Raw genomic sequence first — 56,676 nt, 5'->3', positions numbered from 1 at the left:
GACGTCCTGCACGGCCTTCGGGACGTCGGTGTCCCCGGCCGTGACGGTCGCCGTTGCGCCGACCTGTTCGGCGAGGTCGAGGGCGTCCTCGTTCAGGTCGACGGCGACGACGTTCGCGCCGAGCGCCGCACCGACGTTGACCGCCGACAGCCCGATTCCTCCGCATCCGTGGACGGCGAGCCAGTCGCCCGCGTGCACGTCGGCCTTGTGCGCGAGCCCGTGGAACGCGGTCGCGAACCGACAGCCGAGCCCCGCCATCTCGACGGCCGTCATGCCGTCTGGGAGGTGGACGGCGTTGAAGTCGGCGTTCGGAATCGCGAACTCGGAGGCGAACGCACCGGGGAGGTCGCCGGTGAACCCGAGGCTCAGGCCGTCCGAGCAGAGGTGGGAGTCGCCCGACCAGCAGGACGAACAGTGCCCGCACGCGATGTTGAACGGAATGCCGACGTCGTCGCCGACCGCGAAGTTCTCCACGTCGTCGCCGACGGCGGTCACCGTGCCCGCGGGCTCGTGCCCGAGGATGTGGTCGTCGGTGGGGACGGACGGCCAGTGGCCTTTCCAGGCGTGCCAGTCGCTCCGACAGATGCCGCAGGCGTCTGTTTCGACGACGATACCGTTCGCACCCGGCGTCACGGATTCGACCTCCGTGACGGACAGCGGTGCGTCGTACTCGTTGAGGACTGCCGCAGTTCGCATGTCACTGACGACCGCAGGCCGGGTCATTAATCTTTCCCGGGACACCTCCGACCGTCCCGCTCCTTCGACGCGGCGGCAGCGACGAGTTCACGCCGTTCGGATATGTGGCGCCGTCAAGGCAGTACCGTGTGGCTGGTCGCTCGAACGAGGGCGCGGTCGGGGGGTACTCCATCTCAATCGGTGCGAAAATTGCCTTATTTCCTTATAGGTCTCCGGCACCCACCAAGGTTTTATTATGAAGGATTTCATGGGTAGGACTCGTATGCCATCGAGAGACAGTCACACAACCGTTGGGACGGACAGGCGGTCGATCCTCAAACTCGGCGGAACCCTCGGAACCCTCGGAATCACCGGACTCGCCGGTTGCATGGGCGGCGGAGAAGAAGGTGACGGCGGTGACGGCGGGAGCGACGGCGGTGACACCATCCAATCCGACGACTCGGGCGACGGAACGGAGGAGACGCCGGACTCGCTGCCCCGCGGCGGCACGTTCGTCGTCGGCGCACAGCAGGGCGTCCAGACGATGTCGCCGTTCCGCGGGTTCCTCGCCGACTACCTCCTCGGCGAGGCGATGTACGACCGGCTGACGCGCGTGAACCAGTCCTTCGAGGTCGAGCCCAACCTCGCGAAGGACTGGGAGGCCAACGACGATTACACCGTCTGGACGTTCAACCTCCGCGAGGACGCGGCGTTCAACAACATGGACGGCCAGACGATGACCGCCGCGGACGTGAAGGCCTCCTACGACTTCCTCAAGTCGGACTCGTTCTCGGGGTCCGCGTCGAGCCTGAGCGGCGTGGAGTCGCTCTCGGCCGTCGACGAGACGACGGTGGAGGTCGAGCTCACCGAACCGGACCTGAACTTCACGAAGCGCATCGCGGAGACCGGCGGGGCGTTCTTCATCGTCCCGAAGGACGTTCTCGACGACGACCCGGCGAAACTGGAGGACACGGACTACGGGACCGGCCCGCTCCAGCTCGAGAGTTGGAATCAGAAGAACGATATCACGTTCAGTGCGAACGACGATTACCACATCGAGGGCGTGGATGGCGAACCGCTCCCGTACTTCGACGAACTCAAGTGGAACATCCTCTCGGACAACATCCAGCGCGCGAACTCGCTGTCCGACGGGAGTATCGACGCCGTCAGTCGCACCTCGCCCAACGTCGCCGGGCGCGTCTCTGACAACGCGACGCTCGTCAAGCAGACGTCCGGGCTCCAGTACCCGATCGTCCTGAACACGACGGTCGAACCGCTTGACAATCCGAAAGTCCGGAAGGCGATCAAGTACGCGCTCGACCGCGAACAGATCCTCAAAGCGGTCTCACCCGAGGGCGTCCTCGGCCATCACTCCGGCGTCACGCCAGTGCACACGTACTACAACGACGACCTGGCGGTCGGCGACACCTTCGGGACGACGGCGAACGTCGAGAAAGCAAAGGAACTGCTGTCCGAAGCCGGCTACGGCGACGGTCTCGAGATGAAGACGTTCCACTACGACGACGGCGTTCCGTCGAAGGAAGTCATCGCGCAGTTGTTCCAGCAGCAGATGAAGCAGGTCGGTATCGAGTTCGAGATCAACCGGCTCACCGAGGAGACGTGGCTGTCCGATTACTGGAACACGGACGGCGTCTGGTACATCACGAACTACTCCACGCGCGTGCTCGGGAGCACCGTGCCACAGCTCGCGCTCCGCTCGGAGGGCCCCTGGAACGAGGCGAACTGGAGCAACGACGCGTTCGACGAGGCGTTCGCGAAGGCGACGTCGGCGACGAGCGAGGAGGAGAAGGCCGAGGCGATGAAGGAGATGCAGCGCATCAACCACGAGGAAGGTGCGTGGGTCGGTACCTTCCATCCGAAGATCTACGGCGGCTACAAGGACTACGTACAGAACTACGACCTGTACCCCACGTACATCAAGGACTTCCTCAGCGAGTGCGCTGTCGATAAATAACGAGAGAAAGGAGACATAGCAATGAATTATCTCTATCTGGTGAAGCGCACCGCGATCGCGCTTCTCTCGATATTCATCGTGGTGTCGGTCGTCTTCGGGGTGACGACCCTCCTCCCCGGGAGCGCCGCGAACATCGTGCTCGGGACGGAGGCGACCGACGCAGCGATCGAGCAAGTGAACGAAGATCTCGGACTCGATCGCCCCCTGCCCGTACAGTACGTCGACTTCGTCGGCGGGGCCGTGACCGGGAACTTCGGGAATAGCCTCATCTCCGGACAGCCGGTGATGGAGATGGTCTGGCCGCGGTTGCTGCGGACGCTCCAGCTAGCCGCTGTCGCGATGCTCATCTCCGTCGTGGCCGCTATCCCGCTCGGTATCGTCGCGGCGGCCAAGCGCGACACCGTCGTCGACCACGTCGTGACCAGCGGTTCCTACGTCGGGCTCAGTATCCCGTCCTTCGTCAGTGCAACCCTGCTGTTGTTGTTCCTGACGACGCCACCGCTTGACCTCTTCCCCAAGGGCGGGTTCGTCCCGATCAGCGACGGCGTCGTCCCGTGGCTCCATCATCTCCTCTTGCCCGCGATCGCGATGAACACCATCATCCTCGCGTACGTCCTCCGGCAGACGCGGTCCTCGATGGTCGAAACGCTCGAATCGGACTACATCCGAACGGCGCGACTCAAGGGCGTCGCCGAACGCAACGTCCTGTTCAAGCACGGACTCCGCAACGGCCTCCTCCCGACGGTCACCGTGCTCGCGCTGAACTTCGGGTGGATGATGGGAAGCGTCGTCATCATCGAACAGATATTCGCGTTCCCAGGCATCGGCGAGCTCATCGTGCAAGCGATAGACAACCGTGATCTCCCGGTCATCCAAGCCGGCATCCTGGTGCCGACGATCGCGTTCATCATGGCCAACTTCGCAGCGGACATCGTCTACACGCTGCTCGACCCACGAATCAGTCTGGGGGACGAATAGATGGCTACTGACACCTCAACGTCGACCGACTCGAGCGGATTCGACCTGCCCCCGATCGTGGGGAACCTCCTGAGTAACCGCCGTATAAGTCTCGGACTCGCGATCTTGCTCCCGATCGCGCTCGTCGCGATCCTCGGTGAGACCGTCGCGCCGTACGACCCGACGGCGACGCACGTCGCCGACCGGTACGCGGGACCCGGCGGGCAGTTCCTCCTGGGCACCGACCACCTCGGTCGGGATCTCCTGTCGCGAGTCATCCTGGGCGGCCGAACGAGCCTCCTGCTCGGGTTCGGGGCGACGGCGCTCGCACTCCTCGTGGGCGTCCCGATCGGGTTGACCGCCGGGTACGCGAAGGGCCGCGTCGACGAGATCCTGATGCGGATCATGGACATCATCATGAGCGTGCCGACGCTCCTGCTCGGCCTCCTCATCCTCGTCGTCCTTCCCTCGAACATCCTCAACGTCGTCATGGCGATCGGCGTCGTGTACGCGCCACGGATCGCTCGCGTGACGCGCTCCGCGACGCTCTCCGTCAGCGAGGAGGAGTACGTCTTGGCGGCGAAGGCGCGCGGTGAATCGAGTCCGTACATCCTCTTCCGTGAGATCCTCCCGAACGTCACCGGCCCGATCGTCGTCGAGGGGTCGGTGCGCGTCGGATACGCCATCATGATCGGGACGTCGCTGTCCTTCCTCGGTCTCGGTGCCGGGCCGCCGAACCCGGACTGGGGGTTCATGATCGCGACGGCGAGAGACCACATCTACCAGACGCCGTGGTTCCTCATCTGGCCGAGCGTCGCGCTGTTGCTCACGGTGATGGCGACGAACCTCATCGGCGACGGCTTGCGGGACGTCTTGGACCCGCGCGAAGTGGGTGATCATTCATGAGTATGGAGACGCAGTCCCGACGCAGCGAGCAGGAAACGCTCCTCAGTGTCGACTCCCTCGACGTGAAGTTCGAGGTCGCTGATGGCAACATTCACGCGTTACGCGACGTCTCGCTCGCCGTGGAGAAGGGCGAGACCGTCGGACTCGCGGGCGAGAGCGGGAGCGGGAAGAGCACGCTCGCGCTCGCTATCGTCCAGTATCTGGACGCGAACGGCTGGGTCGACGACGGCTCGATCACGTTCGAGGGCGAGGATCTGCTGTCGGCGTCGAAGCGAGACCTCCGGTCGATACGCGGGAACCGCATCGCGCACGTCGCGCAGAACCCGTCGAGCTCGCTGAACCCGAGCATGACCATCGGCGCGCAGATCCGGGAGACCATCGAACTCCATCAGGACATCGATAGCGACGCGGAGGGCACGCGACGCGTGCACGACGTCCTGGAGCAAGTGAACCTCCCGAACCCCGCGGGGATCGCCGACCGGTATCCCCACGAGCTCTCGGGCGGTCAACAGCAGCGCGCGCTGCTGGCGATCGGGCTGTCGTGTAATCCGGACCTCCTCATCCTCGACGAGCCGACGACCGGGCTGGACGTGACGACGCAGGCGAAGTTCCTCGACCTCGTCGAGGATCTCAAAGCCGAGTACGACGCCGGAATCCTGCTCATAACGCACAACCTCGGCGTCATCTCGGAGATCGCCGACCGAGTGAACATCCTCTACGCTGGTGAGATGCTGGAGAAGGGACCGGTCGAGGACGTGTTCACCACGCCCGCGAACCCCTACACGCAGGCGCTGCTGGCGACGACGCCGGAGATCGGCGCGGACAAGGAGGTCAAGCCGATTCCGGGTCGGATTCCGGAACTCGACGCGATACCTGAGGGCTGTATTTTCGCGGACCGATGCGAGTTCGCGACCGAGGAATGTCGAACCGGCGGCATCGAGATGGCATCGGTGGACGACGAGCGCGACCACGAATCGCGGTGTTTGCACTGGCAGGACGTCGTCGACAACCCGATCGACGTGCCGGCGAAGCAAGCCTCGGATCGAACGCCCGGCGAACCCATCCTCAGCATCAACAACCTGCGCAAGTACTACGACGAGGGCGGGTTCATCAAGAACCTCATCGGCGACCACGACCCGGTCAAGGCCGTGAACGACGTCTCGTTCGACATCCACGAGGGCGAGGCCGTCGGACTGGTCGGCGAGAGTGGCTGTGGGAAGAGCACGCTCGGTCGCACGCTCCTGAAGCTCCATACGGTGACGAGCGGGAGTATCGAGTACGACGGGACGGACATCGACTCGCTCTCGAAGCAGGAACTCAACGAGTTCCGTTCGTCGTGCCAGATAATCTTCCAGGATCCGGAGTCGAGTCTGAACCCGAACCGGACCGTCCGCCAGATCCTGGAGCGACCGCTCAAGTTGTTCACCGACAGGTCCGCCGACGAGCGACGTGCTCGCGCGGAGGAACTGCTGAATCAGGTGAACCTCGGGAGCGACGTCGTCGACAAGAAGCCACACGAACTCTCCGGCGGGCAACAGCAACGGGTTGCAATAGCGCGCGCGTTCGCGGCGGACCCGTCGCTGATCGTGTTGGACGAGCCGGTGTCGTCGCTCGACGTGAGCGTGCAGGCGAGCATCCTGAACCTGCTCGAGGAGCTCTGCGAGGAGTACGGGACGTCGTACCTGCTCATCAGTCACGACCTGAGCGTCATCGAGGCGATCTGTGACCGCGTGGCGGTGATGTACCTCGGGGAGATAATCGAGACCGGGTCGACCGAGCAGATCTTCGAGCCGCCGTATCACCCCTACACGCGTGCGCTGCTCTCGAGCATCCCGACGCTCGACCCGCACGAGGAGAAGAGCCGCATCCGGTTGGACGGCGACGTGCCGGACGCGCGCAATCCCCCGAGCGGGTGCTCGTTCAACACGCGCTGCCCGCAGAAGATCGGGGAGGTGTGCGAGACGGACGATCCGGAACTCGAAGGCGACGGTGACGGTCACTGCATCGGGTGTCACCTCTCGGAGGAAGAGATGAGCGAGTCGCTCGACGCGACGTTCGACCAGGGCTGAACCCCCGGGTCACGCGTCGTCGAGAACACGGGCGAATGGCCCAGACCGCCTGCAGCACAAGCCCACTGTTCGGCCAGAAATATCTCCGAAAATCTCAGATACCAACATTCTTCGTAGTATATTCACAGTATTCACAACACTTATGCGATTACGAACGGTGTTTGTGAACAACAGTGCTTCCTACAACGTTGAGCGAGGAGGACGAGGTACAGAACTACGTGGACGGGGCATGGCAGACGCCATCGAGCGCGGACGGGCAAGCGGTCGTCAACCCGGCGACACGTGAAGAACTGGCGTATCTGCCCTTCAGTGACGAGGACGACCTCGACGCTGCCGTCGAGACGAGCAACGAGGCCTTCGAGGACTGGCGGCACACCGCCGTCGAGGAGCGCGTTCAGCCGTTGTTCCGCCTGAAGGAACTGCTCGACGAGCACATCGAGGAACTCACCGAGCTCCTCGTGATGGAGCACGGGAAGACGCGAGCGGAGGCTCGCGGCGAGATCCGCCGGGGCATCCAGAACGTCGAGACCGCCTGTGGCATCCCCACGATGATGCAGGCGGGGAACCTCCCGAACGCCGCACCGAACATCGACGAGACGGCAGTGCGCGAACCGATCGGGACGTTCGTCGGCATCACGCCGTTCAACTTCCCCGTCATGATCTCGCTGTGGTTCCTCCCGCACGCCGTCGCCACTGGGAACAGCTTCATCCTCAAACCCAGCGAGCAGGATCCCCTCGTCACGCAGCGCATCTTCGAGCTCGTCGACGAGGCCGGGTTCCCGGACGGCGTCGTCCAGCTCGTCAACGGCGGCCCCGACACCGTGAACGCGATGCTCGAGCACGACGGCATCGAGGGCGTCTCGTTCGTCGGGAGCACGCCGATCGCGCGGCACATCTACGAGACCGCCGCAGAGCACGGCAAGCGCGTGCAGGCCCAGGGCGGTGCGAAGAACCACATCATCGTCACGGAGAGCGCGGACGTCGAGTACGCCGCAGAGAAGACCGTCGCGTCGGCGTGCGCGTGCGCCGGCGAGCGCTGTCTATCGAACGACGTGATGGTCGTCGAGGAGAGCGTCTACGACGAGTTCGCCGCGGAACTGGCCGCGCAGACCCGCGAGCAGACGGTCGGGTACGGGCTCGACGACGGCGTCGACATCGGCGCCATCATCAGCGACGACCACCTCGAGACCGTGCGCGGGTACGTCGAGTCTGGCATCGAGGAGGGCGCGGAGCTCCTCGTCGACGGCCGCGACGTCACCGTCGACGACTACGACGGCACCTTCATCGGCCCGACGCTGTTCGGCGAGGTGACGCCCGACATGACGATCGCTCGCGAGGAGCACTTCGGGCCCATCATGGGGCTCGTCCGCGTCGCGGACTTCGACGAGGCGGTCGACGTCGTGAACCGGAGCGACTTCGGGAACGCCGCGAGCCTCTTCACCGACAGCGGCCACAAGGCGAATCGCTTCAAGCACGAGGTCGAGGCCGGGAACCTCGGCGTCAACCTCGGCACCGCCGCGCCGATGGCGTACTTCTCGTTCGGCGGCCGGAAGGACTCGTTCTTCGGTGACCTGCACGCGCAGGGCCAGGACATGATCAACTTCTACACCGACAAGATGAGTTACCTCGAACGCTGGCCGGACCAGTCCTGAGCGTCAGGACGCGTCGAGTTCCTCGATCAGGTCCCAGTCCAGGTCGACGCCCAGTCCGGGGCCATCGGGTGGACTGACCGCGCCGTCTTCGGCGACGACCGGTTTCTCCAGCAGGAAGTCCCTGGACTCGGGCGTCCAGCCCGGCGGGTCGAGGGGGTACTCGCACCAGCGCGCGCCCGTCGCGGCGAGCAGGTGGAGGTTCGCGACGAACCCGAGGCCGTCGTTCCACGTGTGCGGCGCGAACTCGAGCCCGTGCGTGTCCGCCATCGCAGCGACCTTCTTCCCGCCGCTGATGCCCGTCGCCAGCACCGCGTCGGGTTGCAGGACGTCGAGCGACCCCTGCTTGATGAACTCTCGGAAGTGATGGACGCCGTTGTTGAACTCGCCGCCCGCGATCGGGACGTCGGTCTTCTCGCGCAACCGCGCCAGGCCCTCGTAGTTCCGGCGGTCGAGGGGCTCCTCGAGCCACCCGACGTTCCCGATCTCTTCCAGTTCGCGGGCGACCGAGAGCGCGTCGTCGAACGACCACGGTTCGACGTCGACCATCGGGACGCTCCAGCCCATGTTCGCGTCCATCATCAGCGTCAGGTCGGGGTACGCCTCGCGGATCCGTCGCGCCACCTCGAGATCCGGCGCGGGGTCGTCGCCGTGACAGCGGAGCTTCACCGCCTCGAACCCCTCGCTGACGCGGTCCTCGACGTACGCCAGGCGCTCGTCGACGCCCTGGCGCTCACCGGTCGACGCGTACGCCGGAATCGGGTCACCGCTTCCACCGAGTAGCTCGTAGATCGGTTTGCCGGCGTCCTTGCCGACGATGTCCCAGAGCGCGACCTCGAAGTGCCACGGCCGCGGCCCCCACAGGTTCAGCGGGTCGAGCTTCTCGACGAGCGACTCGATCTCGCGGGGGTCCTCGCCCACGAGGAACATCTCGGCGAGTTCGAGGTAGTCCATCCGGCCGGCGAAGCCGGACGCGGTCGCGACCCCCGAGATGCCGGCGTCGGTCTCGAGTTCGAACAGGAGAACCTCGTGCTCCGTCTGTTCGAACCCCGGTTTCCACGCAGGCTGGAAACTATCGGCCATGTCGTACTGCAGGTGATACTGGTTGACGTCCGTTATCTCCATGCTCGTCAAGACGTGCCAGCCCTGGTACGTTAAGGATTCACCAACACATGTCCGGGCCGCGGCCGTGCCACGCCCCATGGTTTGAACCGGGGGACATGTTCAGCAGAACCCCGATTGCCCGTCCGCCCCTCGAGTTCCTCATGGAAACGGAGACGGAAAGCCGAACGTACGACCTTCTAATCGACGGAGAGCTCGTTCCTGCAGCGGCAGGCGAGCGATTTCAGACGCTGAACCCCGCGACGGAGGAGGCGGTTGGAGCGGTCGCCCGGGCGCGCGAAGCGGACGTCGACCGAGCCGTGACCGCCGCGAACGACGCCTTCGACGACTGGTCGTCGACCCCGCCCCAGGAGCGGGGCCGGTTGCTCGACGACCTCGCTGAGGCGATCCGCGCCCAACAGGAGAGCCTGGCGTTGCTGGAGACGCGCGACAACGGCAAACCGCTCTCGCACGCTCGCGCCGACGTGGAGACCTGTGCGCGCTACTTCGAGTACTACGCGGGCGTCGCCGACAAGGTCCACGGCGATTCGATCCCCCTCACCGACGACTACGTCGACTACACGGTCCGGGAACCCCTCGGGGTGACCGCGCAGATCATCCCGTGGAACCTCCCGACGAACATCTTCGGCCGAAGCGTCGCGCCCGCACTGGCGACGGGGAACACGGCCGTCGTCAAACCCGCCGAGCAGACGCCGCTGACCGCCGTCGAGATCGGCCGGCTCGCCACCGAGGTCGGCATCCCCGACGGCGTCCTCAACGTCGTGCCGGGGTTCGGCGCGGAAGCAGGCGCGCCCCTTTCGGCGCACCCAGACGTCGACGGCGTGAGCTTCACCGGGTCGGTCCCCACCGGTATCGAGGTCGGGAAGTCGGCCCTCGAGAACGTCACCAACGTCCACCTCGAACTCGGCGGGAAGAGCCCCAACGTCGTCTGGCCGGACGCGGATATCGATAGCGCGGTCGACAGCACGATGACGGGGATCTTCGCGAACGCCGGCCAGGTCTGCTCCGCCGGGTCGAGACTCCTCGTTCACGAGGACGTCAAGGACGAGTTCCTCGACGTCCTCACCGACCGCATCGAGGAGATGACGCTCGACAACGGCGAGACCGACCCCGACATGGGGCCGCTCGTCTCCGAGGAGCACTTCGAGAAGGTCACGAACTACCTCGAGATCGGGCGAGCGGAAGCGGGCGAGCCACTCGTCGGCGGCGACGCCCTCGACCGCGACGGGTACTTCGTCGAACCGACGGTGTTCACGGGCGTCGACAACGACATGCGTATCGCCCAGGAGGAGATCTTCGGACCTGTTCTCTCTGTCATCGAGTTCAGTACCGAAGCCGAGGCGATCGAGCTCGCGAACGACGTCGACTATGGGCTCGTCGCCGGCATACACACCCAGAACATGGGTCGCGCGCACCGCTTCGCTCGCGACGTCCGCGCGGGGCAGGTCTACATCAACGAATGGTTCGCGGGCGGCGAGGAGACGCCGTTCGGCGGCTTCAAGGAGAGCGGGTTCGGTCGCGAAAAGGGGCTCGCTGCGGTCGACGCGTACACGCAGGTCAAGAACGTCTGCGCGGACATCTCGCCGAAGTAATCCCTCTCGCTTCGGTCCCGAGGTCGCTCGCCGTCTCGCCGTGACCATCGAACCGCGTCCCGGTGCGGGTATAAAAACGCGGAACCATGTTCGCCTCAAGTAGTATGGGACCACGTGGCATTCGTCTGTAGTGATGAGCGTCGACGTTGCCAAACGGTACTTCGAACTGATGGACAGTGCGGACGCGGGAACAGACGACGTCATGGAACTGTACGGTGAGGATCCAGTCGTTCACTCCTCGCGGGCGGGCGTCGTCCGCGGTCTGGCGGACATCCGCCAGTTCTACGACGACAACGCCGAGTTCTTCACCGGCGGCGAACACCACATGACGAACTTCCATCAGGACGGGAGTACTGTCATCTGTGAGGGGTATCTCGACGGCGAGACCACCGTCGGGCGCGAAGCGAACGGCGTCCCGCTGTGCGACGTGATGGAGTTCAACGACGACGACGAGATCGTCGCCTTCCGCGCCTACCTCGACTACCGCGGCTACGTGGACGAACTCCCGGCGGACGTCCCCAACGTCCGCGCAGAGGCAGAATGAGCACCGACTCAAGCGGACCGAGCGCCGACGGCGAGACCGGGCACCTCGTCTACCTCGACGGGCCGAGAGACGTCGAATTCCGCGAGTACCCGGTCCCGGAACCCGACCCGAACGCCGTCGTGACGGAGGTCGTCCGCTCGAACGTCTGCGGGTCCGAACTCCACGTCTGGAAGGGCGACCACCCGCTCAAGGACTGCGTACTCGGCCACGAGGCCGTCTGTCGCATCAGCGACCTCGGCGAGAACGTCGAGACCGACAGCGCCGGGACCCCCGTGGCGGAAGGCGACCTGGTCGCCCCGGTCTACTTCCAGACGTGCCAGTCCTGTGAGTATTGTCGACGAGGCGAGTTCTACGCGTGCGACAACGACTACGAACACACCGGGAAGTCGCCGGAGATCTGGCCGCACTTCCACGCGCCCTGGGGAACGCACTACTACATCTACCCGGACAACCACTTCTACAAGCTCCCCGAGGAACTCGAGGCCAACCCCAACGTCGCCGCCGCCGCGAACTGCGCGCTCTCGCAGGTGCTGTTCGGTATCGAGGAGGTCGGCGTGGACTACAACGATACCGTCGTCGTCCAGGGCGCGGGCGGGCTGGGCCTCAACGCGACGGTCGTCGCGAACGAGTTCGGTGCGGAGACCATCGTCATCGACGGTGTCGACGAGCGCCTCGACCAGGCCGAGGCCTTCGGAGCGGACCACGTCATCGACTTCCGCGAACTCGACTCCGTCGAGGCACGCAGCGCCCGCGTCGACGAGATCACGGACGGCGTCGGCGCCGACGTCGCCATCGAGGTCGCGGGCGTCCCCGAAGCGTTCGTCGAAGGCATCGAACTGCTCCGGAAGGGCGGGCGCTACCTGGAGATGGGGAACGTCCGCCCCGGCCACGAAGTCGACTTCGACCCTGGGAAGCTCACGCGGAAGTCCATCGACATCACGACCGCCGTCGAGTACGACCCGTGGGTGCTCTACGACGCGCTCGAACTCCTCGCGAACACCATCGACGACTACCCCTACGAGCAGCTCATCGACGCCGAGTTCTCGCTCGAGGACATCGACGACGCGCTCGAAGCCTCCGAACGGCGCGAACTGACGCGGGCAACACTCATCCCGTCGCGGTGACGATGTGGACTGACGCCCGATGAACGACCTCGACCGGAACTCCGATTCGAGAGATCGATGTTAACCGCGAAGCTAAGCGTCCGATACGAGGACGACTGGACCAGTAGCCTCGCCGCGTACGACGTCTCCGGCGAGTTCCTCGCGTCGACGTTCCGCGACCGCCGGTACTTCGGACTGCTGGCGCTGGAGGTCGCCGAGGACGACTACGACGACGTCGTCGAGACCATCCGAGAACACGAATCGACGACGTCCATCGACGTCCTCGAGCGGTACTCCATCGGCGGGGTCGACCGGCTCTCGGCGACCCTCTTCATCCGCAGTCAGCACTTCGAGTACACGCCCCTCCAGCTGTTGCTGCACGAGGGATTCATCCCACTCGGTGGGTTCGGCGAGTTGCGTAATGGGAAAGAAAGCTTCGACCTTCTATTGACAACGCGGGAGGATTTGTCCGAGGCTGTCAGTCTGCTGGAGCGCTTCGGCCCGGTCAAGATCGAGTACGTCTCGTCGGACTTCCAGCGCCAGATTACGCCGAGCGTCACGGAGTGGAGCGAGGTGTTCGAGACCATCACCCCGCGTCGTCGCATGGTGCTCAACAAGGCCTTGGAAGCGGGCTACTTCGATATCCCACGCGGGAGCACGCTTCAGGAGATCGCAGACGACCTCGGAATCGCCAAGACCACGGCGTCACAGCATCTCAGGAAAGCGGAACAGCACATCATGGAGTTCTTCATCCAGTACGTGAACATCGCGGTCGCGAACGACGAGTGAGGACGGGCGCGCTGTCGCCCTCGACTCGCACTGACCGCCGTGTTGGTTCCGAAGCACAATCGAAAGCCGCCCAACCATAAGAATACATATATACGAATGTATCTGATACTATCTCGGTCGCGTCGTTGCTCCCGTGCGATGTGGCCGGATGGGACTCGGAGTCCGTCTTCTCGCTCAGCGGGTCGAGGTGCTCCGTGCTGCGGCGGCGAGTGCGAGCGTTATCCACGCAAGTAGGGCGACGACGACAACCGGTACCGAAACCGCGGTCGCGCCGAGCGCCCCTGCTGCGCCACTTGCGCTGGGGACGCCGGCCATCCCGAGGACGCGCAGGCAGTCCGCTGGGTTCGCGGCGACGAGCGCCGCGAGTGCGCTCGCGGGCAGGTCGAGGACGACGACCGCGGTGAGCGAGACCACGTCGTGGACGAGGACGAACCACGCCCACGCGAGGAGCACGCCACCGAGTGCGCTCGCCTTCTCGCCCGCCACGGTCGACACCAGCACCGCTATCGCGAGGAACGCGACGCCCGCGAGGACGGCCGCGGCGACCGTCGGCAGGAACGCGTTCACGGCGTCGAGGCCGCCGACGCGGTAGAGCGCGGCGCCACCGAACGCGTACCCGATGCAGACCGCGCCGGTGAACGTGAGCGCGCGACCGGCGAAGGCGCCGACGACGACGGTCCAGCGCGGGACCGGGAGCGCGTACAGTACGTCGAGCTCGCCGCGGGTCGCAGGGCCGACGACGGTCGCGTACCCGAACGCGAGCGCGGCGAGCGGGACGACGTACGTCGACAACGCGGCGACGGACGCGACGACCGCCGGAACCGTGCTCGCGCCGGCACCGCTCGCGCCGTACTGCACGACGCCGACGGTGAACGCCGCGAACAGCGCCGCGAGCCCGACCGGCCACCGCGACCGCGCCGCGACGCGATATTCGCGGCGCGCGAACCCCACGACCGCTTCGCGGCGCGACGCGGCCCGTCCCGTCGACGCTGTGCGTTCGCTCGCCTCTCGCCCCGTCAGCGGTCGTTCCGTCTCGGAGGCGGCACCGTCGTCGCGGACGCGCCGCGACGCGAGCGCTCGGCCGACGCCGGTGTCCGGCACCTCGCCGACACCCCCATCGGGTCGCGGGCCGCGGGCGTCGGACTCGCCGCCGCCCCGCGTCGGCTCGTCATCTGGAGCGGTCACGCACGATCACCTCCGTTCGTCGTCGCGACTGCGGGGTCGTCGACCATCGCAGCGTCGTCGACCGCGGCCGCGAACGCGTCCTCGAGCCCTGGCTCCTCGACCTCGAACCCGTCGAGCGCGGCGGCGTCACGGGCCGCCGCAACGACGTCGAACGCGACCGCCCGGTGGCACTCGACGACGAGCGTACAGCCGCGGGACTCGACCGCGCCGTCCGACGGCGCGTCGGCTATCGCGTCCCTGACGGCGTCGTGGGCGGCGCGACGCGCGTCGCCGTCCACCGGCCGCAAGCGCACCTCGACGGCGTCGGCAGCGTCAGTCGCGAGGTCCGCGACCGACCCGCGCGCCTGCACCCGGCCGTCGTCGAGGACGACGACGCGCTCGCAGAGCCGGTCGACCTCGTCGAGGACGTGACTGGAGACGACGATGGTGGTGCTCGTGCGTTCGCGGATGCGGTCGACGACCCGATGCAGCGCCTCGACGCCGCGCGGGTCCAGCGCGGCGGTCGGTTCGTCCAGCAGGAGGACGGCCGGACGGCGGACGAGCGCGGTCCCGACCGCGAGCCGCTGGGTCATCCCGTTCGAGTATCCCTCGACGCGGCGGTCCGCGGCGTCGGCGAGGCCGACCGTCGCGAGCACGCGCTCGACGCGCTCCGCCCGGTCGTCGCCCGGGACGCCGCGGAGGCGCGCGTGCAGCTCGAGGACCTCACGGCCGGTGAGCCGCGGGTCGAACGCCGCGTCCTCGGGGACGAACCCGACGCGCTCGCGGAGCGCGGGCCCTTCGGTCGGTTCGCGCCCGGCGACCCGGACCGTCCCGTCGTCGGGCGTCGCGTGCCCGACGAGCAGGCGGAACAGCGTCGTCTTCCCAGCACCGTTCGTCCCGACGAGTCCGACCGTCGCTCCCTCGTCGACGGACATCGACGCGCCGTCGAGCGCCACCACGTCGCCGTACGCCTTCGTGACGTTCCTAATCTCGATCATAGTATCGCCTCCAGTCGTGAACCGGCGTCGCGAGCGGTCGTTCGTCGACCACGCCCGGCGAGCGGACGAGCGGCACCTGGCTCTCCGCGAGCTCGAGCACGCCGACCGCGGGCGAGCGCGCGAACACCGCGACGAGCGGGTGCTCGCGCGCCAGGCTGTCGACGAGTCCCTCGGGTCGATGCCGGACCTCGCTCACGCCGTCGTCGTCGACGTCACGCACGGTCGCGTCCGCCCAGTAGTTCCCCGCGGACTCGTTCCAGACGACGTGTTCGCCGACGTCCGCCAGCACCGGGTCGCGGTTGTCGACGAACGAGTTGTGATGCACGCGCTCGTCCGTGCTGCCCGCCGAGAGGTGCACGCCGACGTCGTTCGCGAGCACGAGGTTGTACGCGAGCTCGTTGTGCAGCGAGTTGTACACGAACAGGCCCCTGTCGTTCCCCACGAGGTGATTCCCGGTGATGGTGGAGTCGTCGATGGACTTCACCATCAGGCCGTGCCCCGACCGCCCGGTGTTGTTCACGGCGGTGTTGTTCGCGATGACGAGGTCCTCGCTGACCATGAGCGCGTACCCGACGTCGTTCCCGAACGCGGCGTTCTCCCTGAGGACGCAGTCGTCGCTGTACATGTAGTGGACGCCGTACCGGAGGTCCCAGAGCGCGTTCCCGGTCGCGACCACGTCGCTCGCCCACGAGTAGTAGATGCCGTCGCGAGCGTCCGTGATGCGGTTGTCGCGGACGCGAGCGTCCTCGGCGCGCCAGAGCTGGATCCCGTTCCCGCGTTCGGCGCGGTCGGCGACCTGGTCGCGGCCGACGATGGTCGTGTTCGCGACCACGGCGCCGCTCGTGCCGTCGACCCAGACGCCGAACGTGGTTTCGGTGACGCGACTGTCGCGGACGACGACGTCGTCGCCCGCTATCCAGACGCCGGCGTCGTTCCCGGCGGCGTCGCGCCCCGAGTTCCGGACCCAGAGCCGCGAGACCGTGACGTCGTCGGCCTCGATGGTGAGCACGTCACCGCTCCCGTGGCCGTCGACGACCCCCCAACCGCCGTCGGCGCTCCGTATCGTCACGTTCGGCGTCGTGACGGTGACGTTCCCCTCGACGACGCCGTCCACGACGACGGTCGCCCCCGGCGTCGCGGCGTCGAGCGCGGCCGCGAGCGTCTCGAAGCGCTCGCCGTCGACGCGGACCTCGCCGTCGCGCGTCGGCGGGTCGAAGTCCACGTCGCGCTCCTCGACGGGCGCGTCGTACGCGAGCGGCGGATGGCTCGCCGCTCGGTCCTCGACGCCACCGGTCGCCATCTGGGGGGCCCCGCTCGCGCCCGTCACGGCCGGCGCGACCGCGCCGACGACGACGAGCGCCGCGACCGCGACGACCGCGGCGACCGCGAACCCGCGTTCGACCAGGACGTCGACGGGGGGAACGCGAGCGGCGATGCTCCACGAGGGCATCTCAGTCACCTCCGACGCCACCGCGACCGCCGCGGTCCCGTCCCGGTGCGCCATCGGCGTCGCGCGGACGACGCCCCGTCGGGCGCTCGACGCGTTCGGGATCTTCGCCGTCGCCGAAGCCGTCGACGGCGACCGGTTCGTCGCCGCTGCCCGGAGCGCGACCGTCGGCCGAGCTGTCGCTCCCGGGTGCCTCGGGCGGGTAGTCGACGACCGGCAGGAGCTTCAGCGTGCCCAGGACGGGGCGTGCGGTGCCGGCGGCGACGACGAGGTCGCGGGGCGTCGCCGTCGAATCGCGATAGCGGTACGCGAGCACGAGCACGGCGATGGCGACCATCGAGAGGTACGCGCCGAGCCCGAACCGCGAGTAGCTCGTGATGTTCGCCACGGAGTACTGGCCGAACAGCGGCGGCGTGAACCCGTCGACGCCCATCACGGGCGCGTTCGGGTCCAGCGAATGCCCGACCTGGTAGAGCCGGTACTGGATGTCCGCGACCATCGCGCCGAACACGCCGACCGTCCCGACGACCTGCGCGAGCAGGCCCGCGCGGAGCTTGCGCTCGGTCGGCGCCACCGCGACGAAGACGCCGGCGAGCGCGCACCCGACGAACGCGACGGGCCCGAGCGACCACTCCGGGACGCGGACCGCGTTCTCGTGCACCTCGAAGTTCGGCTCGACGAGCACCGGGTCCGGGTAGTAGAACCCGATGTACTTGTTCAATCGCGCCATCTCCACGTAGTCGCCCGCGACGTGGGGGTACGCGAACAGTTCCACTCGCAGCACGGTGTTGGGGTACTGGACGGCGTGCACCTCGATGGTCCACATCGGGAACGCGAGCGCGCCGACGAACAGCACCGCTGCGAGCACGCACAGCAGTCGTCTGAGTTCGAGGAACTCGTCGATGCTCGGGAGTTGCATGGGGAATCACCTCGTGGGGAGTTCGGTTCGCGCCGGACCGCTCCGGAGTGCGGCGGTCACGGCGGCGTGTGCCCGACCCGATCAGTGGTCGGGCGAGCGCGCTGGCGGCGAACGCGAGCGGTCAGTCGCGCGGTTCGACGAGCATCCGCGAGCGCATCTCCAGGTGGAGCGCGCTACAGAAGTACGTGCAGTAGATCCAGTACACGCCGGGTTCGTCGACCGTGAACGTCGCCTCGCGGGTGTCCTGGGGCGCGACCGCGACGTGCACGTCGTGCTCGGGGACCGCGACGCCGTGGACGATGTCCGCGACGCCCTCGATGTTCGTCACGGTCATCGTCACCTCGTCGCCCTCCTTCACGGTGAAGTCCGCGAGCCCGTACTCCGAGCGTTTCGCGGACAGCTTCACGTTCACCGACTCCTCGCCGGTGCGCTCCACGCCGCTCGCAGACTCGGTGACGAACTCGCCGTCGACGTCGGCCTTGTCGTACACGCGCTTCGGGCTGATCTTGTCCTTGTGCGCGAACACGCAGTCGTGGGGCTCGGGATACGCGGGATGGTCGGCGACGACCTCCATCTCCTTCTCGCCCTCGCCGATGTGGATGAGCTGGTCGTTGTCCGGATGGATGGGGCCGACGTTCAGGAAGCGGTCCTTCGAGAGCTTGTTCAGGCTGACGAGCCACTCGCCGTCCGGGTCCGTCGTCATCGCCTCCACCGCCTGGATGTGCCCCGGGTTGTAGTGGACGTCCTGCTTCTCGAGGATCGGTTCGGTCGACCCCGTCTCGGCCTCGACGGCCTTCTCGATGTCCCACTTCGCGACCTGCGAGTCGATGAACAGGCTCGTGTACGCGTGCCCGTTCCCGTCGAACGTCGTATGCAGCGGCCCGAGACCGACCTTCGGCCGACCCGCGACCGCATCCGCTGGGTCGTCCACCTCGCCCAACTTCTCGATGTCGAGCATCGTCACCGTCGGCGAGAGCTTCCCAGCGACGAACGCGTACTTCCCGTTCGGCCCGACCTCCACGCAGTGCGGGCTCTTCGGCGTCGGCACGTACCGAACGATCGGATTCGAGCCGCTATTGTGTGGCGACTCCTTCGTCCCGTCGACGATGGGGACGCCGTTGACTTCCTCGTCGTACTTGCCCTGCTCGACGAGTTTCTCGATAGCGGGGACGTCGAACGCCTTCACGTAGTCGCGGTCGTCGTGGGTCATCCCCGAGATGGTCACGGCCTCCTCGCTGTTGTACGCTGACGCGATAGCCCACCGACCGTCCTTGTCGGTGTCGAGGATGTCGAGGTTCCCGTCCACGCGCACCTGGAACTGCGTCTCCATGGACTCTGGGTCGATCGCGGAGAACAGCGACTCGTAGCTGTCTGGGCTGTCGAGGTCGCGACCGTCGTTGGGCAGGGGCGTCCGGAACTCGCCGTTCCCGAAGATGTACTCGGTGTCCGGACTCTGCACGGTGAACCCGTGAACGGCCTGCACGTTCGGGACGTCGAGGATGGCGTCCGTCTCGAAGTACTTCAGGTCGATGCGCGCGATGCGACCGTTCGCCTTGTCGTTCACGAACAGGTACTCGCCGTCGTAGTCGCCGCCGGTCTCCGACAGCGCCGGATGGTGGTTGTCGCCCCACGAGTACCCGCCGCCTTCCTCCAGCACCTGCTTTGACTGGTCGTCGAACCCGTAGCCCTTCGCCGGCTCGGGGTTGAACACCGGGATGCGGGTGAGGACGCGCATCGACGGGATGCCGATCACGCGTATCTCGCCGGAATGACCGCCCGACCAGAAGCCGTAGTACTCGTCGTGCTCGCCCGGCGGCACCTTGTGGTCGGCGGTCGACTTCCCGCCACCGCCGCTACTGGTCCCGGCGCCGCTACCGCCGGTGTCGGTGAGGCCGCCGACGCAGCCACCGAGCGCGGTCATCGCGCCCGTCGCCGCGCCCGCCTTCATGAAGTCCCGCCGGTCGAGTTGCAGCCCGGCGAGTTCGAGCGTCGGACTGTCGTCCGCGCCAGTCGGTTCCTCGACCTCCGCGAGCACGCTCTCGAGCTCGCGCTCGTGCTCGGCGACCACCTCGGTCGGGTCCGGCACGTCCAGGTCACCGGTCGATGCACCGTCACCGTCGTCGTCGAAGGATTGCGTCATCTCGAGTCACCTCACTTAGACGACCTTCACGTACCCGACCATCCCGTTCATCTCGTGGGGCACGCAGTAGTACTTGTACGTCCCTTTCGTCTCGAACGTGTACTCGTAGGACTCGCCCTTCGGAACGTTCCCCTCGTTGTCGTTATTGTAGCCGTCGACCGCGGCCTGCTGGGAGTCGAACCCGCCCGACGCGAAGTACGACGCGTCCTCGGGGATCTCGTCCTCGTACGCGGTGACGGTGTGCCCGATGTTCCCCGTGTTCTTCCACGTCACCGTCGTCCCCTGCTCCACCTCGATGCGCTTGGGCGCGTACTTCAGGCTCGCCGTCATGTCGACCGTACTCGTCTGCGTCCACTTCGACCCGGAGCCGTCGTCGTTCGACGACGTCGACCCGCCGTCTCCGCTATCCCCACCGTCGCCGCCATCACCGTCCCCGCCGGACGTCGACGTACTGGAACCGCTCGAACACCCGGCCACCGCGACGGCGGTACTCACCGCAGCCATACGAACGAAGTCGCGTCGACTCGGTCGGTCCATCATTCTGGGTTCCTCCACGAGACGACCTTACCGAGTGATACCCATAAGGGGAAGAGCGCGTTCCAACGCGGTGGACACGCGTGCGAACACGTTCGACGCCCACCCTCGTCCGACGCGACCCGACCTCGGAAAGCGAGTGGACGGACGCGCTCGCGAACCCGACTCGTTCGCACCACCCCGGCAGTTGCCGAGCCGATACTGGCCGCGACGCGACGACTGGCCCGCCGATACCTGCCCTTGCCATCGTTAGCTGTTCGTACCGAGACGGCGTCCTCCGGTAACTGGCGTATGTTGATGCGGGATGCTCGCCACAGTTGGACCGTCAAGCGAGCGAACCTCGGTGGGACGCTCGCTCGACGGATACTACAATGGTACGAGCATTCAAATCGAGCGACGAAGGCAAGAAAGTAATGACCGCCGACGGCGACATGGTCGGCACAGTCGACAAGATAGCCGGCGACGAGGCCCACGTGCGGGTCGACACCGGCCTCTCGGGGTCCATCCGGAGTAAACTCGGCTGGGAGGACGAGAACGAGACGGTGTACCCGCTCATGCACGACAACGTCGACAAGATACAGGGCGACGAGATACACCTCAAGTCCAGCTTCTGACGGCGACTCCGGTCGTCACGGTCGGACGACCACCGTCCGCGCAACCGCCCTCGGCCCTTCTCCCGTCCAGTCCAGTTCCACCCCCTCGTCAGTCGACGGTCCGCTCCACGTCCGTCAACTGGTCGGTGACGGCGTCGAGGTGGGCCAGTCCGACGACGGCGACGACCGTCCCCGACGTCCGAAGCGCGTCGACGTTCGCGGCCATCGTGGCCTCGCGCGCCTCGTCGAACAGCACGTCGCCGGCGGGACGCTCCAGGGCCCCGAGCAGCGACCGGCTCCGGGAGACGTGCGAGCGTTCGTGGGCCGCCTGGTCGACCGGGTCGTCCGCGGCGTCGACCGCGTACTCGCTCCCGTCGCCGTCGGGCCGACCACCCTCCGACCCGTACCGGACCGAGAGCGCGCGCCAGACGACGCGGCCGACGCCCTCGAGCGCCTCACGAACCGCGGACGCAGTGACCTCCCCGGAGGTGACTCGCGCCAGGAACGCGCGCCAGAACCGCCACGTGAACGTGTCGACGCCGACGACGTCCGCATCCGCCGCCGCCGCGTCGATGGCGGCGCTCATCTCGTCGACGCTGTCCACGGCCCGGCCGCCGTCGGCCACTGCGTGGCCGTCCTCGACGTCGCTCGCTCCGGCGGCGGGCGACTCGCTGCGAGCGGTCCGGCCCACGAAGTACGGGACCGCGAGATTCGGGAGTTCGAGCGCCAGTACGTCCGGAGCGGCTTCCGCGACGACGGACGCGACGCGGTGCGCGCTCGCCGGATGGTCGTGGACCACCCCGACCAGCACCACCGCACCGCGGCCGTCGGCCGCGGGCACCACCCGCCAGTAGTCGTCGTCGAGACGCGGGTCACCCGACGCCGCAAGTGCCTCGACGACTCGAGAGAGCCGTTCACCCATACCCTGAATTCAACCGTTGTAGCGCCCTCACGACGTTAAGCCTTTCCTAGGCGCCAATAACAGGTTTCTACGGTTACCGAACTGACCGCTCCCCCGGCGAACTTGCCGCTTCCCCCGCCGAACTGGCGGTACTCGTCCGGCCCGGGGTTTTCGGCGGCTCTCCGCCGCCTCACCACGAGTAGTGGTCTCCATCTGTGTGCTCCCGTCCGAACCCCGCCAGCACGCGGTCCCGACGCGACACCACTCGGTCCCGACGCGACACCACTCGGTCCCGACGCGACACCACTCGGTCGCTCCCCTCCGCGTGCCGTGGTACCGAGGCGACGACACACTGACGTGGAGGCGACGTGAACTCGGAGACGACGCGACCATCGCGGCCGCTCGCCGACGCGGCCCGTCGACGCCGTCGGCGGTGCCACGCCCCGGGCCGGCACGAGCAGGGTCGCGACGAGGTGATAGGACATGGAGTTCGACGAGCTCGACGTCGGGTACAGCGCCGAAGCCATCCGGGACTACGTCACCGACGCCGTCGCCGCGAAGGGAACCCGCCGCCAGCCGCGGTTCTACGCGATCGCCGGCAGTCACCTGTTCGGGTTCGCGGACGCCGACAGCGACGTCGACGTCCGCGGCGTGCACGTCGTCCCAGCCGAAGAGTACGCGTACCTCAGCGAGCCCCGTCCGGACGTGACGGTGAACGTGCACGGGACGACCGACGGCTTCGAGGCGTACGCCGACTGCGACCTGAAGAGCAACGAACTCAAGCACTTCGGCTCGCTGCTCGTCGACGCGAACTTCAACGTCGTCGAACTCGTCCTCGAAGCCCCCGTCGTGATGAACGGGATGCCCCTGGAGGTGGACGCGCTCCGCGCGCTCGTCCGCGAGCACCTCCCGATGAACGTCCCGCACGCGTACCTCGGGATGGCGAAGTCGAACTACTACAAGTACCTCGACCCCGGCAAGACCGAGGGCTACGACCCGAGCGCGAAGCGGTTCCTCCACGTCTACCGCGGCCTGCTCGGCGCGCAGTACGTCCTCGAGCACGAGGACGTCGAGGCCGACGTGCACGCGCTCGCCGACGCCGTCGACGCCGGTGACCCCGCGCTCGTCGACGACCTCGTCGCGCACAAACGCGACCCCGACGTCGACCACGTCCCCGATGGTCTCGAGGAGCGCGCTCGCGACGCCGTCGTCTCGCAGTTCAACGCGCTCGACCCGCTCCCCTCCGTCGACAAGCACGGATACCGGGACGCCATCGACGACTGGATGCGGAAGGTCCGGAACTGATCCCCTGCGGCGCGTCGACCGCCTTCACTGCCTCGCGCCGAACGCCTTCACGCGGTCCCGGTCCTCGCCGAAGCCATCGACCGACGCCCGGGCGGCATCGTCGATGGCCGGTTCAACCTCCTCACGACGGTTCGAACGCGTGCCGTCGTCCAGCGCAACCACCTCGAAGAATGAAAGCAGGGGACGCCGCGTCCCCGCGGTCACCGCGTCCGTCGGTATCGAACGCTCCGATCAGGCGACCGGATCACAGGATGTCCGCACAGCAGTTGATGATGTCACACGAGCACTCGAGGATACAGCAACCACAGATCTTCCCGATCGGTGCCGTGCAAACGCCCGCGCCGAGGCCGCAGCCACAACACAGGTCGACGCCGCAACCACAGCCCGAATCACAGCCGGCACCCTGCACGACGGCGGACTGGGAGTCCTCCGGCGGGAGTGCGTACCGCGCGAAGTTCGGGACACCGGAGATCCCGAGGTAGCTCGACATCGGCGTCAGGTCGGCTTCGTGCACGTTCCGCGCGAACGAGCGCTGCGTCTCGCGCAGGGAGTCACCGACGTCCTGGTAGACGTTGACCATCTCTCTGACGTTGTTCTTCCGATAGAACGTCTGGAGGCGCTCGACGCCCGTCACGTACGCTTCGATGTACTCGGAGACGGTCGCGTTCTCGAGGTCGGGGACCACGAAGTCGACCGTGGGGTAGGCGAGGTCGTGCTGGACCTTCGACGCCATCGTGGTTGCGATGTCCGCCTCGTCGCCCTCGAGGACGGCGGGGCCACGGCCGACGTTGATAGCGAGCTCGAAGCGCCGGCCGTCGACGACGGCGCTGTAGATGTCCATCTTCCCGGCGTCGTCGGCGACGTCCGTCTGGAGGCTCGCCGCACGCTGGATCCCGGGCTTGGCCTCGTTGATGTCGTACGTGGTCGAGACCTTGTCGATGCGGAGTTCCCCGCTGTCGCCGACGCGACGCTTTTCGAAGTTGGTCTCGTTGCTCGACCGCTTGAGGGATGCGGTCGACTTGCCGTCGCCCTTCGCCTTGGTTGCCTCGTCGAACGACGGCGGGCCGTGGATGAGGTCGGGTCGGTTCCGGATGGTCGTATCGAACCCGCCACGTCCGTTCTCCGTGACGGTTGCGACACGGACCTCCAGGTCGCGCGGCGGTCCCTGGCTGAGACGCTCCTTCTCTCTGGCGACTGCCGTCCCCGGCATCAGTGTCGCGGCGGCGGTCGCTGCTATCCCGGTGAAGGCGCGGCGAGAGAGCACGCCACTGCCAGACTCGGTGGTGTCGGCCGTCGCGGAGTGATCCTCGTCGCACGAGCAGTCATCGGACTGGTCTGCGAGGTACTTCAGGTCGAAGTACTTGCTCATGAGGCCGCCGAAGTCCCGAACTCCGGTTGCCTGCACGATCTTCGGGACCGCGCGTAGTCCCTTCGAGCAGGTGCCTCCGCTGACGAAGTAGAAGTCGTGGTCCGGGTCACCGGTGTAGTACTTCTCGAGAACGCCCTGCGCTTCGGGGCTCTCCAGGGGGAGGATGGAGATGTCCTCACCGGTCTTGTTGTTGATCTGCGATGCCAACTGCCGACAGATGTCGCACTTTCCGTCGTAGACGACGATGCCTTCGTTCGAACCTCGCACCGGATTCAGGTGTGTCTCGGCTTCTGACATGTCGGACCCACCAGATGCATAACGCTTCCACTATTTGTAATTTATTGATTATACCATGTTAAAAATGATTCGGGGACGGGACCGATTGAGAAAGATAAGATTCTAGAAATTAAAGCACGACTAGATTCTGAATATGCAACCAACGGGCTTCTAGAGCTATCTAGTATGTCTTTAGCGGAACGATTAAAAAATAACTAATCTGGCTTGTTCCTCTGCTTGCGGACACCAACTGCAAAAAATTTGGATACGGTATCAACGCAGAAGGAGTACCTAAATTCAAAAAATTATATTGGGCTGTCTATTCAGATATGCGAGCACTTCTTCCGTAGTTGGTACAGATAGTAACTCGACACGACCAGCGTGAGCCCGGGGATTGTTAAGCCATACAGCGCTCTCCGGACGAACGTCGAGCGGTCAGGTACCCACTCGGCGTCGGACCGCCCAGTATCCAGGGAGAGGATGTCCCGGTGCAGCGCGTACGGGAGCGATACGGTTGCCAGGAATATCAAGAGGACAGCAACGACACCCAGAACGAATATCGCATCGGTACCAGCCAGGGGAACGTCGACGTCAGCGAACCTATTCAGAATATATAACGACCCGGTTGCAATACCTATAAGGTAAGCAATTGGAACGAACCATATCACTTTCCTCCAGTGTGTTTCTTCCGGACTGGTATCTGACATAGGGGCAGCTAGATTTACATCATCCGTCCACAAATAATTTTGTCCGAGATCTGACTACCGGCCAGTGTACTGCGACGGTAACCCGACCAGCACGCCACGGTCGACCATCGCCAGTAGGCTACCCACCGGCGCATCACTCGCGAGAGAACCACTCTTCAGCGGGACCGCGAGGGTCAAAGCGGCGAGAACCTCTTCCGGAAACGGACCGTCAATTGGTGGGTCGTGGCGCTACCGGAGCTCTACGTCGCGTCTCCCGAGCGCGCCCAATTCGCTGACGTCCCGTCCAGCGAGAACTGCGTTGAGTTTCGCTGCCGCGGGCGATTCGCGGACGTCGGTGCGGTCGTAGTCCGCGTCGTCGAAGGCGTCGGTCGCCCAGCGCTTCCCGCGGAGGTTGAACTTCTGATGGTACGGTTCCGCGAGCGCGAACGAGTCGAGCGGCTCGACGCGCGTCTCCACCGACGGGACCTCGAGAGCGTCGAGCGCGTCCTCGATGGCCTCGCGCTCGCGCTCCCTCTCGAAGAACAGCACGTGGTGGTACTGGCGCTTCGCGGGCTGGCGCGTCGGGTCGTGCAGCCCGATCGCTTCGTCGACGAGCGCCGCGAACGTCGTCTCGCCGGGATCGTAGTCGACCTGAACGACCTCGCTGTGGTCACCGATTCGCTCGTAGGTCGGGTTCGGGTCGGTGCCGCCGGCGTACCCGACGCGCGTCCGGACGACGCCCGGGAGCGTACCGAACGCGGCGTCCGGGCCCCAGAAGCACCCGAGCGCCGCCGTGAACGTCCGCGTCTCACTCGGTGCGGGTGCTCGCTCGTCGTACGCCTGCACGTCCGCCGCAGTCCATCTGCTCACGCGCTCGGGTACGCGCCACGGACGCTTGAGGACTCGGTTCGGTCGACGCAAACGCGTTCCGGACGCGGTCCGTGCGAACGCGTCGCAGTCTCACGACACGCTCTTTACGGCGACGGCGAAAGGACGGGGCGAGAACGATGCCCATCGAGATCGACGGCGAGCACACGACCGCTCGCGTCATGGTCGACGACGAGTCGCTGCTCGAGGCGAACTGCCGCGAGCAGATACAGGAGCTCGTGGACCATCCCGCGTTCACCGAGCCGGTGCGCGTGATGCCTGACACGCACTGGGGCGCCGGCGCGCCCGTCGGGTTCACGATGCCGCTCGGCGAACGCATCGTCCCGAACGTCGTCGGCGTCGACGTCGGCTGCGGGATGGCCGCCGCGAACCTCGGCGACGACCTGCCGCTCGCGGACGCGGAACGCGAGCGTCGGGTCCGCGACGCCGTCCCGATGGGGCGCGAGGTACACGAGTACGACGACTCCGTGCATCTCGTCGACGAGTTTCCCTTCGACCGCGCGAACCGCGTGTTCGAGTCGTTCGACGACGCGTACGTCGAGCGGTTCGGGGAGCGCGTCGACCCGCTCGAGTTCGACTTCGACGGCTACGACGGCGACTACTTCGAGGGGCTCTGCCAGCGCGTGCTCTCCCGGAAACCCCAGGGGATGGGGTACGTCATCCGTGGCGTCGGGACGCTCGGCGGCGGGAATCACTTCGTGGAGTTCGCGCGCGAACGCGACGCCGGCGACCACTGGGTCGTCGTTCACTCCGGGTCGCGGTACCTCGGGCTCGCGGTCGCGGAGTACTGGCAGGAACGGGCGACCGAGCGCCGCGAGCACGCCGGCCTCCGCGACGGCATCGACGACGACCTCGTCCCGTACCTCAAGTTCGACCCCAGCGAGGTCTCCGACACCGACCTCTACGAGTGGCTGACCGGTGGGAAGGGCGAGTCCGCCATCCGGAAGGCGAAGGTCCGCGAGGAGTTCGACGGCAAGGCCATCGAGGAGACGTTCGACCGGCTCGCCGCACTCCGACCCGGGGAGACGGCGCCCGACGCGCCAGGCGACGACGCGGCCGGTGACGACGCGTCCGACGACGACGCGGTCGTTGCGGGCGACCGGAACGAGGCGCTCGATTACCTCGAGGGCCGCGAGGCCCACGGCTACTTCGTGGACATGCTGTTCGCCCAGCAGTACGCGCGGTGGAACCGCGAGGTCATGGTCGACGCCATCTGTGACGCGCTCGCGGTCGACCCCGTCGAGCGCTTCCAGTCCATCCACAACTACGTCGACTTCCGCGACCTCACCATCCGGAAGGGTGCGACGCCGGCCCGAGACGGTCAGCGCCTCCTCGTCCCGTTCAACATGGCCGACGGGTCGGTCATCGCTCGCGGGAAGGGCAACGACGAGTACCACCGGACCGCCCCCCACGGCGCCGGACGCGTCATGAGTCGCACGCGGGCGTTCGACGAGGTGTCGATGGACGAGTTCGCCGCCGCGATGGACGGCATCTACTCGGAGAGCGTCGTCGAGAGCGTCGCCGACGAGGCACCGATGGCGTACAAGTCCGCGGACGTCATCGCGGACGCGCTCGAACCCACGGCCGAGGTCGAGGCGCGCCTCGACGTGGTTCACAACCTCAAAGCGAAGGAGTGACCCGTCGATACCCTCCCACGGTCGTTCTCGGTGTCGATGCGTATCATTGAAACTGGTCCACGACCAACGGGCGACGTATGCTAACGCTGCACGTCGCGTTCCTCCTGCTCGTCGTCGGCACCGACGTCTTCTTCGGGTGGCTCTCGGTCGTGAACGTCCAGTACGGCGCGAGCGAGGTCCGCGATCGGCGTGAGTGGGTGGACGAGCGTCTCGCGGTCGCCGACGTCGACGAACTCCTCGATTATCAGCGCGCGAAGACCGGGTTCTCGCTCCTCCAGAGTGCCATCGGGCTCGTCGTGCTCCTGGGCGTCCTCTACACGGGTGCGTTCGCGGACGTCGTCGAAGCCGTCGACGCGCTTGACCCGAACGTCCCCATCGTGGACGCCACGCTCGTCGAAGGCGTCGTCCTCGTCGTCGTCGGCGCGCTCGCACTCCAGGCGTTCAGCGCACCGTTCGACGCGTTCGACACGTTCGTCGTCGAGGAGCTGTTCGGGTTCAACAACCAGACGCCGCGACTCTGGGTGCGAGACAAGTTCGTCGGCGCCGCCATCACCGTCGTCCTCGTCACCGCGCTCGCGTTCCCCATCCTCTGGGCCATCCAGGCGTTCCCGACGTACTGGTGGGCGGTCGGCGTCGCGCTCTACCTCGCGTTCGCCGTCGTCATGCAAGTCCTCCTGCCGCGGGTCGTGATGCCGCTGTTCTACGACTTCGACCCCATCGACGAGGGCGAGTTGCGTGACGCCATCGACGACGTGTTCGACCGCGCGGGCTTCGAGTGCGAGCAGATCTACGAGATGGACGCCAGCCGGCGCTCCTCGCACTCGAACGCGTTCTTCTCCGGGTTCGGGAAGACAAAGCGCGTCGTCCTCTTCGACACGCTCGTCGACCAGATGTCCATCCCGGAGGTCCAGAGCGTGCTCGCGCACGAGCTCGCGCACTGGAAGCGCTCGCACATCTGGAAGCAACTCCTCGCCAGCACCGTCCCCATCGCGCTCACGCTCGCCGCGCTCTGGTGGCTCACCACGCAACCGTGGCTGTACGCGATGTTCGGCGTCACCGGGAGCGTCGAGAGCACGCCCGCAGCCGGCCTCCTCCTCGGCCTCCTCTGGGTCGGCCCGCTCAACCAGCTGCTCTCGCCGCTCACGAACAAGCTCTCGCTCGCGCACGAACGCGAAGCCGACACGTTCGCCGTCGACGTCATGAACGACGGCCAACCCATGGTAGGCGCGCTCGCCGCGCTCGCCAGCGAGAACCTCTCGAACCCCTTCCCGCACCCGCTCTACGAGGCCTTCCACTACGACCACCCCCCGATCCCCGAACGCATGCAGTACATCGAGGCCTACGCCGCAGAACACCTCACGAGCGACACGACACCCGGGTCCGACCGAACCGCGACGGTGGACTGAGCGGACCCGACGACCCACGCCCCTCGTCTCTGGTTCGCCAGGGAGAGACGGTCGATTCGATGTCCGAGACGTTCGTGACGAGAGCGGGCAGAAGCCGACCGACACGGCTCGCGTTCGCTACTGGACGAGCCCGAGTGACACGTCGGTCTCGACAGTCACGTCCTCGTCACCGGGCTGGGCGAACCCCGCGGTCGTGTTGTCGAACACGAGCCAGTATTCCGTATCCGGCTCCAACGTCACGGTGGCCGCGTCGCTCTGCGATAGATACGCCTCCCAGATGTCCGGGCTCCCGAACTCACCGTCACGCTCGTACCGCTCGAATCCTTCCGCGCCGAAGACGCACGCATCGATTGGCGTGCCAGACCGCGTCTCGAAACTGATCTCGAGGTCGGTGTAGACGCCCGTCTCGATGCGATATCCGCCATAATATCCGGAAGGCAGCCGGAACGTTTCGGTCCGCTGCTCGTCGCTCAGCATCGACTCGATTCGCTTCCGGCGATAGTATCGCTTCCCGGCCCTCGCCAGGTCGTCGATTCCCGACGCCGACGACCCACCTTCGTCACCGGACCGCGCGCCTCTGGCGAGCAACTCGTCGGCGCCTCTGGCGAGCAGCCGCGCCGCTTCGTCACTTCCCTTCACTGCGACCACGCCCACCCCGGCGAGGAGCGTCAGGATTCCGCGTCGTTTCGACCCCATACGGTCACGATTCGCACCGTCGGTATAATAGTCGCGTTACATTTCCGCGGTCGGTCTCAGCCGTCGGCGCCCGGTGCCAGCACGACGAGGGCTCGAGCGTCCGTGAGCGCGGTAGGTGCGACCTCGCGTTCGCCGTCGAACCGGAGGACGTCGCCGGCCGCCACCGTGGTCGACTCGTCGTCGAGTGCGACCTCCATCTCGCCGTCGAGGACGTGGAAGAGCACGTCCTTCCCGGGGTGCGTGTGGGCGGCGACGCCGTCGCCGGCGTCGAGCACGAGGCGGACCGTCTTCGGTCCGGATTCGAACACCGCTGCGTGCGGTCGTCCGTCCAGGTCGTCGAGTGTGACTTGCTCCATGGTCGACGAGACGAGACCGGCGTCCGTGGACGTTCCGACGAACATGTTCGGGGGTGTCCTCTCGGTGCTCTGGCACCTCGGTTCGACCATGAGCGACGCACACACCGTCGACGACCCCGATTCGAAGAGCGACCGCGGTGCCGACGACCCCGACTCGAAGAGCGACCGCGGTGCCGACGACGTCGAACCCGTCACCGACCGCGACCACGACGGATCGTGGTCCGCGAACCTCGAACGCGACCAGTACGCCGACGACCCCGACCTCGTCGTCGCCCACGCGCTCGACGCCATCGACCACACCGCGAGCGGGACCCACGTCAACCTCGTCACGCACCGCGCGCACGGCCACCCCGAGACGTACCTCTACCCCGCGCTCGACGACGCCAGGGGCGACGCGCTCGACCGACCCGTCGACTACGAGTACGTGAAGCAGTGCGGGTGCGGCGGGCACGTCACGCGTGTTCACCGGCCGTAGCGTCGTCGAGGAACCCGCGGTAGCGGTCGCGGACTCTCGCGACCCCGGCGCTCCGAGGTCGACCGCGCGGGTTCGGACCGGTGCGGTCGGTCAGGACGCCGGTGGGTTCCGGACGACCACCACCGGGACGGGCGACTGCCGCATCACCGCCTCGGCGGTCTCGCCCGGTAGCACCTCGACGAACCGCGACCGGCCGTGGAGGCCGACGACGACGAGGTCCGCGTCGAACGCGTCGACGGCGTCGAGTATCTCCGCGACGACGCGACCGACACCGACGCCCGTCTCCAGGGTCGCGTCGTCGTTCACGACGTCACGGGCGTCGGCGAACAGCGCTCGGGCGTGGTCGTCGCGATCCGCGAGCCACTCCTCCCACTCGCCGGGGTGGTCGCCCCATCCCTCCGACGCCGTCGGGTCCGTCTGTTGGTCGATGACGTAGAACGCTATCGCCGTCGCGTCCGGGAACGCCGTCGTCGCCCATTCCAGTGCGCGCCGAGACAGCGGCGATCCGTCGAACGGAACGAGTATGCGGTTCACGATAGGTCACGTCTGGTGCGTCGAGTGGATTGGTATAGGGACCGTACGCTATCCGTATCCTGACTCGAACGCGACGAGCAATCAACGCGCCGATGGATCCGTGGAGCGGGCGAGGGTCGACTGTTCGGTGCCACTGTCGCCACGTTCGGGTGCGTTCCAGCGTCGTGGGAACGACCGAGACGTAAGTGGGGGTGGCGTCCCGAGTCGGCGGTATGGAAGCGCCAGCCGAGCGCGTGACGGTCGCGGAGCGGCCGCGCGCCGACGAGGGAACCGCATTCGAGGTGTTCGTGCGCGACGACTCCGAGGACCCGCTCCGGCACGTCGGGAGCGTCACCGCGGAGGACGCCGAGGGCGCCTACGAGCGTGCGACGCGGTTGTTCGCGTGGTACGCCGACGACGTCTGGGTGTGTCCCGCGGGCGAGTTCTCGCGGTTCTCGACGCACGACCTCGACGCCGAGGGCGAACCGGCGCCGGGGGACGTCTCGGGGTTCGATGGGGGCGAGGACTACGAGGAACCGCGGCAGCGGGAGTTATAGATGATATCGGTCAGCAAACTCCTCTGCGGGCTCGACGCCGAGGGGGACGGCCTGCGGTACGACGCCGCCGACGAGGCCGACGAACCCCAGATATCGGAGGAGAAGCAGCGGCGCCCCGTCGTGGTGTGGAACACGACCAAGCAGTGCAACCTGTACTGCGAGCACTGCTACGCGGGCGCTGACGACGGCTGCGCGCCCGCCGAGCTCTCCACCGAGGAAGGCGAACGACTCCTCGAGGACCTCGCGGAGTTCGGCGTCCCAGTCGTGCTGTTCTCGGGTGGTGAACCGCTCGCGCGACCGGACCTCGAGCACCTCGTCGCGTACGCCGACGACCTCGGTATCCGACCCGTGCTGTCGACGAACGGGACGCTCGTCACCGAGGAGCGCGCCGAAGCGCTCCGCGACGCCGGCCTGAAGTACGCCGGCGTGAGCGTCGACGGGACGCGCGAGGTCAACGACGCGTTCCGCGGCCAGGAAGGCGCCTTCGACGCTGCCATCCGCGGCATCCACTGCTTCAAGGACGCCGGCGTGAAGACCGGACTCCGGTACACGATAACGGAGCGCACCGCGCCCGTCCTCGAGGACGTCGTCGACCTCCTGTACGACGAGGGCGTCGACCGCTTCTGCTTCTATCACCTCGACTACGGCGGCCGCGGCATCCCGGACGCGGACCTCGACCCCGCCGACAAGCGAGAGGCCGTCCGCAGGGTCTGCGACCTCACCCGCGAGTACCACGCCGACGGCGAAGACATCGAGACGCTCCTCGTCGGGAACTACGCCGACGCCGGCTTCCTCGTCGAGTACGCTCGCGACGAACTCGGCGACGCTCACGCGAGCATGGTCCGCGAGTACCTCCGGCGGAACGGCGGCGACCCCGCGGGCGAACGCGTCGCCGACGTCGACTACCAGGGGAACGTCCACCTCACGCAGTTCTGGCAGGACTACAGCCTCGGGAACGTCCGCGACCGCGCGTTCGGCGACATCTGGAGCGACGACACGAACCCGCTCCTCGGCGCGCTCCGCGAGCGCGAGCAACACCTCCCCGAACGCTGCCAGTCCTGCGACTACGTCGACGTCTGTCGCGGCGGCTCTCGGCTGCGCGCGCTCGGCGCAACCGGCGACCTCTGGGGCGAAGACCCCCAGTGTTACCTCACCGACGAGGAGATCGACGTGAACGCCTCCGGAACGCCGGGCGCGATGGACGCGGACTGATCGAAGCCCAGCCGGGAGCCCCGGATTCGTCTGACCGAACTGAAAGTCGCCCAGACCGACACACTTTATCCAGTTGGATGCGCGACAATATCCAGAGCGAGCCAGCATGAAAGACGAACGGAGCACGCGTCGACGGATTCTCGCGGCCGTCGGCGTCACGGGGACGATAGGGGTTTCGGGTTGCCTGCGACTCACCGGGAGCGAGGAGCCGACGAGCACGGCGACGTCGATCAAGGACTCGGACGGCGACGGCGTCATCGACAGCGAGGACTACGCGCCGCGCGACCCGGACGTCCAGGAGGAATCGGACGTCGAGAACGACGACGCGACCACTGCAGACGCGGACCCCACGGAGACGGAGACGGAGACGGAGACGCGGACCGAGGAGACAGCCGGCGCCGCCAGTTTCGGCGACGACTTCGAGGACGGGACGTACGACGACACGTGGGCGGTGACGCGATACCACGAGGAGGAAGAGTTGGAGGAGTCCGGCGGCGTGCTCCGGTACAACTCGCCGGTTGCGGCGACCCAGTACGCCTCGGACATGGCGGTTCGGACGAAGGCGACCATCGAAGCCACGGGCACGCACCGGTTCGAGGCGACGCATCGCGTCACGCACACGGAGTACGACGGCATCCCCATCTTCCGGGTGTTCGCGACCGGGACCGATTCGCTCGTCGAGATCCGCGAGCACCGGTGGAGCAGCAAGGACCGCTTCTACGTCCGCGGGCCGGACACGGGGAAGGTCAGACTCGACGAGTCGGTCGACGACACCGGGTGGATGGAGTACGCGATGACCGTCGACTTCGACGAGAACGTCGTCCGGTCGGTCAGTCGCGACGGTACCGAGTACGACGTCGACGTCTCGTTCGCGCCGGCGTTCGAGTCGTACACGCTCGGTATCGGGGACGGCGGCGGCGAGGACGAGTACGAGGCCATCAGCGTCGAGCGGGTCTGAGCGCGCTGGCTCGGGGAACCCGCGCTGTCGGTCGACGACCGGTTCGCCGCGGTCGAGGGTATTTTCCCGACGCATCGGCTACGAATCCAATATCTCAGAGAACGACGACGACCGACGTCTGCTGACGCGCCGACGCCTCCTCGCCGGCGTCGGCGGGACGCTCGGACTGGCCGGTGCAGGTGCCTTGTACGTCCAGCAATCGCTCCGGGGCGACGACGGCGACCTCGTCGCTCCCGAGGACTATCCGCGGCTCTCGACGCGCGGCGTCTTCGACGACGAGGGCAACGTCAACGCGGGCGTCGACGACCCGACGGTGACGCGGGAGGGCGCGTGGTCGACCGAGGACGCCGATGCGCTCGTCGTGTACGTCCACGGGCTCGGTGCAGCCGAATCCGAGGCGCTGAACCAGGCGTACACGACACGGACCGCGCTCCGCGACCAGAACGTCCCACATCCCGTGGTGTCGTACACGTGGGACTCCGACCGGGACTGGGCGCCCGCGAAGCGGACCGCGGACGCGAACGGGCCCGCGCTCGCCGACTGGCTCGCTCGCTGGGCCGACGATGACGGCCGCCCCGTCCACCTCGTCGCACACTCCCTGGGGGCGCGCGTCGTCTGCGAGTGCCTCCGGTCGCTCGCCGACGCCGGGCGCGAGAACGCCGTCGCGACCGCGTCGCTCCTCGGCGGCGCGATACCGAAGGAGAGCGTCGAGACCGACGGCCGGTACGGCGACGCTATCGAGGCCGCCACCCCGAGCCTCGTGAACTTCCACAGCGGTCGTGACGAGGTCCTCGGGTGGCTCTACCGGTTCTCGGACGGCACGAACGCGGTCGGTCACGGCGGCATCTGCGACCCGGCCGACGCCCCCGCGACGTACCGGGACGTCGACGTCACGGACCAGGTCGCGGACCACTACTCGTACTACGAGCCGGACGCGGGCTGTGCGCCCCGGATAGCGGACGTCGTCCGCTGACTCACCCGAGTTCGGCGACGCGGAAGCGCGCGTAGCTCGCGGCGAGCGCGACGACGCCCCACGCGGTCATCGTCGCGTAGTTGAACCAGTTCTCCTGATAGATCTCTCTGGACCCTTCGACGGCGTAGTTCCGGGTGACGCGCGGGTAGTCGCCGCTCCCGATGACGCCGTCGTACACGGGTTCGAGCCCGGAGAGGTACGCGGTCGTCGGGGAGGCGGCCGTGATCCATCCTCGCGTCGACTCCGAGACGGTCGCGCCGAACAGGTCCGCGACGGTCGTGACGACAGTCTGGAGGCTGACGACGGGGAGGAACCCGAGCCAGAACGGCCCGAGGAGGAAGTACAGGCCGATGACGCCGAACATCGCGCGGGAACGGCGGCTGGTGAGCGTCGAGCACGCGACGAAGATCGCGGTCATCGACGCGACGAACAGGCCGGTGATGGCGGCGAACGTCGCGAACCGCGCGACGTCGACGCTCCCGTCGTACATCCCCAGCCCGATGAGGAGCGCCGCGAGGACGGACGCGAGCACCGCGCCGAGCGCGACCGCGGTCCGGGAGACGTACTTCCCGAGGACGTACTCGGCGCGCGTGTTCGGGAGGCCGAGCGTGTGCTTTATCGACCCGTGCTCGCGGTCGCCGGCGACCGAGAGGTACGTGAGCGGCACGAGGATGAGCGGGAACACGAGGAAGAAGAAGAACGAGACGTCGAACAGCGCGCGGAACGCGTCGTCGTGGAACTCGGCGACCGAGTACGTGATGAGGGAGACGAACCCGGTGAGGGTCGCGATGACGCCGAGGACGACGTACGAGCGCCGCGTGTTCTTGAAGTCGTCGCGGAAGACGGTCGCGAAGCTCACGCGGACTCACCTCCGTCGGCGGCGGCCCGTTGCTCGGCGGCCGGCGCCGACTCCGTCGTGGTCTCGTTCGCGCTCCCGTGCCCGGTGTACTCGTCGAAGAGCGCTTCGAGCGACGCGTCGTCGATGCGGACGTCCTCGACGGTCGCGCGGTCGTCGAGGTACCGGAGGGCGTCCATCTTCGCCGCCGACGACGACACCTCGACGTCGACGGTGCTGTCGGTCACGCTCGCCGTCCGGACGCCGTCGACGCTCGCCACGTCCAGCGGTTCGGGGACGGCGTCGAGTTGCGCCGAGACGGTCGCGCCCGTCTGGAGTTCGCTCCGGAGGTTGTCGATGGTGTCGAGCGCGACGAGTTCGCCCTGGTTGAGGATGCCGACGCGGTCGCAGACCTTCTCGACCTCCTCGAGGATGTGACTGCAGAAGAAGATGGCCGCGCCGCGCTCGGTCTCCTCCTGGATGATGCTCCGGAGGAGCGCGACGCCGTCCGGGTCCAGTCCCGTCGACGGCTCGTCGAGGATGATGAGTTCGGGTTCGCCGACGAGCGCGACGGCGAGACTCATCCGCTTCGCCATCCCCGTGGAGTACTCGCTGGCGGCGCGACGCGCGTCGTCGGGGGCCAGGCCGACGCGCTCCAGCAGTTCGTCCGGGTCGTCGTCGGCGGCCTTCGCGTGGATGGCCGACTGGACGTGCTCGCGTCCGGTGAGGTTCTCGTAGGGCTCGTATCCCTCGGGGAGCAGGCCGATGCGCTGGCGGATGGCGAGTGACTCGCGGGTCACGTCCATCCCGAGGACGGAGACGGAGCCGGACGTGGGCTGGAGGAACCCGAGTATCATGTTGATCGTCGTGGACTTCCCGGCGCCGTTCGGGCCGAGGAATCCGAACACTTCGCCCTCGCGTACTTCGAGGTCGAGGCCGTCGACGGCGAGGACGTCCTCGCCGAAGCGCTTGGTCAGGGCGTCCGTTTGAATCGCTGTCATCAACGTAGTCGTCACCTGCCACTCGTATTAAATCAAGGGGGTGATTGCAGAGCCAGCAACCGTGGCTACCTCCCGCGAAGCCGTCGAGGCGTATGGCGATTTCCAACCGCAACGGACTGCCGTGCGGGCGCGTTCCCCGTCACACCTCGGTCGCTTCGAGCGCACTCGCCGGTCGAGCTCGTTCACTGCATCGGCGAGCCACGGGATTTTACTCGCCGGGGGGCGACTGTCGCAGCACGTGCCCGTACTCGAAGCGCGAGCCCGCATCCTCGGCGGGCTCGCAGTCGCTCTCGCCGCAGTGACCTTCACGGTGGCGACGCTCGCCGGGACGGACGTCTTCGTCGGCGTTCCGAACGTCGCCGCGTTCGTCGCCGTCGTCGCCCTCCCCGGATTCCTCCTCGGTCGAACGGGCGTCCCCGAGCGACTCGGCCCCGTGCTCTACGAACTCGTTATCGCGTACGTCACCGCTGGCATCGTCGCCGTCGGCATCCTCGTCACCGGTACGTACGTGCTCGCGACCGCCGGCGGGCTGTCGGCCGCACTGGTGGCGTTCGTCGCGACGCTCGCATCGTCGTGGGCGCCCTGGGGGCTCGCTGGATACGTCCTCGGGCTCGCATCCACGCTCGTCGAGTGACACCACTGTCCCCATCCCTTCCCCGCCCCCGCGACCACGACCGCGAGTGCAACGGCCAGCGATGGTTGGTCAGTCCCAGCCACGGCGTCGCAGCGCCAGTTCGAGGTGCGTGCTGTCGCGCGCCATCGGCCCCGCGTAGGTGCCGACGCGTTCGCGCCGCCACCAGTCGCCGGTCTCGCGTCGCTCCGCGGGCGTCGCGTACCGGTACTCGTAGCGGAGCGCGCGAACGTGCTCGGGCGGGTCGCCGTCGAACGGGTCGGTGCGGACGAGCGACAGCGTCCCCTCGTCGGCGTCGAGGAGTTTCGCGAGGAAGTGCAGGAATCACGGGTTCCGCGAGAGCGGCTGCATCGCGGCGAACCAGAGCTGCCAGTCGAGCCGCAGGTGGTACGGCGCCCACTGCGGCGGCCGCCGGGAGACGTCCGTTGGTTTGCCGTGGAACTCGTAGGTCTCCCACTCGGTGTCGTCATCCACGACCTCGTCGGTGGTGCCCTGGACGACGAGCTCGTAGCGCGTCTTCGTAACGTGGCCGAACGCGCCGTACGTGTTCACGAGGTTCAACGGGTCGAAGCTCGTGTTCATCCGCTGGCCCGTAGAGAGCATGTTCCGAACCGGATGGTAGCTGAGCGCGAGCACGACGACGGCGTACGCCCACGCTATCGCCGTGAACCAGTTCGAGGGCGCGGCCACCGGGACTCCCGCGATGACGTCGACGCCGGCGAGAACGGTCGCGACGGCGGCGAGCGACTCGGCGACCGCGGCGAGCTGGGGGTCGGCGAACAGCGAGAGCGCGAGCACGACGGTGAGCGCGTTCAGCCACGAGAAGTTCCCCGTCAGGAGCAGCCAGCCCATGAACGCGACCGTTACCGCGCCGGCTATCGACGCGAACGGCTGCGGTGCGAAGTACAGCAGCGGGACGGCGAGTTCGACGACGTGATTCCCGGCGACCTCGACGCGATGGAAGCGCTCGGGGAGGTGGTGCGCGAACCAGCTCGCGGGGTTCGGCATCGGCTGGGTCTCGTAGTGGTAGTCCATGCAGGTGAGGTCGCGCCAGCAGTCGTCGCCGCGGAGCTTGATGAGGCCGGCGCCGAGCATATTCCGGAAGAGCAGCCACCGGAACAGCCAGACGGTGACGGCTGGCGTGGCGACGTCCCAGCCGCCGAGGAAGACGGCGAGCGCGCCGGCCTCGCAGAGCATCGACTCCCAGCCGTACCCGTAGAAGAGCTGTCCGGCGTTCGCGAACGACAGGTACAGCGCCCAGAGCGCGAGCCAGACCGCGACGGCGACGGGCGTGCCGAGCATCGATGGGACGCCCAGGAGTGCGAGCGCGCTCAGCGCGATACCGGCGCGTGCGAGCCACGCCGCGGTTCGGTCCGTCGGCGAGAGGTAGAGGAGGCTCGGGCGCTCCCGGAACGCGAAGCGGTCCACGTAGTCCGCGATGGGGAGCAGCCCGTCCTCGCCGCAGAGCGGGCGGAACTGGCGGAGCGCGACGACGAACGCGACGAGGTAGATCGCTGCGACCCCGCGCTGGAGCGCGAACCGCGTCAGCCAGTACGTCCCCGGGTCGTAGAACGGGACGTCGACGCCGAAGACCATCGCAGCGGGGTCGACGGCCCCTCGCCAGAAAACGGTTCCGTCGAGACGGTCGCAGGCGGGTGATACGGCTCGCGCATACCCTTTTTCCGTCGTCGCGTCGTCAGAGTCGTCATGGAACCCATACCAGTGGTCGTCTCGACGGTCCTCCAGGTCGGTCGGCCGTTCGACCCCGTCGGCGTCGACCCGACAGTCGGGCTCGGGGGTGGTGCCGTCGGGACCTTCCTCTCGACGCTCGTCGTCGGCGCGCTCCTGCTCGTGCTCGCGCCCGACTGGACGCGCTCGCGCATGCGTGACGTCGCTCGGAATCCCATCGGCTCGTTCGCGTACGGGGTCGTGGCGCTCCTCGTCGTCATCTTCGTCGTCGTCGTCCTGTTCGTTACCATCCTCGGCATCCCGTTCGCGCTCCTCCTCGCCTTCTTCCTCTACCTGGCCTGGGTCGTCGGCGCCGTCATCGCGTACCTCGCCATCGCCGACCGGTTCGTCGACGTGGACGACGACTGGGTGGTCGCGCTCGTCGTCGCCGCCGCCCTCAACGGCGTCCTCACGCTCACCGGAATCGGCGCGCTCCTCTCGTTCTGCATCGGGGCAGCCGGGTTCGGGACGCTCCTCCGCGGTTGACCGCCGCACGCACGGCCCACCGGGTGTCTCGCGACCGGTGCTCGGCGACGGAACGCGGACGGCACCGATGCGTCGCCCGCGTCGATCCCCGGTACGACTATCCCTCGTCCACACAATTGCTACCGTATGGCACACGTTCCGGAGTCAGTCACGATGTACGTCTGCGAGAACTGCCAGGTCGCGCACGCGGGCACCCCGATTCACGTCGACACCGCCCAGCACACCTTCGAGGCGCCCGACGAGTGCGGGTGCTGCGGTGAGACCGCGTTCGTCGACCTCACGAACTGGGTGCACCACCACGACTGACCGGACCGCGCACGCAGGCACCGCACCGGCCGGCCAGCCGAGCCCACCCGAACGTGCCGCAACCTGTTTAACTCGCTCCGCTCGTACGTTTCGTCGAACGTGCAACTCGGGCTCGTCGTCGCGTGGACGTCCGTCGTCGTCGGCGCGGCGAACCTCGGCCTGCTCGCGTACCTCCGGCGGCTCTCCGAGCGACCGGGCTTGACGTGGTTCCAGGGCGTCATCGCCGCACAGACCGTCTTCTGCGCCGCCTACGGCGTCGGACTCCTCCTCGGCGAAAGCCCGCTCCGCGACCCGCTCCTCGTCCTCTACTGGGTCGCCGCCATCTGGATCGGCGTCGCGTACCTCGGGTTCGCACTCGTCTACACGGGTCGGGCCAGGTACGTCCACTCCCGTCCCTTCCAGGGTATCGTCGGCTTCCAGTCCCTCGGCACGCTCGTCGTCCTCACCTACCCGTTCCACGACTACGGCCCGACGAACGTCGAACTCGTCGAGTACGGCGGCGTCCGCGTCCTCGAGTACACGCACAACGCGTTCGTCGTCTTCGAGTTCCTCACCGTCGTCTCGCTCGCCACCCTCGGCGTCGTCCTCCTCATCGACACCGTCGTCAGCTACGGGCCGCTCTACCGCAAGCACGCGCTCGCCATCGCCGTCACGCCACTCCCGCCGACGGTCGCGTTCAGCGCGTGGCTCCTCGAAATCGGGCCGTTCTACCCGCTGAACCTCACCGCCATCGCGTTCTTCCCGCACCTCGTCCTCGACCTGTACGCGCTGTTCGGCGAGGACATGTTCGAGTTCCCGCCCGCGACCCGTCGACGCGCGGAACGCGCCGCGGTCGAGGACCTCGGGAATCCCGTCGTCGTCGTCGACCCGGACGACCGCATCGTCCGCCTGAACGCCGCCGCCGTCGACGCGCTCGGCGTCGACGAGACCGTCGTCCTGGCGACCGACATCTCGAGGTACCTCGAACCGGTCGACGACGGGTTCGACGGCGACCACGTCCGCATCGCCGACGACACGCGAGCGCGGACGTACGCTCGAACCCGGAACCCGCTCGACGACGGCGCCGGCGGCGTCGTCGGGTACACCGTCGTCCTCCAGGACGTCACCGCCGAACGGCGCCGCGAGCAACGCGTCGGCGTCCTCAACCGCGTCCTCCGACACAACCTCCGGAACGACCTCACCGTCGTCCTCGGGAGCGTCACCGCGGCCGCCGAAGCCAGCGACGACCCGGCGGTCGTCGACCTCCTCGAGACCGCGGCCGACCAGACCCGCGAGCTGTCCGCGCTCGGCGAACGCGCTCGCGAGGTCGAAGCCACGATGTCCGGGTCGGTCGTCGCCGACGAGGTCGTCGACGCACACGCCGTCCTCGAAGCCGTCCGCGACGACGTCACGGGCCGACATCCTGCGGCGACCGTCGACGTCGACGTCCCCCATGACTGCCGCGTGACCGCGGACCCGGACGTCCTCCGCGTCGTCTTCGAGAACCTCGTCGAGAACGGCGTCGTGCACGACGACGGCGACCCGCGCGTGTCCGTCGCCGTCACCAACTCCGGAGACGCTGTCGCCGATGGAGTGGACGGGAACGGAACCGTCGCCTCCGCTGCCGACGGTGGCACGGTCACGTTCGCCATCACGGACACGGGCCCGGGCATCCCCGGCCACGAACTCGACGTGCTGGACGCTCGCGAATCGGCGCTCGAACACGGCAGCGGCCTCGGCCTCTTCGTCGTGAACTGGGGCGTCAGCACCCTCGGTGGCGACGTCACGTTCGACGCCACCGACGACGGGACGCGCGTCCTCGTCACGCTCCCCGGCGCCTGACGCCGTCGGCCCCGACGCCGGGCGAGCCAAGCGCGGCGTTCGCGCCGGTACCCCTTTCGTGGCGCGCGCCATAGGACGCGCAATGTCATCGCCACGCGTCGTCGTCTGTCGGAACGAGGTCGACCCAGCGCACGCGTACCACTGCGACGCGCTCGCCGCGTCCATCCCCGATGCGGTCGAACTCGACTACGCCGCCGGGGAACGCCCCGACCTCGGGGAACTGGACGCGGTCGTCCTCACCGGAAGCACCGCGGGCGTCTACGAGGCCGACGAGTACCCGTGGATGCACTCGCAGATGGCGCTCGTCGAGACGCTCGTCGAACACGAGATTCCGACGCTCGCGGTCTGCTTCGGCCACCAGCTCGTGAACGCCGCCCTCGGCGGTCGCGTGGAGGCCGACGAGACGACGGCGCGTCTCGTCGACGTCGACTTCGCGGACGACCCGCTCTTCGACGGCGTCTCGCCGGTCGTCCCCGCGGTCCACGGCGACAAGGTCGTCGAGCCCGCGCCCGAGATGGAGGTCATCGCGACCACGGACTACTACGACGCGTTCGCGACCAGGCACCGGTCGGCGCCGCTGTGGAGCACGCAGTTCCACCCCGAGTTCACCGCCGCGCACCGCGACCGACTCGACGCCGACTACGGCTGGAGCGACGGCGAGTACTCGTTCGCCGACGTGAACGCCGGTCGCGTCTACGCGAACTTCACGCGCATCGTCGCCGACGGCGACTGTTGACGCACCGTCCCAGTCCGGAACTCCGCGCTCGTGTCGTCCAGCGGCCCTGAGAAACCGAACTGACTGGCTGGTGTTACCGACGAGTTACACCGGCTCGACGAAGCCGTCGGGGATGCCCGAGGTCCGGCCCTGCTCGAACAGCGCGACGACCGCCTCGTACTGGTCGTCGCCCTGCGCGAGCAGGTGCCGGCGGTCGACCGCGGGGAACTCGTCGCTCCCCAGGACGTAGGTGTTCGTCCCGACGACGTAGTCCCGGTTTCCATCGATGGGCTCGCCGTCGACGCGAACCGACTCGACGGTCCCGTCGTCCGCCACCCCGAGCGTCGCACCGGCGACCTGCAGCCAGCACGCGTACGCGCCCGGTCCTCGTGCCGCGCGGTCGTCGGTCACCACGCTCTCCCGAAGCAGTCGCGAGAGCGTTCGCCCCGACACCTCGATGCGACAGAGCGGCGCCGCGAACGGAACGAGGCCGACGACGTCACCGCGCGACACCGTCCCCGACAACCGCGGGCCCTCGCGGATCGCGAGCGTGTCGAGGACGCCGACGTCCGCGCTCGCCCCCTCCCGGTACGCGGTCGCGACCAGCGACCCCGCGCGCTCCCGGCCCACGAGTCGCTTCGCCGTGTCGCGGACGAGCGGCTCCTCGAGGTAGCCGACCGTGTCCTCCAGCCCGACGCGGTACCGCTCGGCCTGCAGTATCTCCGCGACCGACTCGTCGACGACCGCACGCTCGACGTCGTGGTCGTCGGTCGTCACGCGCTCCCCGTCGAAGTCGAGCTCCCACACCACCTCGCCGTTCACGCCCGGTCGGACGATGGGCGTCCCCGACACGCGCTCGCGGCCGACGCGATGCACGTGCCCGGCGGCGATGGCGTCCACGCCCTGCTGGCGCGCGACCGTCCGAACGACGTCGTCGCCGGCGTGCGCCAGCACGAGCACCGCGCGAACGCCGTGGTCGCGCAGCTCCGAGACCGCCGTCCGCACCGCTCGAATCGGGTCCTCGACCGCGAGCGAATCGGGGACCGACGCGTCCGGGTCCGTGATACCGACCACGCCGAGCGCACCGTCCGCGCGGTCCACGATCGTCCACGGCGCCGCGTCCCCGAACGGCTGCCCGCCCTCCATGACGTTCCCCGTCACGTACCGCGCCGGCGACTCCCACGTCACCTCCCGAGCGGCCGTCCGCCCGTGGTCGAAGTCGTGATTCCCGAACGTCGCGACCGCCGGCGACACCGCGTCCTGGAACGCCAGCGCGTGCTTGCCCTTCGTCGACAACCCCAGCACGCCCGGCGCGAGCGTGTCCCCACCGTCGGTGACGACCGGGTCGTCGCCGCCCTCCTCCCGGAGGACGGTCGCGAGCCGGCCCGCGCGCTCCGGGCTATCCAGTCCGGCCTCCACGTCAGCGTAATGCAGCACTCGCACGAGTTCGTCTCAGCGACTCGTACCCGGCGGGGGGCCGTAAGCCGTGCGGTCGCGCACGTAATTCGCCGCACGCTCTGGACCCCCGGCTCGCGGCCGGCCCTCGGTCGCGACTGAGCGCGTCGACGCAGGCTCGCATCGCCGGACCGAAAAGGACGGAATGTTGGTATGAACTATGAACAGACATACTCCAGCTTTGATGAACGCGGCCGCACTCTCGTTGATGATTACAGCATGGCTCGTAGTTCCCAGAATAACAGATGATGGTTTGTTCGGTGATGTGTTATTCCTCGGTGCGGCTATGATCGGCATAACTGGTTCGACGCTGGCTCTCCGAAACATACGCGCTGACTGAGGTCGGTACGTTCGCGAGCCACGATACGGACGAGGACGGCGTCGAGGTCCTCCTCCCCCGCGTCGTTCAGGTTTCGTCGTCGAAAACGATTCTGACGACGAACTCGCCGTCGTGCCGCTTCGAGGAGTAGACTGGACTGCGGCCGATGGCGGTCAGGCCTCGGGAGCGTCCTCGCGCGGTCGCTTCCCGACGACCTCGAGGTCGTCGCCGACGGCGAGTTCGCCGCCGTCCTCGCTCTCGTGGACGCGACTGAGCGCCATCACCTGGTAGTAGTGGTCGAGCGCGTCCGCGTCCGCCCAGTCGGGCATCGTCGCCTCGCGGCGCTCGACGAACCGCGCTTGGAAGTCCTCGATGACGTCGCCGGTGTCGGGGTCGCGGCTCGGGACGACGCAGCGCGCGCAGCACCCGGCGCCCTCGAACTCGACGTCGCCGATGCGGAACGCGACGACCTCGTCCTCGCCCGTCCAGAGGCGGTCCTCCCAGAACGGCTCCGCGTCGACGACGACGTTCGCCCGGAACCGCCGCCGGACGTTCACGGGGTCGAGGTCGAACCAGTCGCCGATGGCCTCGAGCGTCCCCGTCGAGATGACCGCGGGCCCCTTCGCGTAGTCGCGGTCGACGAACCCGCCGCCGGCGTCGCGGACGAGCGCGACCGGATAGTCCAGGAACTCGCTGAACCACGCGTTCGCGTCGCCGCGCTCGCTGTCGAGCGCGAACGACACCGCCTCGTCCGCGGGTTCGTCGTGCTCGCGGACGGTGAGCGTGCGCGTCTCCGGGTCGTAGGAACTGCGGACGCGGTGGAGGGCGGGTTCGCGCGTCGCGTTCACGAGCTCGCGGTCGTCGTCGAACAGCGCGAACTCGCGGTCGTACCGCAGGCGGCCGCCGACGAGGTCGGCCGTCTCGACCGGCATCGGGTCCAGGGACTTCACGGGATGGGTCACGAGCGCGTCGACGGTCGGCATACCAGCACTCCCGGGCGCCGACGGCGTGAACGCTTCGGTCCCGGACCCCGAGCCCGCGTTTTCTCGATAACTCACTCCGTACCGTGTGCGTTCGCTTCGAGCGTCTCCAGCGACACCTCGTCGAGCACGGACTCGTTCGTCGCTTCGAGCACGACCGGCGGCGCAGCACGCGCGTCCAACGCCTCCAGCCAGCGCGGCAGACACACGCACCACCGGTCACCCGGCTCCAACCCCGGGAACGATAGCTCTGGGCGTGGCGTCCGCAGGTCGTTCCCCATCACGTCCGTGAACTCGAGGAACCGCTCGGTCATCACCGCACACACCTCGTGGCGGCCCGGGTCCCGCTCCGGGAGCGCGTGACAGACGCCGTCGCGCTGCACGCCCGTCTCCGGGTCCGTCCCGCACGACGCGAGCGGTTCGCCGTTCACGTTCGACTCCGCGGTCGTCTCGTCCGGCGCGTTCATATCACGTCGTTGCGACCGCTCACGGAAAACCCTCCGCGGTCCGGAAGACATGTCGGGGTCGGGGCTCAGCACTTCGAGTACGACTGCGACCCAGCGATACCGGTCGGCTGTAGTCGCACCTTCGTCACCGCACCCTGGGGCGTCGCCACCGTGATGGTCGCTTCACCGCCGTTCTCCAGCGGTGCTCGCGTTCCGTTCAGTCGCGCACCACGTATCTCCGCGACGTCGAACGTCATCCGGACCATCCGCGACGTGTTCGTCAACTCGCGGACGTGCTCGCCGTCGTCGACGAGCGTGTACCGCGACGCGTTCGCGGTCTCGTTGTCCAGGCTGAGTTCCGCGTGCACGTCCCCGTCGGTGTACAGGACCGTCGTGTTCGACATGTTCACCATCGTTCCTCCCGGGCGCAGTCGGACGTGCACCCAGGCCTCGTCGACGCCTGGCGGGTTCGCGCTGACAGTACAGGTGCGGTCTTGGACCTGGACGCCGCCGACGACCTGCCCGACCGCTTCCTCCCCGGCGTCGGTCGCACGATCGCCCATCATGCCCGCCATGTTCACGATGACGCCCGCCGCGATCGCGGAGACGATGATCATCGCGACGAACATCACGATGATACCGATACCGACCTGCCCGCGGTCGTCCACGACGGCGAGCGTCCCCAGTTCCCGGCCGCTGTCGTCGAACTCGGCGCGGCCTCGCCCGCGGTCGTCGTCCCCATCGACGCTCGCGGACCGGGTAATCATGCAGACCCCTTACGATTGCACCACGAAAAGCGTTCTTGCCGCGACGACCCGTCAACACCCGACGTAGGACTGGTCCTCGCTGAGTCCGTTCGGTGCGCGAACGCTCGCCGCGTCGACCGTGCCGCCGTCGACCACGAGTTCCAGGGATGCACGCATTCCGGATTCGAGCGGCGCACCACGAATCGTCTCGACGGGAACGACGAGCGTCAGCGTCTCGCCTTCGACGATGCTCGCGTCGAACGCACCGGTGTCGTTCACGAGGCGAGCGGTCGTCTCGGACGCGTCGACGCCGACGTCGAGGGTGGCGGTCGTCGTCTCGTCGCCGTACCGGACCGTGGCGTCCGAGAGGTCGACGCTCCCGTTCCCCGTGTACCGGATCGACGCCGTCACGGTCCCGATGCCGGTCGTCCCATCGTCCGCGGAGACCGTGCAGCGACTTGCCGAGAGGCCGACCTCCGCCGGGTCACCCGTCTCCCCGCCTTCGGTCGCGACCACCCAGAACGAGCCAGCGAGGAGCGCGGTGACGATCGCGAGCCCGAGGAATACGATGCCGACGGTGACGGCGCTCGCGCGGGTTCCAGCGACCGCGCCGTCACCGTTTCGCGCCTCGTCTCGTCGCGGCATTCGTCAGGACGAACGCTGTCGCACCCCCTAAACTCACGCTTCGGTTCAGCGCTCGAAACGAACGCCGAACCCGAAGCATGCGCCACGTTGACATCCATCCCATAGTTTTTTGTCATTCGGCGATTTTTGTTGGACTACCCTGCGACGCCGACCCCTCAGTCGGCGTCCAGAGCGAACCCAACCATGTACATCGACCACATGAAGTCGGCGACCACTCGCGGTGTGAGTGGCAACGCCGTCACCGGGGAAGGTGACTATGCCTCCCCGGTCGACGGCGCCGACGAGCAGTGGTCCGATGTGCGGGCGAACCAACGGGGTCGCTCCTTCGCTCGGTCCGTTCTCGTCGGCGCCACGTGACACCGATCGTGACGTGAGCCCGGCTCGACGCTGACACCGTCGAGGCGACGCCACGTCCGTCGCCGACGCCCGGACCGAGAATCCTTCTCGGCCACTCGTCGTCGACGGCCAGGCTCCGTCACTGGTCGTCCTCACGTTCCGACTCACCACCGAGCACGGAGTCCGCCGTCCATCGCAGCGCGCGACGGCAGACCCCCTGGACGAACGCGACCGCGTCGACGCTGGATGCGGACGCGACCGCCCCGGCCTCGAACCGGGGTCGAACAGTCGCATCGCTCCCCACCGACCAGCCCCAGCGCCGTCCACCCACCGGACGCCCCGACGGCCCGCAAGCCCCCACCCACGCACGGAGGAACCGGCGGCCCAGTGGCCGCCGGATGCTCGTGCACGCCGCACCGCTGACGCAAGCCCCCACCCACGCACGGAGGAACCGGCGGCCCAGTGGCCGCCGGATGCTCGTGCACGCCGCACCGCTGACGCAAGCCCCCAACACGCCGCGACCGTGGATGAAACGGCATCCCGCGACCCCGCTCGGGTCGTGCGCGTTCGACTCGCGACGGGCGCCTATGGTAGCCCAAACCATCAGGCACCGATTCGAGACGACAGCTCACCTCACCGTCCGCGTCCCCCACGGCGCCGACGGCGACATGACCACCGGTGCGCGCACCGTCCTCCGACGCCTCGACGCGCTCGACGGCGTCGAGATCGAGCGCGTCACCGGCATCACGCCCGGCCTGAACGCGCTCGAGGTCGACGTCGAGGTCACCGCGACGCTCGTCGTCACCGAGGCCGTCGACGACGACGAAGCCCGTGCCACGCTCGAAGACGGCACCGGTATCGAGGCCGTCCACGACGTCGCCATCGAACCAGCAGCGAGCGCGTAACGATGTAGGAACCACCCGCGACGGACCGAGACCGGTCCGTCACGAACCACAGTCAGTCCCGCTCCGTGGGCAACAGACAGCCGCGCCGAGCCGTCGACAGTCGACTACAGCGACCTGAACGGTAGCGTCGCGAGCGACCCGGCGTCGTACGCGAGCGCGTCGCGCTGCGTCGTCCCCGTCGGCGTGACGAGGTCGACGACGCGCGGCGCGTCGTCGGCCGCCCCGCTCTTCGCACCGCCGAACTGCCACTGGGTCGCGTTCTCCTGCACGTTCCGGAACGCACCGTAGTCCTCGGAGCCGACGACCGGTACCACCTCGCCGTTCGGAACGTCGACGTCGCTCAACGTCGCCTTGTCCACGGACACCGTCGCGGTGTTCGCGGCGCGGTCCACGACGAGCGTCGGCGCGCCGACCTCGTTCCCCGACGCGTCCGTGACGTGCTGGTCGTAGCCGCTCGCGGCGATCCGGTACTGCCAGGCAGCAACGAACTGGGCGGTCACGGAGAGGTCGCCGAGTTCCGTCGTTCGGCCGCCGGACGCCGCCGGGTCTCGCAGCCAGACCGCCAAGAAGTGCGGGCTGAAGTTCCCGGAGTCGTACGCGTCGTAGAGGTTCGCGACCTCGAACGTGAAGTCGTACGTCGACGCGGTCTCGCTCACCTCGAACCCGCGGAGGTCGAACGCGCCGTCCTGGAACGACGCGTCCGTCGGATACGTGTACGCGCCAGGGCCGTCGTCGTCACCGGCGACGTCGTCGAAACTCGCTATCGTCACGCCACTGCTATCCGCGGGCCGCAGACGCATCGCTGCGCCGCCGCTCGCGCCCAGCGAGAGCGTCCGCGAATCCCCGGCTTCGACGCGGTAGTCGGAGATGGCGACCTCGGTCGGGTTCGACTCGACGCCGGTCCCCTCGGCGTCCACGTACTCCGTGACCGCCCACCCGTCAGCCTGCGCGGAGAGGAAGTCGAGGTTCACGGTGACGTCGCGCGCCGTCCCGTTCGTCATCGCACCGAGGAACCACTCGCTCCCCGAGCGCTTCGCGGTGACGACGTACTCGCCGATGCTCGAATCCAGCACGCGCGTCTCGTCCCAGTCCGCCACCGGGAGGTTCTCGATGAAGTCGAACTCGGGCACCGTGTCGTGGTTCTCCTTCGCGGGGTCGACGTTCCCGTACTCCGCGGCGACCGGCGAACTCCCGCCTTGCTCGCTGACCGCTATCGTGTTCAGGTTGAACCCGCCGACGTCGTCGGCCCCGAGCTTCACGGTCACCGTGTTCTCGCCCGCTTGCAGTTCGACGGGCTCCGTGTGAACCGCCCAGTCGTCCCAGTAGTCCGTGTACGCCGGCTGGATGGTGCGCTCGCTCCCGTTCACGACGAGCGTCGCCTCCGGGCCACCGTTGTCGACGACCGCTTGTGCGTTCTCCTCCGCGTCGCTCGCGTACCGCAGGTGGATGTCGTACGTGCCCGCGCTCTCGACGTTCTTCACCGTGAACGAGGCCGTCGCGCCGTCGGGTTCGCGGTTCGGGTCCACCGGGACGTAGTGCGCGCCGTACGCGTTCCGCCACTCGTCCGCCGTGATCATCCCGTCGAGCTCGCCCGATTGGGCTTGCACGAACTCGCCGACCTCCAGCGTCGGGTCGACGTACGCCTCGATGCGGTCCGCGGCCATCTGGATGCCGCCGAGGTACGTCGGGTACATCGCGAGTTGCTTCGCGCGCGTCGTCTGGATGCGGCCCGAGTCGTCGTCGTTGAACGTCACGTCGAAGATACCGGGCTGGTAGCTCGTCGGCCCGGCGAGCATCCGCGTGAACGGCAGGAGGACGTGGTGGTCGCGGCCGACGTCCGCGCCGAGTTCACCGAACCCGTCGTACTCCTGGGCCTTCACGACCTCCCGGGCCGCGACGTTCGGGTACGTCCGTATCTCGCCGGTCGGCTTGATGCCCTCGTGTATCTCGAGGAGCTGGCGGTTCGCCGCCGCCCGCCTGATGGCGAGTCGATGATGGTTCACGGCGGTCTGGCAGTGCTGGTTGTGCGTCGCGTACGACCCGTCGCCCTCGAACCCGAGCCCCGGGTCGGAGACGTACCCGTTCTTGATGGAACGGACGCCCTCGGCCTCGTATTCGTCGAAGACGCCGGCGTTCTCTATCTCGTCCTCGTAGTTCACGATATTCCCGGCGGTTTCGTTGTGGATCGTCATCTCCACCGGTGTCGGGAGGTTCGCGCCGTAGTCGGTGACCGTCGGGACGTCGAAGTCCGGGTACGAGTCCGCGACGCCCATCTCGAGGCCGGTGCCGTCGCCGGGGTACGTGTCCCAGCCCTCGTTCCACCCTTCGACGAGGACGCTGTCGATGCCGTGCTCGCTCGCGAACCGCATGTACCGCTGCATGCGTTCGGTGCGCGCGCCGTGGACGTACGACGCGGGGTCGTTCCCGTTGCTCTCTATCTCGCTGTCTGACTTGTACTCCCAGTTCGCGCTCCCTGCAATCATCGTCCACCAGATTCCGACGTAGGATTTCCCGGTTATCCAGTCGGTGTCGACGCCCCCGCTCCCGTCGCCGGGAAGCACCGAGTCGTCGCGGGCGTCCGCGAGCAGCGGGACGAGTTCGGACTCGACGAGGTCGCCCGGTCGGTCGCCGACCTGGAACGTCCGCCACGGCGTCACGTGCGGCGCGCTCGCCTGGACCTTCGTGCCGTCCGGGAGCGGCGCGAGTTCGACCGCGAGTTCGTTCCCGCCCGCGTCGTTCTTCGCGGCGAGACTCATCGTCGCGTAGTCGTCGAGGTTCGACTCGTGCACGGAGAGGTACGTCCCGTCGTCGGCGCGCATCGTCAACGGCGTGTGGACGCCCTTCCGGACCGTGTTGTCGTTCGGCCGGATGGTCTTCGACCCCGCGGGGACGTCGCTGAGCGCCGTCTCGCGGTACTCCTGTTCGAACCGCGGGTTCACGAACTCGTTCGCGATCCACCACGACGTGTAGTCGCCCGCGACGTTCACCTCGGTGTTCTCCGAGGTGATGGTGAACTCGCCGAAGTCGTCGTCGAACGCGACGCGGAACCCGACGCCGTCGTCGAACGCGCGCACCTGGAGGTTCGCCGACCGCGAGGGCGCACTCGTCTCCGCGAGGCCGATGGTCCGGTACGCGTAGTCCTCGCTGACGACGTCGTAGTTCCCCCACTCGGGCTCCCAGGTCTCGGTGGCTGTCCCGCTCTCGCTCCCGGTGACGGTGACGTCCGGCCCCGAGCCCGCGATGCCGGTACCGAACGTCGCCTGATTCGCGAAGTTGAACCCGATGGGTGAGGCGTCGACGTGCGTGGTGTCGTCGTAGCTGATACTGTACGTCGGGACGCCCGTGGAGACGTCGACGGTGACCTCGACGCGACCGTCGGGGGAGGTGACCGTCTGGACGTCGGACGCGTCGCCGCTCGTCACCTGCGCCGTCGCGTCCGTCGGGACGGTGGCGCTGTACGCGGATGCGGCGATGAGGCCCGTGAGCCCGCCGAGCAACCCACGTCGGCTGTGTAAGTTCTTACTCGCACGCGAGTTATCCTCTGTCATGCCATCAAGCGTGATGACCGTGTTCGTAATAAATTTTCATCCAGTCCGTAGCTGGATGACACGAACTCCACCGGGACTGGACGGTTCCCGGGCACCGCGACGGTCGGGCGAGCGGTAGATGCTTCACGATGGCCCGAGACTACCCGGGCACCACTGGGGCCGGAGCGAGATGCGGCCCCGCCGCCGCAACCAACTACCCAAAGATTTACTATTTATCCCCGTGAAGGTGGAGTCGTTATGGCAGACGAGCAAGACCTTCGCGAACAGATGGAAGATGCATTCGGTGGCGCCGACTACCCGATCTCGAGCCCGATGGACCTCGTCCCGGCGCTCCCCAACGGCCCGGGCACCCGCTTCGAGTCCGGCGACTTCTCCATGACAGCCATGGAGCTCCAGACGAAGCTTCCCGGCGGCGACTTCCCCTACGACGACGTCGAATCCTTCGTCGACGACGTCATCGAGAACCTCAAGGACGAAGGCCACATCTGAGGGCCCGCTAGCGTCCACCGCGACGGGCGCACACCACGCACCTTCTCTCGAAGTCACCCAGTAGCGACCGCTCAGCCACGACCCGTCGTCGGAAACCGGGACGTGGTTGCGAGCTCGGATGCGCTCGCGAACCCGAGCGTTCAAGCGCACGACGAGCCAAGGACGGCCCAGCACCGTGGCCTCTGACACGCTCCCTGCCGTCACCGTCGTCGACACCGAACTGCTGGGGACGCCCGGCGCGCACTCCGCGTTCCTCCTCGAAGCGCCAGCGCCTGTGCTCGTCGACGCCGGCGCAGCACCCGCCGCGGACGTCGTCGAAGCCGCACTCCACGACCGCGGCGTCGGCGCGCACGACCTCGCCGCCATCGTCCCGACGCACGTCCACCTCGACCACGCCGGCGCCGTCGGCGACCTCGCAGCGCGATTTCCGGACGCGACCGTTTACGTCCACGAACGCGGCCTGCCCTATCTCACCGACCCCGACCGCCTGGAGCGACTCGCGGCGAGCGCACGACGCGCGGTCGGCGACGAGATCGCCGACCAGTACGGCTCCCCGGTCGTCGTCGACGACGACCGCACGGTCGCGCTCACCGACGGCGATACAATTCCGGCCGGCGACCGCGACCTCGACGTCGTCCACGCCCCCGGCCACGCCCCCCACCAGGTCGCGCTCTCCGACCCCGAATCGGGCGCGCTGTTCGTCGGCGACGCCGCGGGCATGCACTACGGTGGGGCACTCCTCCCGACGACGCCCGCGCCCGACTTCGACCTCGACGAGTCGCTCGACACCATCGCTCGCCTCCGTGACCGCGAACCGTCCGCGCTCTGCTACGGGCACTTCGGCGTCCGCGAGGACGCCACCGACGCGCTCGACGCGTACGCCGAACTGCTCCCCGAGTGGGTCGCGGCCGTCGAGGCCGCGCTCGCGTCGAACGAATCCGCGGACCGAGCGGAGTTGGTCTCGGCGCTCCGCGAGGACTGGGCGAGTCCGACGCTCGAACGCGACGTCCAGGGCGTCGTCCACGCGCTCGACGCGGACCGCTGACCGACGGCGGTTGCCGCGACCCGACAACCGTCACACACCTTTATCGGTCCGACGAGCGCACTGTCACGCATGCACGTCCTCGTCCCGTACGACGACTCGGAAGGCTCCGAGCACGCGCTCGAACACGCGCTCGACCAGTACCCCGACGCCACCGTCACGCTCCTGCACGTCATCGACCTCGTCGACGCCGGGTACGCCAGCCCCGTCGACGGCACCCTCCCCGGGTTCTGGGAGGAGTGGTTCGAGAACGAGCAGGCCGCCTCCGAGCAACTCTTCGAGAGCGCTCGCGAGAAAGCCGGTGACGCGGGCGCGGACCTCCGGACCGAGTCCGTCGTCGGCCGGCCGACGCGCGCCATCAACGACTACGCCGAGGACAACGACGTCGACCACATCGTCATGGGGAGTCACGGTCGCTCGGGCGTGACGCGCGTCCTCCTCGGGAGCGTCGCCGAGGGCGTCGTCCGCCGCGCCCCCGTCCCCGTCACCATCGTCCGATGACGCTCAAACTACGGGGCGACCCCGACCGCGACTGGACGGACGCGTTCCTCGACGACAACCCCATCCCCGTCCGCGTCGCCACGCGGACTCCCAGCGGCGGCCTCTGGATGCTCTCGCTGTGGTACGGGTACGACGCGGACGACGCCACCCTCCACCTCGCGACGTCGGCGTCCGCGCGCGTCGTCGAGTACCTCGAAGCCGACCCCGAGGTCGCGTTCGAGGTGTCGACGAACCACCCGCCGTACCGCGGCGTCCGCGGGCAGGGGACCGCGACGCTCGAACCCGACGACGACAAGGCGCTCCTGCGGACGCTCGTCGACGACTACCTCGGCGACCGCGACTCCGACCTCGCCCAGTGGTTACTGCGCGACGACCGCGACGAGGTGCACGTCACCGTCGACGTCGAACGAGCGTACGCGTGGGACTACGGCGACCGGATGCGCGACGTCGATGCTCGCCGACCAGAGTGAGGTGGCTCCGGGAGTACCCCGACCGGTGCCGTTAGGGCGGTTCGGTCCGCACGTCGAGGCATGCCCGAGCTGCCGGACGCCGGTTCGCTGCCCGCGCGATTGACGCCCCGGGACTTCGACCACTGGAACGACCTCGTCACCGCGAGCGACGACGCCGCCGACCGCGAGGTCGTCGCACCCTACACCGGCGACGCCTTCTGCACAGCACCGGAATCGACGCCCGACGACGTCGCGACCGCCGTCGCGGACGCGGACGCCGCCCAGTCGCGGTGGGCCGACCGCGGGTTCGACGCCCGCACCGACGTCCTCGAACGCTTCCACGACCTCGTCCTTGACCGCCGCGAGGAACTCCTCGACCTCATGCAACTCGAGACCGGGAAGGCGCGCGGCGACGCCTACGAGGAGGTCATGGACGTCGCGATGACGTCGCGGTACTACGCGACCCGCGTCGCCGACCAGCTCGCGAGCGAACGCCGTCGCGGCGCCCTTCCCTTGCTCTCGACCGCGCGCGTCCACTACGACCCGGTCGGCGTCGTCGGCATCATCGCCCCCTGGAACTACCCCCTCACCCTCGCGGTCGGCGACGCCCTCCCCGCGCTCCTGGCCGGGAACAGCGTCGTCCTCAAACCCGCAGAGGAGACACCGTACACGGCGCTCGCCACGGTCGAACTGCTCCGCGAAGCCGGGCTCCCACACGACGCGTTCCAGGTCGTCACCGGCGATGGCGCGACGCTCGGCGACCCGCTCATCGAGCGCGTCGACTACGTCTCGTTCACCGGAAGCACCGCCGTCGGGCGGAAGATAGCCGCGAAAGCGGGCGAGGAACTCGTCGACTGCTCGCTCGAACTCGGCGGGAAGAACCCCGTCTACGTCCGCCCGGACGTCGACGTCGACACCGCTGTCGACCGCGCCATCGGCGCGTGCTACACGAACGCCGGCCAGCTCTGCATCAGCGCGGAACGGCTCTACGTCCACGAGGACGTCTACGACGAGTTCTCCCGGCGGTTCGTCGACGCCGTCGCCGACCTCGAACCCGGCACCGAGTACGCGTACGGCGTCCCCGTCGGCTCGCTCATCTCCGAGTCGCAACTGGAGCGCGTCGAGGCGCACGTCGAGGACGCCCGCGACCACGGTGCGACCGTTGAGACCGGTGGCCGCGTCCGCGACGACGTCGGCCCGTACTTCTACGCACCGACCGTGCTCACGGACCTCCCCAGGGACGCGACCGCTGCCTGCGAGGAGACGTTCGGGCCCGTCGTCAACATGGAACCGGTCGCGAGCGACGCCGAAGCCGTCCGGAAGGCCAACGACACCGACTACGGCCTGCACGCGTGCATCCTCTCCGGCGACGTCGACGTCGCTCGCGCCATCGCTCGCGACATCGACGCGGGCACCATCTCGATCAACGACGGCTACGTCACTTCGTGGGCCGCCCACGACGCCCCGATGGGTGGCATGAAGGACTCCGGACTCGGCCGCCGGCACGGCGAGGACGGCGTCGTCCGATTCACCGAGAAGAAGGCGGTGTCGACCTCCCGCGGCCTCCCCTTCGACCCCGTCACCGGCCCGACCGACCTCGAAGCGAAGGTCCTCGCAGCAGGGCTCAAGCTCTGGCGGCACGTCCCCTTCCTGCGATAGACTCCGGACAGCGGGAGTCACTGGTTCTATTACCCCTCCCGCCGTGGTCGCTGGCAAGTCACAGCGTCGGCGCGGCCGTGGCTCCCGACCCACACCATCCATGACAGATTCCACGTACGAAGCGGACGACACGGGCTCGACGACGGTCGCGGGCGAGACCGCCGAGGAGACGCGCGAGGAGTGGACGGAGTTCGAGTTCGAGGGCGACGCGAAGTTGAGCGTCGAGGACCTGAACGTGTGGTACGGCGA

Annotated in this window: 53 protein-coding genes and 2 pseudogenes (1 of these 55 only partly in view); 30 read left to right on the top strand and 25 right to left on the bottom strand. The window is 67.8% G+C overall.

Annotation, left to right across the window (positions count from 1 at the left end):
* On the bottom strand, window positions 1–696 hold the 5' portion of the coding sequence (locus VYJ16_RS15230) for an alcohol dehydrogenase catalytic domain-containing protein (protein ID WP_336351168.1). Its footprint begins 357 nt before the window's first position; 696 of the gene's 1,053 nt are visible here — the first part of the coding sequence; its start codon is at window positions 694–696; the stop codon falls past the left edge of the window.
* Window positions 697–958: 262 nt separating this feature from the next.
* On the opposite strand from VYJ16_RS15230, the gene VYJ16_RS15225 reads away from it, so the two are divergent.
* From VYJ16_RS15225 to VYJ16_RS15205, 5 genes are all read left to right on the top strand, one after another.
* On the top strand, window positions 959–2,650 hold the full coding sequence (locus VYJ16_RS15225) for an ABC transporter substrate-binding protein (protein WP_336351167.1): 1,692 nt from the start codon (window positions 959–961) through the stop codon (window positions 2,648–2,650).
* Between the two features lie 21 nt (window positions 2,651–2,671).
* Entirely contained in the window at window positions 2,672–3,628 is a 957-nt protein-coding gene (locus tag VYJ16_RS15220; RefSeq protein ID WP_336351166.1) for an ABC transporter permease, read from the top strand.
* Window positions 3,629–4,513 carry an ABC transporter permease gene (locus tag VYJ16_RS15215; RefSeq protein ID WP_336351165.1) on the top strand — a complete coding sequence of 295 codons (885 nt, stop codon included), beginning with the start codon at window positions 3,629–3,631 and terminating at the stop codon, window positions 4,511–4,513.
* On the top strand, window positions 4,510–6,582 hold the full coding sequence (locus VYJ16_RS15210; protein ID WP_336351164.1) for an ABC transporter ATP-binding protein: 2,073 nt from the start codon (window positions 4,510–4,512) through the stop codon (window positions 6,580–6,582). The genes VYJ16_RS15215 and VYJ16_RS15210 overlap by 4 nt, the downstream gene beginning before the upstream one ends.
* Before the next feature lie 188 nt (window positions 6,583–6,770).
* Entirely contained in the window at window positions 6,771–8,234 is a 1,464-nt protein-coding gene (locus tag VYJ16_RS15205; RefSeq protein WP_336351163.1) for a CoA-acylating methylmalonate-semialdehyde dehydrogenase, read from the top strand.
* A 3-nt stretch (window positions 8,235–8,237) separates the two neighbouring features.
* Here the strand turns inward: VYJ16_RS15205 and VYJ16_RS15200 are convergent, their stop codons facing one another.
* Window positions 8,238–9,356, bottom strand: a complete 1,119-nt coding sequence (locus VYJ16_RS15200) for a mandelate racemase/muconate lactonizing enzyme family protein (protein ID WP_336351162.1) — start codon at window positions 9,354–9,356, stop codon at window positions 8,238–8,240.
* A gap of 140 nt (window positions 9,357–9,496) precedes the next feature.
* Here VYJ16_RS15200 and VYJ16_RS15195 point away from each other — a divergent pair, with 140 nt between their 5' ends.
* The 4 genes from VYJ16_RS15195 (at window position 9,497) to VYJ16_RS15180 (ending at window position 13,381) form a co-directional block, all read left to right on the top strand.
* Window positions 9,497–10,945 carry an aldehyde dehydrogenase family protein gene (locus tag VYJ16_RS15195; RefSeq protein ID WP_336351161.1) on the top strand — a complete coding sequence of 483 codons (1,449 nt, stop codon included), beginning with the start codon at window positions 9,497–9,499 and terminating at the stop codon, window positions 10,943–10,945.
* Between the two features lie 133 nt (window positions 10,946–11,078).
* Window positions 11,079–11,489, top strand: coding sequence for a nuclear transport factor 2 family protein (locus VYJ16_RS15190; RefSeq protein WP_336351160.1), 411 nt, complete (start codon window positions 11,079–11,081; stop codon window positions 11,487–11,489).
* Window positions 11,486–12,613 carry a zinc-binding dehydrogenase gene (locus tag VYJ16_RS15185; protein WP_336351159.1) on the top strand — a complete coding sequence of 376 codons (1,128 nt, stop codon included), beginning with the start codon at window positions 11,486–11,488 and terminating at the stop codon, window positions 12,611–12,613. Before VYJ16_RS15190 ends, VYJ16_RS15185 begins: the two co-directional genes overlap by 4 nt.
* Before the next feature lie 57 nt (window positions 12,614–12,670).
* A complete protein-coding gene (locus VYJ16_RS15180) occupies window positions 12,671–13,381 on the top strand; it encodes a helix-turn-helix domain-containing protein (RefSeq protein ID WP_336351158.1) in 711 nt (236 codons plus the stop codon).
* A gap of 174 nt (window positions 13,382–13,555) precedes the next feature.
* Here the strand turns inward: VYJ16_RS15180 and VYJ16_RS15175 are convergent, their stop codons facing one another.
* The 6 genes from VYJ16_RS15175 to VYJ16_RS15150 form a co-directional block, all read right to left on the bottom strand.
* On the bottom strand, window positions 13,556–14,566 hold the full coding sequence (locus VYJ16_RS15175; RefSeq protein WP_336351157.1) for an ABC transporter permease: 1,011 nt from the start codon (window positions 14,564–14,566) through the stop codon (window positions 13,556–13,558).
* On the bottom strand, window positions 14,563–15,543 hold the full coding sequence (locus VYJ16_RS15170) for an ABC transporter ATP-binding protein (protein WP_336351156.1): 981 nt from the start codon (window positions 15,541–15,543) through the stop codon (window positions 14,563–14,565). The genes VYJ16_RS15175 and VYJ16_RS15170 overlap by 4 nt, the downstream gene beginning before the upstream one ends.
* On the bottom strand, window positions 15,530–16,993 hold the full coding sequence (gene nosD / locus VYJ16_RS15165) for a nitrous oxide reductase family maturation protein NosD (protein WP_379762705.1): 1,464 nt from the start codon (window positions 16,991–16,993) through the stop codon (window positions 15,530–15,532). Before nosD ends, VYJ16_RS15170 begins: the two co-directional genes overlap by 14 nt.
* A gap of 1 nt (window position 16,994) precedes the next feature.
* Window positions 16,995–17,909 (bottom strand): hypothetical protein, encoded by a 915-nt coding sequence (locus VYJ16_RS15160; protein WP_336351154.1) that lies wholly within the window; start codon window positions 17,907–17,909, stop codon window positions 16,995–16,997.
* A 121-nt stretch (window positions 17,910–18,030) separates the two neighbouring features.
* Window positions 18,031–20,049, bottom strand: a complete 2,019-nt coding sequence (gene nosZ / locus VYJ16_RS15155; RefSeq protein ID WP_336351153.1) for a TAT-dependent nitrous-oxide reductase — start codon at window positions 20,047–20,049, stop codon at window positions 18,031–18,033.
* A 15-nt stretch (window positions 20,050–20,064) separates the two neighbouring features.
* Window positions 20,065–20,589, bottom strand: a complete 525-nt coding sequence (locus VYJ16_RS15150; protein ID WP_379762564.1) for a plastocyanin/azurin family copper-binding protein — start codon at window positions 20,587–20,589, stop codon at window positions 20,065–20,067.
* Between the two features lie 407 nt (window positions 20,590–20,996).
* Between VYJ16_RS15150 and VYJ16_RS15145 the strand changes: the two genes are divergently transcribed.
* Window positions 20,997–21,197, top strand: coding sequence for a hypothetical protein (locus VYJ16_RS15145; RefSeq protein ID WP_336351152.1), 201 nt, complete (start codon window positions 20,997–20,999; stop codon window positions 21,195–21,197).
* Between the two features lie 88 nt (window positions 21,198–21,285).
* Here VYJ16_RS15145 and VYJ16_RS15140 read toward each other — a convergent pair whose 3' ends face one another.
* Window positions 21,286–22,098: a hypothetical protein gene (locus tag VYJ16_RS15140; RefSeq protein ID WP_336351151.1), complete on the bottom strand. Its 813-nt coding sequence runs from the start codon at window positions 22,096–22,098 to the stop codon at window positions 21,286–21,288.
* Between the two features lie 462 nt (window positions 22,099–22,560).
* Between VYJ16_RS15140 and VYJ16_RS15135 the strand changes: the two genes are divergently transcribed.
* Window positions 22,561–23,382 (top strand): nucleotidyltransferase domain-containing protein, encoded by an 822-nt coding sequence (locus tag VYJ16_RS15135; RefSeq protein ID WP_336351150.1) that lies wholly within the window; start codon window positions 22,561–22,563, stop codon window positions 23,380–23,382.
* A gap of 24 nt (window positions 23,383–23,406) precedes the next feature.
* Here VYJ16_RS15135 and VYJ16_RS15130 read toward each other — a convergent pair whose 3' ends face one another.
* The 4 genes from VYJ16_RS15130 to VYJ16_RS15115 form a co-directional block, all read right to left on the bottom strand.
* Window positions 23,407–23,586: a hypothetical protein gene (locus VYJ16_RS15130; RefSeq protein ID WP_336351149.1), complete on the bottom strand. Its 180-nt coding sequence runs from the start codon at window positions 23,584–23,586 to the stop codon at window positions 23,407–23,409.
* Between the two features lie 40 nt (window positions 23,587–23,626).
* On the bottom strand, window positions 23,627–25,048 hold the full coding sequence (locus tag VYJ16_RS15125; RefSeq protein ID WP_336351148.1) for a hypothetical protein: 1,422 nt from the start codon (window positions 25,046–25,048) through the stop codon (window positions 23,627–23,629).
* Between the two features lie 302 nt (window positions 25,049–25,350).
* Window positions 25,351–25,734: a hypothetical protein gene (locus VYJ16_RS15120; protein ID WP_336351147.1), complete on the bottom strand. Its 384-nt coding sequence runs from the start codon at window positions 25,732–25,734 to the stop codon at window positions 25,351–25,353.
* A gap of 228 nt (window positions 25,735–25,962) precedes the next feature.
* On the bottom strand, window positions 25,963–26,583 hold the full coding sequence (locus VYJ16_RS15115) for a peptide-methionine (S)-S-oxide reductase (RefSeq protein ID WP_336351146.1): 621 nt from the start codon (window positions 26,581–26,583) through the stop codon (window positions 25,963–25,965).
* A gap of 137 nt (window positions 26,584–26,720) precedes the next feature.
* Here VYJ16_RS15115 and VYJ16_RS15110 point away from each other — a divergent pair, with 137 nt between their 5' ends.
* Both VYJ16_RS15110 and VYJ16_RS15105 read left to right on the top strand, forming a co-directional pair.
* Window positions 26,721–28,238 (top strand): RtcB family protein, encoded by a 1,518-nt coding sequence (locus tag VYJ16_RS15110; RefSeq protein ID WP_336351145.1) that lies wholly within the window; start codon window positions 26,721–26,723, stop codon window positions 28,236–28,238.
* A 77-nt stretch (window positions 28,239–28,315) separates the two neighbouring features.
* On the top strand, window positions 28,316–29,644 hold the full coding sequence (locus VYJ16_RS15105; RefSeq protein ID WP_336351144.1) for a M48 family metallopeptidase: 1,329 nt from the start codon (window positions 28,316–28,318) through the stop codon (window positions 29,642–29,644).
* Window positions 29,645–29,761: 117 nt separating this feature from the next.
* Here the strand turns inward: VYJ16_RS15105 and VYJ16_RS15100 are convergent, their stop codons facing one another.
* Entirely contained in the window at window positions 29,762–30,340 is a 579-nt protein-coding gene (locus tag VYJ16_RS15100) for a hypothetical protein (RefSeq protein ID WP_336351143.1), read from the bottom strand.
* A 56-nt stretch (window positions 30,341–30,396) separates the two neighbouring features.
* A complete protein-coding gene (locus tag VYJ16_RS15095; RefSeq protein ID WP_336351142.1) occupies window positions 30,397–30,696 on the bottom strand; it encodes a cupin domain-containing protein in 300 nt (99 codons plus the stop codon).
* An 88-nt stretch (window positions 30,697–30,784) separates the two neighbouring features.
* Between VYJ16_RS15095 and VYJ16_RS15090 the strand changes: the two genes are divergently transcribed.
* Window positions 30,785–31,171, top strand: a complete 387-nt coding sequence (locus tag VYJ16_RS15090) for a CGCGG family putative rSAM-modified RiPP protein (protein WP_379762703.1) — start codon at window positions 30,785–30,787, stop codon at window positions 31,169–31,171.
* A 90-nt stretch (window positions 31,172–31,261) separates the two neighbouring features.
* On the opposite strand, the gene VYJ16_RS15085 is transcribed toward VYJ16_RS15090, so the two are convergent.
* Window positions 31,262–31,705, bottom strand: coding sequence for a universal stress protein (locus VYJ16_RS15085; protein ID WP_336351141.1), 444 nt, complete (start codon window positions 31,703–31,705; stop codon window positions 31,262–31,264).
* Between the two features lie 212 nt (window positions 31,706–31,917).
* On the opposite strand from VYJ16_RS15085, the gene VYJ16_RS15080 reads away from it, so the two are divergent.
* From VYJ16_RS15080 to VYJ16_RS15065, 4 genes are all read left to right on the top strand, one after another.
* Window positions 31,918–32,241, top strand: a complete 324-nt coding sequence (locus VYJ16_RS15080) for an Htur_1727 family rSAM-partnered candidate RiPP (RefSeq protein WP_336351140.1) — start codon at window positions 31,918–31,920, stop codon at window positions 32,239–32,241.
* Window positions 32,242–33,453, top strand: a complete 1,212-nt coding sequence (locus VYJ16_RS15075; protein WP_336351139.1) for a TIGR04347 family pseudo-SAM/SPASM protein — start codon at window positions 32,242–32,244, stop codon at window positions 33,451–33,453.
* 106 nt (window positions 33,454–33,559) lie between these two features.
* Window positions 33,560–34,411, top strand: coding sequence for a hypothetical protein (locus tag VYJ16_RS15070; protein WP_336351138.1), 852 nt, complete (start codon window positions 33,560–33,562; stop codon window positions 34,409–34,411).
* 184 nt (window positions 34,412–34,595) lie between these two features.
* Window positions 34,596–35,384, top strand: coding sequence for a DUF726 domain-containing protein (locus VYJ16_RS15065; RefSeq protein WP_336351137.1), 789 nt, complete (start codon window positions 34,596–34,598; stop codon window positions 35,382–35,384).
* Window position 35,385: 1 nt separating this feature from the next.
* On the opposite strand, the gene VYJ16_RS15060 is transcribed toward VYJ16_RS15065, so the two are convergent.
* The gene (locus tag VYJ16_RS15060) at window positions 35,386–36,243 is read right to left on the bottom strand and encodes an ABC transporter permease (RefSeq protein ID WP_336351136.1); all 858 of its coding nucleotides are present in this window, start codon (window positions 36,241–36,243) and stop codon (window positions 35,386–35,388) included.
* Entirely contained in the window at window positions 36,240–37,220 is a 981-nt protein-coding gene (locus tag VYJ16_RS15055; protein WP_336351135.1) for an ABC transporter ATP-binding protein, read from the bottom strand. Before VYJ16_RS15055 ends, VYJ16_RS15060 begins: the two co-directional genes overlap by 4 nt.
* A 238-nt stretch (window positions 37,221–37,458) precedes the next feature.
* On the opposite strand from VYJ16_RS15055, the gene VYJ16_RS15050 reads away from it, so the two are divergent.
* Window positions 37,459–37,854: a hypothetical protein gene (locus VYJ16_RS15050; RefSeq protein ID WP_336351134.1), complete on the top strand. Its 396-nt coding sequence runs from the start codon at window positions 37,459–37,461 to the stop codon at window positions 37,852–37,854.
* 69 nt (window positions 37,855–37,923) lie between these two features.
* On the opposite strand, the pseudogene VYJ16_RS15045 reads toward VYJ16_RS15050, so the two are convergent.
* Window positions 37,924–39,447 (bottom strand): annotated as a pseudogene (locus tag VYJ16_RS15045) (lipase maturation factor family protein).
* Window positions 39,448–39,558: 111 nt separating this feature from the next.
* On the opposite strand from VYJ16_RS15045, the gene VYJ16_RS15040 reads away from it, so the two are divergent.
* From VYJ16_RS15040 to VYJ16_RS15025, 4 genes are all read left to right on the top strand, one after another.
* A complete protein-coding gene (locus VYJ16_RS15040; protein WP_336351133.1) occupies window positions 39,559–40,065 on the top strand; it encodes a DUF8173 domain-containing protein in 507 nt (168 codons plus the stop codon).
* A 126-nt stretch (window positions 40,066–40,191) separates the two neighbouring features.
* A complete protein-coding gene (locus VYJ16_RS15035; protein ID WP_336351132.1) occupies window positions 40,192–40,371 on the top strand; it encodes a hypothetical protein in 180 nt (59 codons plus the stop codon).
* A 99-nt stretch (window positions 40,372–40,470) separates the two neighbouring features.
* Window positions 40,471–42,192, top strand: coding sequence for a sensor histidine kinase (locus tag VYJ16_RS15030; protein ID WP_336351131.1), 1,722 nt, complete (start codon window positions 40,471–40,473; stop codon window positions 42,190–42,192).
* An 82-nt stretch (window positions 42,193–42,274) separates the two neighbouring features.
* On the top strand, window positions 42,275–42,928 hold the full coding sequence (locus VYJ16_RS15025) for a type 1 glutamine amidotransferase (RefSeq protein WP_336351130.1): 654 nt from the start codon (window positions 42,275–42,277) through the stop codon (window positions 42,926–42,928).
* 84 nt (window positions 42,929–43,012) lie between these two features.
* On the opposite strand, the gene VYJ16_RS15020 is transcribed toward VYJ16_RS15025, so the two are convergent.
* From VYJ16_RS15020 to VYJ16_RS15000, 5 genes are all read right to left on the bottom strand, one after another.
* On the bottom strand, window positions 43,013–44,350 hold the full coding sequence (locus VYJ16_RS15020; RefSeq protein WP_336351129.1) for a bifunctional metallophosphatase/5'-nucleotidase: 1,338 nt from the start codon (window positions 44,348–44,350) through the stop codon (window positions 43,013–43,015).
* Between the two features lie 504 nt (window positions 44,351–44,854).
* Complete coding sequence (locus VYJ16_RS15015; protein WP_336351128.1) at window positions 44,855–45,664, bottom strand: MOSC domain-containing protein; 810 nt, start codon at window positions 45,662–45,664, stop codon at window positions 44,855–44,857.
* 71 nt (window positions 45,665–45,735) lie between these two features.
* On the bottom strand, window positions 45,736–46,128 hold the full coding sequence (locus VYJ16_RS15010; RefSeq protein ID WP_336351127.1) for a DUF2237 family protein: 393 nt from the start codon (window positions 46,126–46,128) through the stop codon (window positions 45,736–45,738).
* Between the two features lie 65 nt (window positions 46,129–46,193).
* Entirely contained in the window at window positions 46,194–46,874 is a 681-nt protein-coding gene (locus VYJ16_RS15005; protein ID WP_336351126.1) for a hypothetical protein, read from the bottom strand.
* Window positions 46,875–46,925: 51 nt separating this feature from the next.
* Window positions 46,926–47,498 carry a hypothetical protein gene (locus VYJ16_RS15000; RefSeq protein ID WP_336351125.1) on the bottom strand — a complete coding sequence of 191 codons (573 nt, stop codon included), beginning with the start codon at window positions 47,496–47,498 and terminating at the stop codon, window positions 46,926–46,928.
* 923 nt (window positions 47,499–48,421) lie between these two features.
* Between VYJ16_RS15000 and VYJ16_RS14995 the strand changes: the two genes are divergently transcribed.
* Entirely contained in the window at window positions 48,422–48,739 is a 318-nt protein-coding gene (locus VYJ16_RS14995) for a hypothetical protein (RefSeq protein ID WP_336351124.1), read from the top strand.
* Between the two features lie 104 nt (window positions 48,740–48,843).
* Here VYJ16_RS14995 and VYJ16_RS14990 read toward each other — a convergent pair whose 3' ends face one another.
* Window positions 48,844–52,287: a glycoside hydrolase family 97 N-terminal domain-containing protein gene (locus VYJ16_RS14990; protein ID WP_336351123.1), complete on the bottom strand. Its 3,444-nt coding sequence runs from the start codon at window positions 52,285–52,287 to the stop codon at window positions 48,844–48,846.
* A 237-nt stretch (window positions 52,288–52,524) separates the two neighbouring features.
* Here VYJ16_RS14990 and VYJ16_RS14985 point away from each other — a divergent pair, with 237 nt between their 5' ends.
* The 6 genes and pseudogenes from VYJ16_RS14985 to VYJ16_RS22205 all read left to right on the top strand — a co-directional run.
* The gene (locus VYJ16_RS14985; protein WP_166041777.1) at window positions 52,525–52,776 is read left to right on the top strand and encodes an MTH865 family protein; all 252 of its coding nucleotides are present in this window, start codon (window positions 52,525–52,527) and stop codon (window positions 52,774–52,776) included.
* A gap of 175 nt (window positions 52,777–52,951) precedes the next feature.
* Window positions 52,952–53,821: an MBL fold metallo-hydrolase gene (locus tag VYJ16_RS14980; RefSeq protein ID WP_336351122.1), complete on the top strand. Its 870-nt coding sequence runs from the start codon at window positions 52,952–52,954 to the stop codon at window positions 53,819–53,821.
* Between the two features lie 69 nt (window positions 53,822–53,890).
* Window positions 53,891–54,319 carry a universal stress protein gene (locus VYJ16_RS14975; RefSeq protein WP_336351121.1) on the top strand — a complete coding sequence of 143 codons (429 nt, stop codon included), beginning with the start codon at window positions 53,891–53,893 and terminating at the stop codon, window positions 54,317–54,319.
* Window positions 54,316–54,789, top strand: coding sequence for a pyridoxamine 5'-phosphate oxidase family protein (locus VYJ16_RS14970; protein ID WP_336351120.1), 474 nt, complete (start codon window positions 54,316–54,318; stop codon window positions 54,787–54,789). The genes VYJ16_RS14975 and VYJ16_RS14970 overlap by 4 nt, the downstream gene beginning before the upstream one ends.
* A gap of 60 nt (window positions 54,790–54,849) precedes the next feature.
* The gene (locus VYJ16_RS14965; protein WP_336351119.1) at window positions 54,850–56,427 is read left to right on the top strand and encodes a succinic semialdehyde dehydrogenase; all 1,578 of its coding nucleotides are present in this window, start codon (window positions 54,850–54,852) and stop codon (window positions 56,425–56,427) included.
* A gap of 100 nt (window positions 56,428–56,527) precedes the next feature.
* Window positions 56,528–56,676 (top strand): annotated as a pseudogene (locus VYJ16_RS22205) (phosphate ABC transporter ATP-binding protein); the annotation flags it as partial.

The organism is Halorubellus litoreus (assembly GCF_037081675.1).
GTDB classification, from domain to species: domain Archaea; phylum Halobacteriota; class Halobacteria; order Halobacteriales; family Natrialbaceae; genus Halorubellus; species Halorubellus litoreus.
This window is presented reverse-complemented; position numbering and strand designations above follow the sequence as displayed.

Excerpts from the sequence above, each read along its gene's own strand:
- nosZ (WP_336351153.1), bottom strand. The coding sequence starts at position 20,049 with ATGACGCAATCCTTCGACGACGACGGTGACGGTGCATCGACCGGTGAC.
- VYJ16_RS15090 (WP_379762703.1), top strand. The coding sequence starts at position 30,785 with ATGAGCGACGCACACACCGTCGACGACCCCGATTCGAAGAGCGACCGC.
- VYJ16_RS15015 (WP_336351128.1), bottom strand. The coding sequence starts at position 45,664 with ATGCCGACCGTCGACGCGCTCGTGACCCATCCCGTGAAGTCCCTGGAC.
- VYJ16_RS15160 (WP_336351154.1), bottom strand. The coding sequence starts at position 17,909 with ATGCAACTCCCGAGCATCGACGAGTTCCTCGAACTCAGACGACTGCTG.
- VYJ16_RS15135 (WP_336351150.1), top strand. The coding sequence starts at position 22,561 with ATGGAGTTCGACGAGCTCGACGTCGGGTACAGCGCCGAAGCCATCCGG.
- VYJ16_RS15070 (WP_336351138.1), top strand. The coding sequence starts at position 33,560 with ATGAAAGACGAACGGAGCACGCGTCGACGGATTCTCGCGGCCGTCGGC.
- VYJ16_RS15040 (WP_336351133.1), top strand. The coding sequence starts at position 39,559 with ATGGAACCCATACCAGTGGTCGTCTCGACGGTCCTCCAGGTCGGTCGG.
- VYJ16_RS15105 (WP_336351144.1), top strand. The coding sequence starts at position 28,316 with ATGCTAACGCTGCACGTCGCGTTCCTCCTGCTCGTCGTCGGCACCGAC.
- VYJ16_RS15210 (WP_336351164.1), top strand. The coding sequence starts at position 4,510 with ATGAGTATGGAGACGCAGTCCCGACGCAGCGAGCAGGAAACGCTCCTC.
- VYJ16_RS15025 (WP_336351130.1), top strand. The coding sequence starts at position 42,275 with ATGTCATCGCCACGCGTCGTCGTCTGTCGGAACGAGGTCGACCCAGCG.
- VYJ16_RS15145 (WP_336351152.1), top strand. The coding sequence starts at position 20,997 with ATGACCGCCGACGGCGACATGGTCGGCACAGTCGACAAGATAGCCGGC.
- VYJ16_RS15195 (WP_336351161.1), top strand. The coding sequence starts at position 9,497 with ATGGAAACGGAGACGGAAAGCCGAACGTACGACCTTCTAATCGACGGA.
- VYJ16_RS14985 (WP_166041777.1), top strand. The coding sequence starts at position 52,525 with ATGGCAGACGAGCAAGACCTTCGCGAACAGATGGAAGATGCATTCGGT.
- VYJ16_RS15080 (WP_336351140.1), top strand. The coding sequence starts at position 31,918 with ATGGAAGCGCCAGCCGAGCGCGTGACGGTCGCGGAGCGGCCGCGCGCC.
- VYJ16_RS15215 (WP_336351165.1), top strand. The coding sequence starts at position 3,629 with ATGGCTACTGACACCTCAACGTCGACCGACTCGAGCGGATTCGACCTG.
- VYJ16_RS15150 (WP_379762564.1), bottom strand. The coding sequence starts at position 20,589 with ATGATGGACCGACCGAGTCGACGCGACTTCGTTCGTATGGCTGCGGTG.
- VYJ16_RS14965 (WP_336351119.1), top strand. The coding sequence starts at position 54,850 with ATGCCCGAGCTGCCGGACGCCGGTTCGCTGCCCGCGCGATTGACGCCC.
- VYJ16_RS15225 (WP_336351167.1), top strand. The coding sequence starts at position 959 with ATGCCATCGAGAGACAGTCACACAACCGTTGGGACGGACAGGCGGTCG.
- VYJ16_RS15180 (WP_336351158.1), top strand. The coding sequence starts at position 12,671 with ATGTTAACCGCGAAGCTAAGCGTCCGATACGAGGACGACTGGACCAGT.
- VYJ16_RS15170 (WP_336351156.1), bottom strand. The coding sequence starts at position 15,543 with ATGATCGAGATTAGGAACGTCACGAAGGCGTACGGCGACGTGGTGGCG.
- VYJ16_RS15035 (WP_336351132.1), top strand. The coding sequence starts at position 40,192 with ATGGCACACGTTCCGGAGTCAGTCACGATGTACGTCTGCGAGAACTGC.
- VYJ16_RS15000 (WP_336351125.1), bottom strand. The coding sequence starts at position 47,498 with ATGCCGCGACGAGACGAGGCGCGAAACGGTGACGGCGCGGTCGCTGGA.
- VYJ16_RS15110 (WP_336351145.1), top strand. The coding sequence starts at position 26,721 with ATGCCCATCGAGATCGACGGCGAGCACACGACCGCTCGCGTCATGGTC.
- VYJ16_RS15055 (WP_336351135.1), bottom strand. The coding sequence starts at position 37,220 with ATGACAGCGATTCAAACGGACGCCCTGACCAAGCGCTTCGGCGAGGAC.
- VYJ16_RS15190 (WP_336351160.1), top strand. The coding sequence starts at position 11,079 with ATGAGCGTCGACGTTGCCAAACGGTACTTCGAACTGATGGACAGTGCG.
- VYJ16_RS15100 (WP_336351143.1), bottom strand. The coding sequence starts at position 30,340 with ATGGGGTCGAAACGACGCGGAATCCTGACGCTCCTCGCCGGGGTGGGC.
- VYJ16_RS15200 (WP_336351162.1), bottom strand. The coding sequence starts at position 9,356 with ATGGAGATAACGGACGTCAACCAGTATCACCTGCAGTACGACATGGCC.
- VYJ16_RS15075 (WP_336351139.1), top strand. The coding sequence starts at position 32,242 with ATGATATCGGTCAGCAAACTCCTCTGCGGGCTCGACGCCGAGGGGGAC.
- VYJ16_RS15095 (WP_336351142.1), bottom strand. The coding sequence starts at position 30,696 with ATGGAGCAAGTCACACTCGACGACCTGGACGGACGACCGCACGCAGCG.
- VYJ16_RS15185 (WP_336351159.1), top strand. The coding sequence starts at position 11,486 with ATGAGCACCGACTCAAGCGGACCGAGCGCCGACGGCGAGACCGGGCAC.
- VYJ16_RS15140 (WP_336351151.1), bottom strand. The coding sequence starts at position 22,098 with ATGGGTGAACGGCTCTCTCGAGTCGTCGAGGCACTTGCGGCGTCGGGT.
- VYJ16_RS15120 (WP_336351147.1), bottom strand. The coding sequence starts at position 25,734 with ATGTCAGATACCAGTCCGGAAGAAACACACTGGAGGAAAGTGATATGG.
- VYJ16_RS15005 (WP_336351126.1), bottom strand. The coding sequence starts at position 46,874 with ATGATTACCCGGTCCGCGAGCGTCGATGGGGACGACGACCGCGGGCGA.
- nosD (WP_379762705.1), bottom strand. The coding sequence starts at position 16,993 with ATGCCCTCGTGGAGCATCGCCGCTCGCGTTCCCCCCGTCGACGTCCTG.
- VYJ16_RS14970 (WP_336351120.1), top strand. The coding sequence starts at position 54,316 with ATGACGCTCAAACTACGGGGCGACCCCGACCGCGACTGGACGGACGCG.
- VYJ16_RS14990 (WP_336351123.1), bottom strand. The coding sequence starts at position 52,287 with ATGACAGAGGATAACTCGCGTGCGAGTAAGAACTTACACAGCCGACGT.
- VYJ16_RS15220 (WP_336351166.1), top strand. The coding sequence starts at position 2,672 with ATGAATTATCTCTATCTGGTGAAGCGCACCGCGATCGCGCTTCTCTCG.
- VYJ16_RS15010 (WP_336351127.1), bottom strand. The coding sequence starts at position 46,128 with ATGAACGCGCCGGACGAGACGACCGCGGAGTCGAACGTGAACGGCGAA.
- VYJ16_RS14975 (WP_336351121.1), top strand. The coding sequence starts at position 53,891 with ATGCACGTCCTCGTCCCGTACGACGACTCGGAAGGCTCCGAGCACGCG.
- VYJ16_RS15125 (WP_336351148.1), bottom strand. The coding sequence starts at position 25,048 with ATGTCAGAAGCCGAGACACACCTGAATCCGGTGCGAGGTTCGAACGAA.
- VYJ16_RS14995 (WP_336351124.1), top strand. The coding sequence starts at position 48,422 with ATGGTAGCCCAAACCATCAGGCACCGATTCGAGACGACAGCTCACCTC.